Origin of the sequence: Amycolatopsis speibonae, from assembly GCF_042647925.1 — a bacterium.
Classification (GTDB): domain Bacteria; phylum Actinomycetota; class Actinomycetes; order Mycobacteriales; family Pseudonocardiaceae; genus Amycolatopsis; species Amycolatopsis speibonae.
In genome coordinates, this window is record NZ_JBHRWK010000002.1 from 1 (window position 1) to 56120 (window position 56120).

Here is a 56120-nt window from a genome sequence, read left to right on the forward strand (position 1 = left end):
TTTCGGCGAGGATCGCGTTCTGCTCGGCATCCAACTGACGCTTGAGGACTTCCAACTCTTGCTTGCGGGCATGCAACATCGCCGTATCGACACGCCACCACTCGGTGGGTGTCGTCGGGGATGTGCTGTCGATGGCCACGAGATCAACATTACCCGCAGTCGAACAAATGTTCTATCACACGTTTATGTAACACCCACAAGTATGACGCCGTTAGGTAGTGGCAATTAGTAGACGAAATGCGAGGTTCAAACGGAAAGACCGCGGTGACACCCGCAAAGGGCGTCACCGCGGTCTTTCCGTTTGAACCTCAAGCGGCAGGAACTTCAGACAGCAGGAACTTCAAGCGGCCGCGCGGTGGATGACGATGTCGTCGAGCCGAGTGCGCGCGTAAACCTTGACCCCGCCCGCAGCACCGTCAGCAACCCCGCCCGCAGCGAAGGAGTTGCGCACCGAACCCTTCTTGCTCTCGGCGTCCACCGAGGCGCTGTCTCCGCCGATGCCGACCTCGATGCCTCCGGACGCGTTCACCAGTTCGGCCGCACCGTGCGACAGTCGTCCGACGCGGATCGGGCAGTTGGCCGCCTTCGCGATGACGTCGCCGTCGGCGCGGTCGATGTCGAAGCTCCCGCTCGAACCGGCGAGGTCGACGCCGGACCGGGCGTGCCCGATCCAGATCTTCCCGGTCGCGCCCACGTACTTGACCGAGCCTTCGGCCTCGCCGATCCGCATGCCCGCCGTGCCGCCTTCGACGGTCACGGTCCCGGCGACATGCCCGATCGTGACCTCGCCCGCCGCCAGGTTGCCCCGCACCGCCGCGACCCGGTCGACCTTGATCCGGCCGGACGACACCTCCAGCTCGCAGTCGCCGAACTGGCCTTCGGCGAGCACATCCGACCAGGCCGTGTTCAGGACCAGCTTGGAACCGGTGGGCACCTCGATCGTGATCGCGACCGAACCGTTCTTGCCGCCCGCCTTCTTCGTCTCGATCGAGAGCTCTCCGCCGGCGAAATCGACCTTCGTGTTCTCGGCGACCTTCACGTCCGACTTGCTCGTGCTGTCGATCGGCTCGACCAGGACCACCGTGTCCGAACGGTCGCTCGCGGCGACGCGGACCCAGGCACCCGCGGTGGTCAGGGTGGTGGTGATCGGCGAAGTCGTGGTGAAAACAGACATGGTGGGAACTCCCTCGGCGGTGGTGATCTCGTGTTGTTGAAGCAACCATCGCCGACCGTCCTGACACCGGGCTGCCACGGCGCTGACACGCCGCGGGACCCCGAGTCAGGCAGACGTGCGCCGCTGTCACGGCAGCACGACGTCCTCGGGGGTCTTGTCCGCGCGCAGTCCCCGCCAAGTCGTGTGCCGCAACCGGCCGTCCGGGGTCCAGTTGCGGTGCACGACCTCCCCGACGAGATCCGGCGTCACCCACCGCACCCGCCGCGCCCGATCACGCGGGACCTCCGAAGCGAAGGGCGGTGTCTTCCGTTCCAGCGGGGTGAGCCGGGCGTGCAGGTCGTCGAGGACCTTGTCGCTGAACCCGGTCCCGACATCGCCGACGTACCGTAGGTCACCGGCCTCGTCGTGCGCGCCGAGCAGCAGCGCGCCGAGTGTCCCCGAGCGCCGTCCCTCGCCGGGCCGCCAGCCGCCGATCACGACTTCCTGGGTGTGCCACAGCGCCCGTTTGATCCACTGCCGTGTCCGTTTGCCGGGGTGGTACCGGCTGTCGAGCTTCTTCGCGATCAGCCCTTCGAGACCGTGCTGCCGGACCACTTCGAGCAGCTGATCGGGCGAGATGTCGTCGTCGGTGTAACCCGGCGGGATGACGATGCGGCCGCCGGCCTCCAGGGAGGTCAGCAGCTCACGACGGGCGGAGTAAGGCTCGTCCAGCAGGAGGTCGCCGTCGAGAAGCAGCACGTCGAAGGCGAAGAAGTGCACCGGGCTGCGCTCCAGCAGCGACGCGTCGGGCGTGCGCAGGTGCCGGGTCTGCAGCAGCGGGAAGCTCGGCCGCCCCTGGTCGTCGAGGACGACGATCTCGCCGTCGAGGACGGCTTCGCGGCCGCTGAGCGCTTCGGCGGTCACGTCCGGGTACGTCGCCGTGATGTCGAGGCCGCGCCGGCTGGTCAGGCGCGTCTCGCCGTCGCGCGCGACTCGCAGGCAGCAGCGGTAGCCGTCCCATTTGTATTCGTACCCCCACCCGCCGGTGGGTAGGTCACCGTCGGTCGCCAGCATCGGGGCGATCGCGTCCGGCACGGTGCTCATGGCTCACGGTACCCCGGAAACCCCGCCGGTGATCTATCGTCGAAGGGTGCCTGAAGAGCGGATAACGGTCGAGGTCGAGGGACGGCGGCTGGGGCTGTCCAATCTGGACAAGGTGCTCTACCCGGCGCACGGTTTCACCAAACGCGAGGTCCTCGACTACTACCGCCGGGTCGCCCCTGCCATGCTCCCTCATCTGCGCGACCGCGCCGCCACGTTCCGCCGGTTCCCGGACGGCGTCGACGGCGAACCGTTCTACGAGAAGAACGTTTCCCGGCACGCGCCCGACTGGGTGCGCACCGCGCGGCTCACGAACCGGGGCCGCCGGGGCGGGGAGGAGACGCTCGACTACCCGGTGGTCGGCGATCTCCCCACGCTGATGTGGGCGGCCAATCTCGCCGCGCTGGAACTGCACGTTCCACAATGGACAGTTGGACCGCGTGGCGCGCGGAAGTCGCCCGATCTGCTGGTGTTCGACCTCGACCCCGGCCCGCCCGCGGACGTCGTCGAGTGCTGCCGGGTCGCCGAGACGCTCGGCGACCTGCTCACCGGAGACGGCCTGACGGTATACGCGAAGACCAGTGGCAACAAGGGAATGCAGCTGTACTGCCCGGTGCGCACCCGATCAGACGAACGCACCTCCGAGTACGCCAAGGCGGTCGCGGAGGAACTCGCGCGCCGGTCACCGGAAACCGTGGTCGCCCGGATGACGAAGGCGATCCGCCGCGGCCGCGTGTTCATCGACTGGAGCCAGAACAACACCGCCAAGACCACCATCGCGCCCTACTCCCTGCGCGGCCGCGCCGTCCCGACCGTGTCCACCCCGGTGACCTGGGAGGAGGTCGAGGCCTGCCGTAAGGCCGCCGACCTGCTGTTCACCGCCGGGCAGGTGATCGAGCGCGTCGAGGAGATGGGCGATCTGTTCGGCGACATCGCCGAGCACCGCGCCGCCGTTCCCACTCGGTGAGGCGCGAATTTGTCCGAAACAGGACAGTCGCCCCGAAAGACCACTGTGGACTCCCACCCGTTCCGCATACGATCGGCGGATCGGGCGCGCGGGGGTGCGCGCCCACCGTACTGGCGCCGCGGGGCCGGTGAGGATGTGGCTGTTGACCGGGTATCACACGCTGGCCGAGACCGAGAACGCCGTGCGGGCCAAACTGGGCGGGATCCCGCTGCTCTGGGAGCGGATGGAGGCGGTGGCCAACCTCCACCGCGCCGCCACGGCGGTACGGCTGCACTTCGAGAACTCGGTCCTGCGCACCGCCGGCCTCACCTGGACCGCGTTCGTGGTGCTCTGGGTGGTGTGGATCTTCGGTGAGAAGGAGACCAGGCACGTCGCCGCGGAGTCCGGGATCACCAAGGGGACGCTGACCGGGGTGATGAAGACCTTGGAGGCCCACGGCCTGGTCACCCGGCGCAAACACCCCGTCGACGGGCGGCTCGTGCTGCTCGCGCTGACCCCGGAGGGGGAGCGGCTGATGCGGGAGCTCTTCCCGGAGTTCAACCAGGAAGAAGCGTTCGTCACCGACAGGCTCAGCCCGGCGGAGTGCACCGATCTGGCCGTTTCGCTGCGGGAGATCGTCAAGCAACTGGAGGAGAAGGGCGAGGAGCGGCGCCAGGCGGCTATAGCCCGGGAGAGCTGACCCCTACCGAAGACGGTTGCGCGAGACCTCCGGCGACTCCTACGTTTTTTGGAGCCGAACGATCGAAGGGCGCGCTTGATGGACTTCCGGTACTGGCTCGGTCAGGCGTTGACGTCGAACGAGGCGTGGGCGGAGACGTTCACCCCCGTGCGGCCGCATCCGTCGTTGGAGATCCCCGACGGCCGGTTCGAGACCGCGTTCGAGGAGCTCACCGAGCGGCTGAAGGACAATTACCCGTTCTTCCACCCGTCCTACGCGGGCCAGATGCTCAAACCGCCGCATCCGGCCGCGGTGGTCGGCTATCTGACCGCGATGCTGGTCAACCCCAACAACCACGCGCTCGACGGCGGGCCCGCGACGGCCGAGATGGAACGCGAGGTGGTCCGGCAGCTGGCCACGATGTTCGGCTACACGGAGCATCTGGGGCATCTGACCACCAGTGGCACGGTGGCGAACCTCGAGGCGCTGTTCGTCGCGCGGGAAACGCATCCGGGCAAGGGGATCGCGTACAGCGCCGAGGCGCACTACACGCATGGCCGGATGTGCGGGGTGCTCGGCGTCGAGGGGCATACGGTGCCTGTCGACGCCCGCGGCGCGATGGACCTCGACGCGCTCGAAGAGCTGCTGCGCACCGGGAAGATCGGCACCGTGGTGCTCACCGCGGGTACGACCGCGCTCGGCACGGTCGAACCGGTCCACGAGGCCATGGCGCTGCGTGAACGCTACGGCGTCCGGGTGCACGTCGACGCCGCCTACGGTGGTTTCTTCCGGCTTCTGTCCGGTTTGGACGGTCCGGAAGGGCTGCCCGAGGCGCCGTGGCTCGCCATCGCCGAGGCCGATTCGATCGTCATCGACCCGCACAAGCACGGCCTCCAGCCCTACGGCTGCGGCGCGGTGCTGTTCAAGGATCCCGGGGCGGGCCGGTTCTACCTGCACGATTCGCCGTACACCTACTTCACCTCGGAAGATCTGCACCTCGGCGAGATCAGTCTCGAATGCTCCCGGGCGGGCGCGGCCGCCGCCGCGTTGTGGCTCACCTTCCAGGTGCTGCCGCCCACTCCCGACGGGCTGGGCCGGGTGCTCGCGGCCGGGCGGCGCGCGGCGTTGCGGTGGGCGAAGTTGCTGGAGGACTCCGAGCGGTTCGACCTGTACCAGTCACCGGAACTCGACATCGTCACCTACTTCCCCCGCACGGAACCGCTTTCGCTGTCGAAGATCGACGAGACGAGCGCGCGGATCATGCGCGTCGGCATGGCCGCGGCGAAGGATCCGGTGTTCCTCAGCACGCTCCGGGTGAGCGGGCCACAGTTCGGCCTGCGTCACACCGGTGTCGACGCGGATGCGGACGGCGCGAGGATCCTGCGTAGCGTGCTGATGAAGCCCGAAAGCGAGGACCACGTCGACCGGCTCCACGAACGGCTGGAAGAGTTGTCCCGCGGTTGAGCACCGCGTACCGCCGCAGACGAATGGATCCACCATGCCCGCACCAGGTCCCGCCGAACCCGTGACCGCGACCGAGACCCGGTCGCTCGGCACCGGTTTCCGGCGGCGGCACGTCACCATGCTGGCCATCAGCGGCGCGATCGGCGCCGGGCTGTTCGTCGGCACCGGCGCGGGGATCAAGACCGGCGGCCCCGGCATCCTGCTGTCCTATGTGGTCGCGGGCCTGCTCATGGTGCTGGTCATGCGCATGCTGGGCGAGATGGCGGCGGCCGAGCCGAGCAGCGGATCGTTCTCGGTGTACGCGGAGAAGGCGCTCGGGCGCTGGGCCGGGTTCACCGTCGGCTGGCTGTACTGGTCGCTGCTGGTGGTCGTGGTGGCCGCCGAGGCGACCGCGGCGGCGGGGATCGCGAGCGGGCTGCTGCCCACGATTCCACAGTGGACCTGGGTGCTGCTGTTCATGGCGGTGCTGACCGTGGTGAATCTGTTCGCCGTGCGCTCGTTCGGGGAGTTCGAGTTCTGGTTCGGCGCGATCAAGGTGACCGCCGTGGTCGGGTTCCTCGTGCTCGGCACGCTGGCCGTGTTCGGGATCCTGCCGGGGACGACGCCGGTCGGGCTGGACAATCTCACCGGGCACGGCGGGTTCCTGCCCAACGGTCTCCAAGGAGTGCTGACCGGTCTGCTCGCGGTCGCGTTCTCCTTCGGTGGCATGGAGCTGGTCACCATCGCCGCGGCGGAGTCCGAAGACCCGGCGGGTTCGATCCGCCGCACCACGCGCACGGTCATCGTGCGGCTGCTGCTGTTCTACATCGGCTCCGTGGCGCTGATGGTGCTGTTGCTGCCGTGGGAGTCCGCTTCGGCCAACACCAGCCCGTTCGTCACCATCCTGGAGCAGATCGGGGTGCCGTCGGCGGCGCTGCTGATGAGCTTCGTCGTGCTGACCTCGCTGCTCTCGGCGCTGAACGCGAACCTCTACGGCGCTTCGCGGATGGTGTACTCCTTGGCCGAGCGCGGTGAAGCGCCGCGCGCGATGCTGAAACTGTCCGGAACGGGTGTCCCCCGGACGGCGGTGCTGTCGTCGGTCGCCTTCGGTTTCGTGGCCGTGCTGCTGAACTTCCTCGCCCCCGAACACGTGCTGCCGTTCCTGCTCAACGCCATCGGGGCGAACATCCTGCTGGTCTGGATCTTCGTCGCGCTCTCCCAGTTGCGGCTGAGGAAAAGGGCGGAAGCCGACGGCACGGCCGCCGATCTGCCGGTGCGGATGTGGGGCTTCCCTTGGCTCAGCTGGGTCGCCCTGATCGCGATGGCGGGCGTCCTCGTTCTCATGTGGACGGACGCCGACGCGCGGGCGCAGCTGTTCACCAGTGGCGCGGTGGCCGTGCTGATCGTGGTGATCGGCCTGCTCAGGCGACGTCCGCGACGCTGAACAGTTCGCGCTCCACGCGGCTCAGCGCCAGCCGGACAGCGCCGAGCGCCACCGCGTCGTCGCCGAGTGTCGACGTCTCGACGCGCACCGGGAACAGGCACAGCCGGGCGAGTTCGGCGCGCAGCGGCGTCGTCAGCAGGTCCCCGGCCTGCGCGAGCCCGCCGCCGATGACGACCAGTCGCGGGTCGACGGCGAGCACGGTCGCGGCGACGCCGACGCACAGATCCGTCACGAAGGCGGCCACGATCGCCTCGGCCTCCGGATCGCCGCCGCGCAGGGCCTCGAAGACCCGTCTGGTGGCTTTGACGGATCCGGAGCCGTCGCCGAACGCGAGGAACCTGTCGAGCGCCGTGTACCAGCCGACCTGCCGCAGGGCGCCGATCTCGCCCGCCGCGCCGTGGTGGCCGGCGTGCAGCTTCCCGCCGAGCAGCAAGCCCAGCGAAACGGTCCGCCCGGCCTGCACGTAGACGACGTCGTCGACACCGTGCGCGATCCCGCGCCAGTGTTCGGCCAGCGTCGCGAGCTTGGTGTCGTTCCCCGCGAGCACCGGGCAGCCGCCGCCGAACTCCGCGGGCAGGTCGAGGCCGGTCCAGCCGGGAAGGCGATCGTTGCGGACGACCTTGCCACCGGACACCACACCGGTGGTGCCGATGCCGAGCACCCGCACGTTCGCGTGGCCTTCGACAGCGGTGCCGAGTACCCGGCGCGCGGTGCCGAGCCGGTCGGCCGCGTCCATTTCCGGGGTGAGCCCGGCCTTCGCCCGTCCGACGACCTCGCCCCGCAGGTCGGCGACCAGGCACAACGTCTGATGCGGGCTGATTTCAAGCCCGGCGACGTGTCCGGACTCGGGGCGGAAGCGGTAGCGCTTCGCGGGCCTGCCCACCGGGCGCGGCGCGCCGGGGGAGAGCGGGACCTCCTCGACCAGACCCTGTCCGCCCAGGTCGGCGGCGATCTCCTCGACTGTCGGCCGGGAGACCTCGCTCGCTTTGACCAGTTCCGAGAGGGTGAGTTCTTCTGCCGCGTACAGCGCTCGCAGGACGGCGGCGGCGTTCAGTCGCCGCAACAGTGACGGATCCCCTCCGGACAGTCTGGCCATGCGACTCCCTAGGCGGTGACGCGTTTGTCGTACTGGTCGCGGGCGACGGCGATCTCGCTCTGGTGCTCCTCGGTCCAGCTGACCAGTGACTGGATGGTCTGGTGCAGCGTGATGCCCAGCGGGGTCAGCGCGTAGTCCACACGGGGCGGCACGACCGGATAGACGGTCCGGGTCACGAGCCCGTCGCGTTCGAGGTGACGCAGCGTGGTGGTGAGCATGCGCTGGCTGATGCCGTCGATCTTGTACTTCAGCTCGGTGAACCGGAGGGTGTTCCGGTCGAGGAGCGCGATCACCAGCAGCGACCACTTGTCCGCCACCCGGTCCAGGATCTGGCGGACCTCGCAGTCCTCCCGGGTGTCCCACTGGAAGGCCTCGTAGTCCTCCTCGGTGAGTTCACAACGACTGGGTGAGTTCAAAGTGCCTTCTTCCATGGTCACCGATAGTGTCGGAAGATCTCCTTGGTTACAAGAGGGAACCGACCGGCAGACGAGTAACCGTCGGTCCCTTGTCCACTGAGGGAGAACTGATCTTGACTACAACACGTGCCGCGGACCGGATGAGCGGACGTGCCTGGGGTGTGCTCCTGGTGCTGTGCGGCGCCATCTTCCTGGAGGGCATCGACGTCGCGATGTTGAACGTCGCGTTGCCGTCCATCCGGGCCGAGCTCGGCCTTTCGACCGCGACGCTGAGCGGCGTGGTGAGTGCCTACGTCCTCGGTTACGGCGGGTTCATGCTGCTGGGCGGGCGCGCCGCGGACATGTACGGCCGCCGCCGCATGTTCGTCACCTGGCTGGTGGTGTTCCTCGTCTTCTCCGGGCTGGGCGGGTTCGCCACCGAGGGCTGGATGCTGCTGCTCGCCCGGTTCGTCACCGGCGTCGCCGCGGCCTTCATGACCCCGGCCGGTCTGTCGATCATCACCACGAGCTTCGAGGAGGGCCCGAAACGCAACAAAGCCCTGTTGTTCTACGCCGGCACCGGGGCGGGCGGATTTTCGCTCGGCCTGGTCATCGGCGGGCTGCTGACCAGGGTCGACTGGCGCTGGGTGTTCTTCACGCCGGTGTTCCTGTCCGCCGTCATCCTGCTCGCCGCGCTCTGGCTCATCAAGGAACCCGCGAATCAGGAACGTGTCCGGCGGCGCGCGGACTTCGCCGGAGCGGTCACCGTGACCGCGGCGATGCTGCTGATCGCCTACGCGGTGGTCCGGCTGGAACACCCCGGGCAGGGCTGGGGCTGGACTGTCGCGTCCTTCGCCGGGGGAGTGGCGGCCCTGGCGGCCTTCGTGGCCATCGAACGCCGGTCGTCCGCGCCGCTGGTCCGGCTGGGCATCCTGCGGTCGGGTCCGCTGGTGCGGGCGAACGTCAGCGCATTGCTCTTCGCGGGTTCGTTCTTCGGGTTCCAGTTCCTCGTCACGCTGTACCTGCAGGAGCTCCGGGGCTGGTCGACGGTGGAGACGAGCCTGGCGTTGCTGGCCGTCGGGATCGACGCGATCCTCGCGCCGACGCTGACCCCGCGGCTCGTGGCGAAGTTCGGCAACACGCGGCTGATCTTCGGCGGCTTCGTGCTCGCCGCCGTGGCGTACGCGCTCTTCCTGCCGCTGGACCTGGACTGGACATACGCGGCGATGTTCCCGTCGATGATCATCCTGGGCCTCGGGTTCGCCCTCGCCTACGGCCCGCTGACGATCGTCGCCACCGACGGGATCGCCGAAGACGAGCAGGGGCTGGCGGGTGGCCTGCTGTACACGGCCTTCCAGTTCGGTGCGGCGCTCGGGCTGTCCGCGGTGACCGCCGTCAACGTCGCCGCGCTCGGTGACGGTTCGCCGCGGGCCGCGCTGGGCGGCTTCCGGGCGGCGCTGGTCGTGCCGCTGGTGATGGCCGTCCTCGCCGCGATCGTCATCGCGTCCGGCCGTCAGCGCGTTTCGGTGAAGGAAGCCAGATTCGCCAAGGAGGAGGCGATTCCGGCCTCGTGATCCGCCTGGCCGATGCCGGTCGGCACGTCCGTCGCGGTGACGGTCACTTCGGTGCCGTCACCCGCGGTGGCGAGCTGCCAGGTCATCGTCATGGTGCCCGCGAACGACGGGTCTTCGGACTCGAAGACGGCCGTTTGCACCACGCGTTCCGGCGGCACCAGGTCGGCGAACCCGACTTCGACGACGTCCGTCGCGTCCGACGATTTGCCGGGCGCGGCGGACGCGTCGAGGTAGGTGAGGGTCATCCGGAAGCCGCCACCGGGCCGCGGATCCCAGTGTTCGACGCGGCCGCGCATGCCTTCGGGCGGCAACCAGGCTTCGAGGGATTCCCGGTCGAGGAGGGCTTTGTAGACGGCCGCGGGCGGTGCGGCGATCACCCTGCTGCCGCTGTCGATCCTGTCCATCGTCCCGAGTCTAGGGCGGATAGGCTGAGCACCGCGGGATCACGGACGTCGGTGGTCCGGGAGGGGTGATCCACATCGAGTACGTCGTCGCCTGGTCCGCCTTCCTCGGCGGCTGGCTCCTCGTCGCCGGGCCCATGTACCAGGGCGCGCTGGAACTGCGCGAGGAGAGCGAGCGGTTCGAAGACCTGCGTTCGGTCCAGACTCGCCGTCCTACCGGCGGCACCCCCACGTCGCGCTGGTGGTGGCTGGTGCCGCCGGTGGCCGTCATCAAGGAACGGCGCCGCCGGAAGAAGGTTCAGCGCGAGTTCCTGCAGACGCTCACGGCAGGTCAGCGGCGCACCATGGCCACTTTCGCCAACAAGGCCAAAGGCTGGTTCATCGTGTGCGCGGGTGCCTTTTTCATCGCCCTCAAGGAAACCTGGCACCTGACCCATCTGTACCACTGGCCTTTGTGGACCTATTTCGCGATGGTGCTCGTCCCGCTGGTGCTGAGCTTCGTCCACACCTCACGCGGTGTCCGGCTCACCGTCCTCATCATGGGGTCGGAGGAGTGATGGTGTCGCGGGTGATCGACTCCACCTTCTCCTGCGCCTTCTTGGCGTCGGTGACCCAGAGCTTGTAGAAGTCGAACGGGCAGTCCGCGACACCCTTGTCGCCCTCGTCCGCGTCCTGCACGCCGGTGTAACCGCGGTGCAGCAGCTTGAAGATGTGGTTCTGCGACTGGTCGTAGGTCCGCGCGTCGCGGATCGCCGACACCGAAAGCTGCGCGTACTGGATCCCGTATTCCTCTTCGCCGGTCTCGCCGAGCGTGCGGCCGTCGAAGCCGATGATCGCGGAGTGGCCGAAGTACGAGTAGACGCCGTCGAAACCGGCGGCGTTCGCCACGGCCACGTAACAGTTGTTGGCCCACGCCATCGCCTTGGCCATCAGCACCTGCTGTTCCTTGGCCGGGTACATGTAACCCTGGCAGCGCACGATCAGTTCGGCGCCCTTCATCGCGCAGTCACGCCAGATCTCCGGGTAGTTCCCGTCGTCGCAGATGATCAGCGAGATCTTCATGCCCTTGGGGCCGTCGCTGACGTAGGTCTCCTCGCCGGGGTACCAGCCTTCGATCGGGCACCACGGCAGGATCTTGCGGTACTTCTGGACGATCTCGCCCTGATCGTTGATGAGCACGAGGGTGTTGTACGGCGGCTTGTTCGGGTGGTCTTCGTGGCGCTCGCCGGTGATGGAGAAAACGCCCCAGGTCTGCGCTTCCCGGCACGCGGCGGCGAAGATCTCGGTTTCCTCGCCGGGGATGCTCGCCGCGGTCTCGTACATTTCCTTGGGGTCGTACATGATGCCCTGCGTCGAGTACTCCGGGAAGATCACCAGGTCCATGCCGGGCAGCCCGGACTTCATGCCCACCACCATTTCGGCGATCTTGCGGGCGTTGTCGAGGACTTCGGCCTTGGTGTGCAGCCGCGGCATCTTGTAGTTGACCACCGCGACGCCGACCGTGTCCGGGCTGGCGGAAATGTCACCGTGTCGCATGAAGACTCCTTTTCTCGGAACGGTTTTTCAGGACGTCGAGGGAACCGGCGGCGGCGACCAGCGCCACCGCGATCGCGGCCGCCGGCAACGCCGTCCCGGCGTCACTGCGGTAGGCGCCGGTCAGGCCGAGGAAGGCGGGCACCGTGCAGGTCGGCTGGCTGAGCAACAGGACGGTCCAGCCGGTGAACCGCGTCAGCCGCTCCTTGCCGAGACCGAGCACGAGGAAGAACAACGTCCACAACAGCGCCCAGGACAGCCAGATGACGCCGAACACCGGGTCGTTGTCGTGCCAGAACGCGATTCCCGCGTACACCACGGCGGCGCCCGCCACGAAGAGCGAGAACCAGCCGAGGCCTTCGGGTGCCAGGCCGGCGAGGTTCGCGATGCCGACGTACAGGTAGGTGAAACCGAACAGGTACAGGCCGGATGCGGCGAGGATCGCGTCCTGGTTCCCGTCCGCCTGCAGGATCAGCACGGTCGGGGTGACGCACTGGAGTGCGCCGACGAACAGGTTCAGCACCGCCGCCGAGCGCGGCGGTATCCGGCCGAGCAACATCAGGCCGTTGATCATCAAGGCGGCGCCGACGTAGAGAAGGCCCACGTTGCCCATGCTCACCTCCGCGTAACGTGCATCACGTGGAATAATTTCAAATGAAAGTATGTGGTGCGCCGGAGCGAGTCAAGAGGAGGAGTTCAGAGCCGGGTGAGGACTTCGAAGTCGTAGCCGTCGGCGACCGCGAGATGGACGTGCTGGTCGGCCTGCTGCCCGCGGAACTCGATCGTGCCGCGCGGGCCGTGGTAGGCGACGCCGTCGATCGCCGCGTTGAGCGCGCGCAGCTCCGGCGTCCCCGCGCGGCGGACGAGTTCCGCCAGCGTGTGCAGTCCCTCGTAACAGGATTCGGCCGCGTTGTTCAAGGCCGGGGCGCCGGGACCGTTGCGGTCGACGTAGCGGCCGAGCAGGTCCATCGCGTCGGCGGTGACCATGGACCGGAAGTAGGCGGCGGAGACGTAGAGGTTGCCGGTGGCGTTCGCGCCGCTCGCGAGGAGCATGTTCTCCTCCATCAGCGGACTGAAGCGGATCAGCCGGTCGCTGAGTCCTCGCGCGGCGAAGGCCCGGTTGAAGCGCACCGCGTCCTGTCCGACCAGCAACATGAGCACACCGTCGCTGGTGGACTGTTCGACCGAACGGACCACTGTGGACATATCGCCCTCGCCGAGTCCGACGAACGCCTCGCCGGTGATGCGCAGGCCGAGTTCCTTCGCGTACTGCCGGATCGCCCGCGCCGACCGGTGCGGCCAGACGTAGTCGTCGCCGACGACGAACCAGCGCCGGGCGCCGAGCTGGTCACGCAGCCAGCGCAATGCCGGTTCGATCTGGCATCGCGGCGTCTCGCCCGTGCAGAAGATGCCCGAACGGCGCTCGCCGCCTTCGTAGAGCGAGGTGTACACGTACGGCAGCCTGTCGGCCACGACCGGCGCGAGCGCGTGCCGGACCGACGAGATGTGCCAGCCGCTCACCGCGTCGACCCGCCCGCTGTCCACGAGGCGCCGCAGGTCTTCGGCCACCTGCCCGGGACTGCCGCCGCCGTCGACCACCTCGGCCTCGACCTGCCTGCCGAGGATGCCGCCGGATTCGTTGAGCTCGTGGACGGCCAGCTCGGTGATCGCCTCGCAGGACGGGCCGAACAGCCCGGCGGGCCCCTGCAACGGGACCACCATGGCGACCCGCCAGGTGTCGTCGCGGGGCCGCGTGGCGAGGCGTAGGGGCATGGCGCTCCGTGCGGTGGCCCGGTAAGGTCAAAGTGCTTCCACCTGGAAGTATTGCGAGGGTGTCCGGTTTTGGCAAGGGGACGGGATATGGGGACACGCGGCGTCGCGACCGCCGGAATGTCGATCACCGGCTCGCTCACCCGCGCCGCGAGGTCCGTCGCCGCCAGGGTCGAGCAGGTGCTCGCCAAGGAAGGTCTCACCCTGGACCAGTGGCTGGTGCTGGACGCGCTGAGCGGCAAGGGCGGCCTCGCCATGGCCGACCTCGCCGACCGGACGCTGGCCACCGCCCCGACCCTGACCAGGGTGGTCGACAAACTGGTGACCACCGCGCAGGCGTACCGCGAGGTCGACGCCGCGGACAGGCGCCGGGTGCTCGTCCACCTCAGTGCCCGCGGCCGCGCGACGTACCGGCGCGTGGCCGCGAAGGTGTCCGAGGTCGAAGCCGGTCTCGACGTGCCGGAGGAACTGCTCGTGGCGTTGCGGGGTCTCGGCGACTGAAGGTCAGGCGTGCGGCGGGTACGGCATCGGCCGGGCCGGCGTTTTCGCCTTGACCAGCGCGACGATGCCGAGGACTCCGGCGACGACGAGCGCGAGGAACACGAACAGCGCGGCCACCACGAACACCACCCGGAAACCGGTGGCGTCCGAGAGCAGTCCGCCGAGCACCGGTGCGAGCACCAAGGCGAGGACACCGAGGCCCGCCATGACCCCGGTCGCGGCGCCGCGACCGGCCTGGAGCCGCCGGATCAGCGCGACGGTCACCCCGAGGACGGCGCCCGCGCCGAGTCCGTTGAGCACCCGGCCGACCAGGAACAGGCCGCTGTTCGGGACGAAGGCGACCAGCAACACGCCGAAAAGCATCAAGACGATCGCGGGCACGGTCACCGGCGTCGGGAAGCGCGCGCCGAGAAGCAGTCCTGCCGGGAAGGCGATCGCGGCCGCGACGAGGTACGCGACGAGACCGGTCAGCAGCAGGGACTGGCTGGACATGGCCAGATCGAGCTGAAGGGCCGAGCCGCCGTCGAAGCGGTAGATCACGCTGACCAGGAAAAGACCGATGAGCGCGGCGAAGCCGGGCCCGATGACGAGCCACCATGGCGGCCCGGCGGTCGGATGCGGGTCGCTCTGGGGCGGCGTCGGCACATACATGCGCACAACCTATAGCGGCCGCAGCCGCCGATGGACCACTTCTTCGATACCGCATGGGACGTGACAACGCGACGCCACGTGCTTCGGACGGGAATGCTCGGTGGAGCCTTTTCGTGCGGCCAAGTCGCCTGGTGAACTTCCACCCATGGGGCGAGTTTTCCGAGTGGCGGCAAGGCCTGCCGTGAGTGTCGGGATGATCACGAGGAGTAGGCGGATGGGACACCGTCCCGGTACCTCGACCGCGGGTACCAGGACGGCATCTCGCCCGGAGTGGCCCGTTTATGGACCATCTGGCCCCTCGTGGTCCCAATGCCTGGTCAAGAGGGGCTCTTGACCAGGCGCGACGTGCCCCCGGCAGGACTTGAACCTGCGACCTAGAGATTAGAAGGCTCTTGCTCTATCCAGCTGAGCTACGAGGGCCGACGTCGGCGACGTTGGGTGTCGCCCAGCATCGGCAGCTTAGCCGTCGCCAACCTGTCGATCGTTCGACACCGCCAGATCGTTTCAGGTCGAGCCCACCGTTTTTTGGAACGCCCGTGAGCGCGTCACGACGCGGGGTGACGCGCCCACGGGCCGGGGCCGCTTCGGGGGAGCGGCCCCTGGGTTCGTGCAGGTCGCGAGTCGACTCTTCCGCGAGCGACCGGCACGAACCGCCGGGGTGGTCAGTCCCAGATCTTGAGGGCGCGGATCACGAACGGTCCCTGGGGTACGTAGGTGCCGCCACCCGGATAGGTGATGAAATCTCCTTCGGTCGTGCACTCTTCGCTCTGGTAAATCGTCACATCCCTGCTCAGCCGGTTGACGAACGAATGCCCGTCGAAGCCTTCGGGTAGCGGAATGCATTCCTCGGGATTGGAGGTGCGCAGGTCGAATTTGTGCACGGTGCCACCGAAGGATTCTTCGCCCCAGACGCAGAACTCGCCCTTCTGGCAGGCGGGCGCGGGCGGCCCGGTGGTGGCGCTCGCGACTCCGGTACTGGTCAGCAGGCCGAACATGGCCAGCAGGAGGACGTGCGGGAGGCGTGCGCGCAGGTTCGTCAGACGTCGTTGCATGGCTGGGTTCTCCCCCGTGAATCGGCGGCCCGGTGGCCGTCGGTGAATGTGTGATTCCACGATGACCCGAGAGGAAGGCTTTGTCTGCCCGCATTTCTACTTCTGTGGATAAGTAGAAATGCGCCGCTCGATCGGGGCGAGTTGTCCACATATCGCCGGGACCGCCTTGCGCGTGCCGAAATCGGCTGCTAAACGCGCGCGGTGGAGTCCCGGACGACGAGTTCGGCGGGCACCTCGGCGGGGGCCGGCGCCTTCTCCCCACGCAACAGGCCCAGCACCAGATCGCCGGCCGCCCGTCCCTTGGCGGCGAGGTCCTGCCGGACGGTCGTCAGCGGTGGTTCGGACCATCGGGCGGGCGGGACGTCGTCGAAGCCCACGACGGAAAGATCACCCGGGACCGACAGGCCGAGGTGCCTCGCCGCCGAAATCGCCGCCAGCGCCAGCAGATCCGACATGCACAGCAGCGCCGTCGGCCGTGGGTGCCGGTCCAGCAGGCCGAAAGCGCTGGGAAGCGCTCCTTCGACGGAAAGCCCGGACGCCTCCCAGATCGGCACGTCCGTCACCGGGACACCCGCTTCGGCCAGCGTCTCCAGATAGCCGGCCATCCGTTCGCGGTTGTCGTGGAACCGGCTGTTCCCGGCCTCCGCCGCGCTCAGTTCGCCGCCGCGCGGCGCCGAGAGGCACTGTGCCGAGAAGATCCCGATCCGCCGATGCCCGAGTTCCAGTAGATGCCGGGCCGCGGCGGCCGCGCCGGCCCGGTCCGCCACCCCGATCCTGGCCGACCCGCGGATATGCGGCTGGTCGATCACCACCAGCGGCAGGCCCCGATCCCGGACCGCGTTCAACGCCGGCGCGCCGTCGGCCAGCGAATACGCCACGGCGATGTCGGCTTGCGCGGTCAGGATCCGCTCCGCGCGCGGGCCGCCGCTCTCGCCGTCGCCGGGGAGCAGCAGCAGGGCGTGGCCTTCGGGGTCGACGACCGTCGAGAGCGCGTCGAGGGTGACCGACAGCGCGGGATCCGAGAACGCCGTCGAAAGATTCGTGTCGAGCAGGACGGCGATCGCGCCGGTGCGGCTCGTGGCCAGGCTGCGCGCCGTCGGGTTCGGCCCCGCGTACCCGATCTTCTTGGCCGCGCGAAGCACCTCTTCCCGCAGCTGGGCGGACAGCTGATCGGGCCGGTTGTAGGCGTTGGAGACGGTCGCCCGTGACACCCCGACGGCGTCGGCGACATCGTCCAACGTCGGCCTTCGCCGTCGCGTGCTGGTCACCGCCGCAGTCTAGGCCGTGGCAGGGACGGTGGACTTTCTGAAGCGCTTCAGTCATTCTGGGGGAACAGGAATCGGAAGGAGACTGGGGTTTATGCGTGACCGTACGGCCGTTTTCGTCGTGTTCGCGCTCAACGGGGCCGCGCTCGGCTCCTGGGCGCCGCGGACTCCGGCGCTGTCGGAAAGGGTGAACGCCTCGCCGGGTGTCTTCGGCCTGGCCCTGCTGGGCGCCAGCGTCGGCATGCTGATCGCGGCGTCGGTTTCGGGGCGGCTGATCGAGCGGCACGGTGCCCGCGCGGTGGTCGCGGGCAGCACGGTCATCGCCTGCGCCGCACTGCCGATGATCGGCTTCTCGACGTCGGTCGCCCTGCTGGCCGGGGCGTTGTTCGTCCTCGGTGCGAGCGTCGGGGCGCTGGACGTCGCGATGAACGTCGCGGGTGTCGAAGTGGAGCGCCGTTCCGGGCGGGCCATCATGCCGATCCTGCACGCCGGGTTCAGCTTCGGTGCGCTGGCGGGCTCCGTCGCCGCGGGATTCGCCGCGTCGCACCAGTGGTCGCCGGGACGGCATCTCACCGTCGCCGCGCTGGCGGCGCTCGTCGTGCTCGCCTTCGTCGTCGTGGCCGTTCCCGGCGCGCGGCCCGCGCACACCGAGCCCGTCGAGAAGCCGCGGGTGCCGCCGATCAAACGTCCCGTCCTCTGGCTGCTGGCCGCCATCGCGCTGTTCTCGGCGATCGCGGAAGGCGCGAGTTCGGACTGGTCCGCCCTGCTGATGACGTCCGTGCACGGGGTCGGTGACGGCGCCGCGGCCTTCGCCTACTCCGGGTTCGCCCTGGCCATGGCGCTCGCCAGGCTCGCGGGCGCCTGGCTTCAGAACCGCTTCGGTGCCACCCGCGCGCTGGCGGTGGGCGCCGGGATCGCCGCGGCCGGGCTCGTGCTCGCCGCGCTGGCCCCGCTGCCGGTGTTCGGGTTCGTCGGCTTCGCGCTGGCGGGTGCCGGACTGGCCGCGGCCTTCCCGATCGCGTTGAGCCTCGCGGGTGCCTCGGGCAAACGTGCCGACGGCACCGGCGGCGAGCGGGAGCTGGCCTTCGTCACCGCGATCGCCTACACCGGCTTCCTCGCCGGGCCGCCGCTGATCGGCGGGATCGCGCAGGTGACGTCGCTTTCGGTGTCGTTCCTGTTCGTCGGCCTGACCGCCGCGCTGATCGTGCCGTCCGCCGTGGCCGCGGCGCGGGCGGGGAAACGGGAGGAGGTCTCAGAAGCCGTCGCCCGTTGACATCCTCGCCGGGACGCGGGCAAGCTGATTGCTCGGTAAACTGAAATGAATGCGACATGGTCGCTGTTTCAGGACGGCTGATCCGGGGGAGGAGCGGCGTGAGGGTGCTGATACTCGGGGGCGGCGTGGGGGTCCGGGCCGGTCGTCATCAGGTTCCCGGGATCCCGGCGCGGCTGGTGCAGACCACCTTGCCCCGGCTCGTCCTGGTCCCGGTGGTGTTCCGGCTGGTGATGCTGGCGCAGGCGGTGTGGACGGCCGGGCTCACCGGATCCTCGGTGCTGTGGACGTTCGCGGTGCTGCACCTGGTGCCGAACCTCGCCGAAGCCGTCTGGATCTTCCGGTGGTCTCCGACAGGTACGCGGCTGGTGCCGGCGGCCGACGCCGGATGCGCAGTCCTCTTCGTCCTGGGGGCCACGCTGATCTCGCCGGACCTCGCGATCATGTCGATCACCTGGACCCATCTGATGGGCACGGTGATGATCTGGACCCTGCTGCGCGGCGCGCCGGCGGGGGCGCTCGTCGTCGGCGGCGCGATGGTGCTGAACACCGTGCTGGATCCGGCTTCCTCACTCGGTCTCTTCCTCACCCTCGCGACGGCGCTGGTGGCGTCGCTCGCGCTGGTCGGCCTGGTCGGCGCGTCGATGCGGTTCGCGCTCGGGTTCGGGGAGCAGCAGGGCCGCGCGGCGGAACGCGAACGGCACCGCCGCGACGTCCACGACACCGTCCTGCAGGTGATGGAGTCGTTCGCGATCCCCGCGCCCGCCGACGTACTCGACCCGGCCGCCAGCCTCGACCGGGTCCGCCGCACCGCTCGCGCCCAGGCGATGCGCATCCGGATCAGCCTCGAGCACGAACCGGCCGAACCGGTCGGGCTCCACCAGCGTCTCCGGCTCCTCGCCGCCGAGATGGCCGCGGAAGGCCTGCGGGTCGAGGTCGTCGTCCAGGACTCCGGTGGCCCGGACCTCTCGGAAGAGTCGGCCATGGCCCTGCACGACTCGGCCAGGGAGGCCTTGCGCAACACGCTGAAGCACTCCGGGGCCGGACGGGCCGTCGTCAGCGTCGAGGAAATCGGCGGCGGGGTTTCCTTGACGGTGCGCGATCACGGCGCCGGGTTCGACGTCAGTGACAGGCGGCGCGGCTTCGGTCTCGAGAACTCGATCATCGCGCGGATGGCGGAAGCCGGCGGTTTCGCGCGGATCGAATCCAGCCCGGGGCTGGGGACGAGGGTGGTGCTCCTCGCACCTTCAAATCTGGGTCTCCCCGTCGGGTGAGTCACGCCATTGGCGGAACGGGCGGTCCAGCGTCCACTTGTCGCCCACCCGCTCGACGACGCGGTATTCGCAGGTCGTCGGGTTGGACAGGGACTCGAACAGCTCGATGCTCCAGCCGAAGAGCCGACGGCACAGCAACCGGATGGTCAGGCCGTGCGAGACGACCAGCACGGTATCGGGGTGATCTTCGCCGCAGGCCCCCAGCTCGCTGAGGAACGCCGCGACGCGGTCGTCGACGTCCGCCCCGGATTCGCCGAACGGGAGCCGGTAGAAGAAGTGCCCGAACTCGTGGCGGCGTTGCTTCTGGACCTCCTGCTCCTGCGGATCCTGGAGGTTGCCCCAGTCCTGTTCCCGCAGCCTCGGCTCCTGCGTGATCCGCTCGCAGGTGTCGCGGATGTCCAGTAGCCGCAACGTTTCCCGCGTCCGCAGATACGGGCTGACGTAGACCGCCGGTCGCTGCCCGTCGAGGACCTCCTCGATCTCCGGGCCCGTCAGCCTCGCCTGCTCGCGGCCGTCATCGGTGAGCGGGAGGGCGTGGTCGGGGATCCGGGTGTAGGCGAGCTCGTCGACGTTGCCGAGCGACTCGGCGTGCCTCAGCAGGATGATCCGCACGCCCCCATCTTGCCCGTTTCGGGTCCGGCATACCCTCGTGACGTGCCTTCAGACCCCGAGACGAAACCGGCCCCACCCGCGCGGAAGGCCGGTGTCCTGCCGCTGGTGTCGATCGGGGCGCTCCTGGCCGCGGTGGTGGCCGTCGGCCTGGTCGCGCTGACCGGTGGCGCCGGTTACGTCATCGCCGGCCTGCCGGATCCGGGGCTGGTGACGCGCTACGGCATCACCGTCGTCCGGGTGCTGGCCGAGGCGGCTTCGGTGCTGTGCGTGGGTTCGCTGCTGCTCGCCGCGTTCCTCGTCCCGCCGCAGAAGTCCGGCACACTCGCGGCGGACGGGTACTCGGCCATCCGCGTCGCGGGCGTCGCCGCGTGGGTCTGGTTCTTCGCGGCCGCCGCGTCGATCTTCTTCTCGGCGGCGGACGGCGCGGGGCGCCCGTTCACCGAGGTGCTCTCGCCGCAGGTGCTCATCGACCTCGTGGACGCCATCGAGCAGCCCAAGGCCTGGCTGTTCACCGCGCTGATCGCGCTGCTGGTCGCGCTCGGCTGCCGTCTCGCGCTGACCTGGGGCTGGACGACGGTCGTCTTCTTCCTGTCCGTCGGCGGCCTGATCCCGGTCGCCGTCACCGGGCATTCCGCGAGCGGTGGCTCGCACGACATGGCGACCAACAGCCTGCTGTACCACCTGGTCGCCGCCGCGTTGTGGGTCGGCGGCCTGGTGGCGCTGCTCGCGCTCGGCTGGCGCCGCGGCGAGAACCTCAAGCTCGCCGCGACGCGGTTCTCCAAGCTGGCGCTGGTCTGCTGGATCGTGATGGCGGTCTCCGGCATCGTCAACGCGCTGGTGCGGATCAGGATCGCCGACCTGTTCACCACCGACTACGGCCTGCTCGTGGTCGCGAAGATCGTCGCGTTGCTGCTGCTCGGCGTCTTCGGGCATCAGCAACGGCAGAAGGGTGTCGCCGGGCTGGTGAACGGCGCCGGCGGTGGGCAGTTGCTGCGGCTCGCCGCGGTCGAAGTGCTGATCATGTTCATCACGATCGGCATCGCCACCGGACTCGCGAAGACCCCGCCGCCGCAGGAATCGTTCACCCAGCCGTCGACCACGGAACTGCTGATCGGCTACGACCTCTACGGTCCGCCGACCGTCTTCCGGCTGCTCACGGACTGGCGGTTCGACCTCGTCTACGGCACCCTCGCGATCGTTCTCGCCGGGCTGTACCTCGCCGGCGTGCGACGGCTGCGGCGCCGCGGCGACACTTGGGCCACCGGCCGGATCGTCGCGTGGCTCGCGGGCTGTTTCGTGCTGCTGCTCGCGACGTCGTCCGGCATCGGGCGGTACGCGCCCGCGATGTTCAGCGTGCACATGGGCAACCACATGCTGCTGTCCATGGTGGCGCCGGTGCTGTTCGTGCTCGGCGGACCCGTGACGCTCGCGCTGCGCGCACTGCCCGCGGCGGGCAAGGACGCCCCGCCCGGACCGCGTGAATGGGTGCTCGCCTTCGTGCACTCGCCGCTTTCGCGGTTCCTGACGCATCCGGTCGTCGCCCTGCTGCTGTTCGTCGGGTCCTTCTACGGCCTGTACTTCTCGGGCCTGTTCGACGCCGCGCTGAACTACCACTGGGCGCATCTGGCGATGAACGCGCACTTCCTGCTCGCCGGTTACGTCTTCTACTGGCCGGTGATCGGCGTCGACCCTGCGCCTCGTCGGATCCCGCCGCTGGGACGGCTCGGGATGATGTTCGCCGCCATGCCGTTCCACGCGTTCTTCGGGATCGCGCTGATGAGCATGCAGACCGTGCTAGGGCAGGACTTCTACCGCGGGCTGAAACTTCCGTGGGTCACCGACCTGCTGACCGACCAGCGGCTCGGCGGCGGGATCGCGTGGGCGTCCGGTGAACTGCCGGTCCTGCTGGTGCTCGTCGCGCTGCTGGTGCAGTGGGCGCGTCAGGACGAGCGGGAGGCCCGGCGCAAGGATCGCCGCGAGGACGCCTCGGGCGACGCGGATCTCAACGCCTACAACGCGATGCTGAAGAACCTCGCCGATCAGGGCCGGGGACCGGGGCAGGGTTCGTAGAGCGTCTTCTCGGGCTGGTCGTGAGTGGCGATTCGGGTTCTGGTGGGCCGAGAGGCAAAGGTGTCTTGTTGGTCGGGGTGAAGGGGGCTTTCGTCGCGTCGCTTGCGGGGAAGGTTCCCTTCGTGTCATGTCCGGAAGGGTTCCGGTGCCCTGAGCCGCGACGCGGAATGTCCTGAAGGGCCCCTTAAGACGTTGAATGTCTTGAAGGGGGCCTTCAGGACATGACGTCGGGTCACCGAACCCCAGGGTGCCCCCGACGTGGCATTGGGGACACTGACCGTCCCCAATGCCACATTCGGCGCACACCTCGACGCCCGCCACGTTTGCCTTACCGCTCTAACCGTCCTTGCCACTCACGACGGGCCGAGTTGTCCACAGGAAGTCCACCGCGCCCGCAGTTGTCCACAGATCCCGATCGAGGCCGTTTCCGCCCCTTGATCCGAGGCAGGCTGTGCTCAAGGGAAACACCGGGGACGGCCCGGATCGAGGAGAAAGGCGAGTGTGATGGCGATGGGCGAAACGTGGGTGACCATGATCGGCAACCTGACGAGCGAACCGATCCACCATCCGGAACGGGTGCACGGGCACGACATCGTGTCGTTCGGCTTGCGGAGTGTCGAACGCCGGTACGACAAGGAAAGAGGGGAGTGGTGCGAAGGGCGGCAGCTCGCGGTCAAGGTCACCTGCTGGCGGAAGCTCGCGATGGCGGCTTTCGCGTGCCTGAGCAAGGGCGATCCGGTGATCGTGGCCGGGCGGCTGCGCGGCGCCGAGACCGCGGAGGAGATCCCGGCACCTCTCGGTCTACCTGAGCTTGAGGCCTTCTCCATCGGCCCCAACCTCGCGCGTTGTTCCGCCGAGATCATGCGGGCCGGGCGTGATCGGCCCCGGGCGATCCCGATGGCGGCGCCGCCCGCGGGGAATCCCATGGTCACCGCGCTGGAGGAGGCACCAGTGGCCTGAAGGTGCCGATGCTCGCTCAGTGATGTGAGGATGACTGTCGGTAGTTCGGTGGTGACCGCCGTCAAGTCCCCGATCGGCTCGCTCTACGATCGCTTGTATGGCCGAGTTCATCTACACCATGAAGAAGGTGCGCAAGACCGTCGGGGACAAGGTCATCCTCGACGACGTCAGCACCGCGTTCTACCCCGGCGCCAAGATCGGCGTGGTGGGGCCGAACGGCGCGGGTAAGTCCACCGTTCTGAAGATCATGGCGGGGATCGAGCAGGCCAGCAACGGCGAAGCCTTCCTCCAGCCTGGCGCCAGTGTCGGCATCCTCATGCAGGAGCCGGTGCTCAACGAAGAGAAGACCGTCCGCGAAAACGTCGAAGAAGGCCTTGGCGAGATCAAGGTCAAGCTCAACCGCTTCAACGAGGTCGCCGAGCTGATGGCGACCGACTACAGCGACGAGCTGATGGAGGAGATGGGCAAGCTCCAGGAGGACCTCGACCACGCCGACGCGTGGGAGATCGACTCCGCGGTGGAGCAGGCGATGGACGCCCTTCGCTGCCCGCCGCCGGAAGAGGCCGTCACCCACCTCTCCGGTGGTGAGCGCCGCCGGGTCGCGCTGTGCAAGCTGCTCCTGTCCGCGCCCGACCTGCTGCTCCTCGACGAGCCCACCAACCATCTGGACGCCGAAAGCGTGCTGTGGCTGGAACAGTTCCTCGCGAACTACGCCGGCGCCGTCCTCGCGGTCACCCACGACCGGTACTTCCTGGACAACGTCGCGCAGTGGATCATGGAGCTCGACCGCGGCCGCGTCGTCGGCTACGAGGGCAACTACTCGACGTACCTGGAGAAGAAGCGCGAGCGCCTCGAGGTCCAGGGCAAGAAGGACGCCAAGCTCGCCAAGCGACTGAAGACCGAGCTCGAATGGGTCCGGTCCAACGCCAAAGCGCGCCAGACCAAGTCGCGGTCCCGGCTCGACCGCTACGAAGAGATGGCAGCGGAGGCCGACAAGCACCGCAAGCTCGACTTCGAAGAGATCCAGATCCCGCCGGGGCCCCGGCTGGGCAGCGTGGTCGTCGAGGTCGAGAAGCTGCGCAAGGGCTTCGACGACCGTGTGCTGATCGACGGGCTGTCGTTCGACCTGCCGCGCAACGGCATCGTCGGCGTGATCGGGCCGAACGGTGTCGGCAAGACGACCCTGTTCAAGACGATCGTCGGGCTCGAGGAGCCGGACGACGGCCGGGTCAAGATCGGCGAGACGGTCAAACTGTCCTATGTGGACCAGAACCGCGGCGGGATCGACCCGAAGAAGACGGTATGGGAGGTGGTTTCGGACAAGCTGGACTACATCCACGTCGGGCAGACCGAAATGCCCTCGCGTGCCTACGTCAGCGCGTTCGGGTTCAAGGGTCCGGACCAGCAGAAGCCGGCGGGTGTGCTCTCCGGTGGTGAGCGCAACCGGCTGAACCTGGCGCTGACCCTCAAGCAGGGCGGGAACCTGATCCTGCTCGACGAGCCGACGAACGACCTGGACGTCGAGACCCTGGGGTCGCTGGAGAACGCTCTCGAGCAGTTCCCCGGCTGCGCCGTGGTCATCTCGCACGACCGGTGGTTCCTCGACCGGGTCGCGACGCACATCCTTGCCTGGGAAGGCACCGACGAGAACCCCTCGCAATGGTTCTGGTTCGAAGGTAACTTCGAGGGCTACGAGAGCAACAAGGTCGAACGTCTCGGTGCCGAGGCGGCTCGTCCGCACCGCGTCACCCATCGCAAGCTGACCCGCGACTGAGGGCCGGGGGTTCCCCGTGGAAGCCAGCAAGCGCCAACGGCCGGGCTCGCCCACCACCATGGTGGGTGGGCGGACGGCTACCACCGGGGGAACCTTGTCCGCTGTCGGCAGGCTGATCGAGCGCGCGGACGCCCTGCATTTGAGGGCGCCCGAACTCGCCTTGGTCCTCGGGGAGCGCGCGGCCGCGCTCGCCGAGGCCGCCGGTGCCGACGAGCAATGGATCCGCGCGGAGAGCCTGGTCGTGAGCGCTCGGGTGCGGCTCGGCGGCCGTCCACGGACGGTCGGCCGGGCGGTGGCCGCCCTGCGCGCCGCCGAACACGCGGGCTACGGAGACATCGCCGCTCGGCTGAGGATCGACCTGGCGGTCTGCGCGCGCAGCGTCGGCATCCCGTTGACCGGGTTGGCCGCGTTGCGTCCGTTGCTGGCGGATCCGGCGGTCTCGCCGGCGCACCGGGCCGAGGCGTTGTGCCACCTCGTCGGCTGCTTGGCGCAGTTCGGCCGCAAGGCGGAACTGGACCGCGTGCTCGCCGAGGCGGACAAGCTCGTACTCGGCGACGGCTCGATGGCGGCGGACTCCCAGCTGCTGATCCGCGCGATGCTGCGGGTCGGGGTGTCGGCGCACCGTCGCCGTCACGGAGATCTGACGTCGGCCGCCGACGCCGCGCGGACCGGGCTGGGCATGCTAGAGAGGCTCGGAAACCCGGACGACGACGGAGGTCTCGTCCGGATCAGGCTGATCCTGCAACTCGTCTGCACGTTGCTGGACCGCGGCGACACGGAGATGGCGCTGGAGGTCGCGCAGCCGATCCTCGCGGCGCCCGTCCGGGCCGCCGGGGTCGCGCCCGCCGCGTGGCTGCGGCTGGCGGTGGCCACCCGTGTCTTGCTGCCCGCGGGATCCGGGGAAGCCGCGGGCATGCTCGTCCGCGAATCGGTCGCCGGCACCGAAGACCACAAGCTGCACGCCGTCACGGCACGGCTGTGGCTGGAACTCGCGCAGATCGAGGAACGGCTCGGCCGGGCCGAGGAGGCCATCGGCTGCCTGCACCGTTCGCGGGCCGCCGAGCATCTGCACGCCCGCGCGCGCAGGCAGGCGTGCAACGTCCTGGTCGGTGAGTTCGGCGCGGCCGAAAACGCCGCTGTCGACCTCGACGACGTCCTGCGGGCCGTCGCCGCGCAGCCTGCCGCCGCACCTGCTCCGGCGCCCGCACCCGTTCCGACGCGAGCCTCGGCACCGGAAGCGGCCGAGGTGACCGCGGTGATGGCGGCGATCGACGCGGCGACCCCGAAACGGGCCGCGGCCGAGCCGCCGGTTCGTCGCGAGCCGCCACGGCAAGCGCGGCAGAGCAGGCAGGCGGAACCCGCGACGGTGCGGCAAACGCCGGTCGAACCCTCTCGTCCGGCCGAGTCCCCGCGTTCTGCCGAATCTCAGCGTTCCGCGGAATCTCAGCGTCCCGTCGAGTCTTCGCGTCCCACCGAGCATCAGCGTCCGGCGGAGCCTCCCGTGGCACCGGTCGCGGAGAAGCGCGAAGCGCCGGTCCTGAAGCCGCCGTCCCGTCCGGAGCCGGTTCGCGAAGCCTCGGCGTCCGACAGCGATTGGCGCCGCCGGGTACCGAAGAAGCCTCAGCCACCCAAGCCGGCGATCAGGTTCGAGCCCGCCGCGCCGAAGCTGATGCCGCCGCCGAAACCGGAGCCCGTGTCGCGCCCTGAGCCCGCACAGCACCCTGAACCCGCACAGCGTCCGGAACCGGCTTCGCCTCCGGAACCGGGGCGCAGGCGACGCAGCCGTCCCGAGGCGCCTGCGGCCCGCGAGACCGTCGCCCCGGCTCCAGCCCCGGCGGCCCCGGCCCCGGCCGCGCGACGGCAGCCCGAGGTACCCGTCCGGTACGAGGAGCCGGTGCCCGTACCGGTCCCGGAACCCGCGGTCCCGGAACTGCTTCTGGCTCCCGAGCCCGCCGCCGAACCCCGGCCGAGGATGGCTGCCGAGGCCGAGCCGCCGCGTCCGCCGGGCACCGCCGCCCCGCTGTGGGAGAGCGACGAGTGGGCGGCCGAAGAGCGTGTCCGCCGGTCCGCCGCGCCCGTTTCGCGCAAGACCAGGCACGACGCCGAACACGGTTCCGTGGCGGCGAAATCTGTGCTGGACCGGCTCGGGATCTCGAGCACCGGCGGGCACGGTGGTGGCCGTCGCCGCGCGGACGGCCCCACGGATCCCGTGGCTCCTGAACCCGCCGCAGAGCAACGTGCCGACAACGGCCGCGCTCGCAGGGAGCAGCCTCCGGTCGAGTACGCCGAACCCGCCGTCCCGCTCGCGCCGCCGCCTCGGGAAGACCCGCCGCCGTCGCACGGCATCGGAACCCGGGACAGCGCCAAGGAAAGTCCCCGGCCGAACGCCAAGGAAGAGGTCACGGATCCGTGGCTGCCGCGGTTGCGGATGCCGCCGGCGCTCGACCCGCTGACCGACACCGGTTCCTGGCGGCCGGTCACGCCGTTCCCGGAGAGCTACGCCCGCGCCATCGCGGAGGACGAGCCGCCGCCGGACGCCGGTCTCGCCGACTTGCTCGCCCGCGCGCTCGCCGAACACCAGGCGGGGACCGCGAGCGCCGCCGCGCTCGTGAAGCAGCTCGGCTCCCAGGACTCGGGAAAGCGTCCGGTCAACGGCCACGACCGGCACCGCGCCAACGGGAGCGACTGACCGCGCGAGAGCAAAGGTCCCTTGCTTCACCTCGGTGGGAGCGAAAATCGACTTGAACGATTCAGTCGGCCGGGTGAGCCTGTCGGCTGCGCCGTCGCGTGGCAATGGGTGCTGGTCACCCCCGGTGCGGCGGGATGCGGGAAGGCCCGGACAGACCGCCGATGTGACCGGCGAGTAGCTGAACCGATCACGGCGATTCCGCTATCTGAGCAGGGAAATCTTCGATGGCCGGGAATGACCAGGCCTTGTCGAGCCGACGGCCTGGAGCTGTAGGTTGGGTCTGGGCCGGTACAGAGTCGTGCCGGTCGCGGTGTCAATCTCGCTACAGTGGAGAGTTGCCTCAAATGAGCTCGACGGGAGTCTCGTCCCTGCCCGGAAAAGATGTCGGCACCGAGGAAGGCGCCCGGCGCCGGTCGGTGAACCCGGAGCAGATCCGGGACGACCTGATCGACGCCGCCGCGGCGTACGCCCCGGAGATCGGCGACCTGATCCGCCTGTACTACCGGCACATCCCGGCCGAAGAGATTCTCGGTGACGACCCGGTCGACCTCGTCGGCGCCGTCCGTTCGCATCTGCAGCTGGCGAAGGACCGGATGCCCGGCCGTCCCGCGGTGCGGTTGCTGAACCCGACGGGCCCCGCGGACGGCTGGACGCGTGAGGCGACCGTCGTGCAGGTCGTCACGGACGACATGCCGTACCTGGTGGATTCCGTCGCGGCCGAGTTCGCGCGTGACGGGGTGCAGGTGCAGCGCATCGTGCACCCGATCGTCGTGGTGAGCCGTGATCTGACCGGTGAGCTGCTGGAGGTCCACCCGGACGCCGACCCGGCCGATCCGCCGGCGAACTCGGCGGCCGAGTCGTGGATGTACATCGAGATCGACCTGGTGACGGATCCGAACCGTGCCCGGGAGCTGGACAACCGGCTCTCGTCGGTGCTGGGCGACGTGCGCGAGGTCGTCGAGGACACCGACAAGATGGCGGAGACGGCGCGCCGTCTCGCCGACGAGCTGGACGAGGCACCGCCGCGGCTGTCCGCGAGCGAGATCGCCGAAGGTGCCCGGCTGCTGCGCTGGCTCGCCGACGGTCACTTCACCTTCCTCGGCTACCGCCGCTATGAGCTGATCGACAACCCGCACCCGGACAGCGACGAGCCCGCCCTGCGCGCGGTGCTCGCCACCGGGCTGGGCGTGCTGCGCCAGGACAGCCTGGCCGCGCGCAGCCTCACCGCCGGTCCCGACACGGCGGCGTCCGCGCTCGCGCCGACGCTGCTGGTGCTGACCCAGGCGAGCGCGCCGTCCACCGTGCACCGCACGGTCTACCCGTACTACGTCGGCGTGAAAACGTTCGACGACAACGGGAAAGTCACCGGCGAACACCGCTTCCTCGGCATGTTCACCACCACCGCCCTGCACGAGAACGTGCTGGACATCCCGGTGGTCTGCAATCGGGTCCGCGAGGTCATCCACCGCGCGGGCTTCCCGATGGAGTCCTTCTCCGGTCAGCGGATGCTCGAAGTGCTGCAGAACTGGCCGCGCGCGGACCTGTTCTCGGCCGACACGGACTCGCTGTACTCGACGACGACAGGCGCGATCACGCTTTCGGATCGCAGACGGCTGCGGTTGTTCCTGCGCCGTGACCCGTACGGCCGTTTCTACTCCTGCCTCGTGTACCTCCCGCGCGACCGCTACACGACCCGTTCGCGGCTCGCGATGCAGGAGGTCCTGCTCGAAGAACTCGAAGGCGCACAACTGGAGTACAGCGCGCGCATCGGGGAAACCGTGCTCGCGCAGGTGCACTTCATCGTGCACACCGATCCTTCGCAGCGGTCCGAACCGGACACCTTGCGCATCCAGGAACGGCTCAACGAAGCCGTTCGCAGCTGGGACGACAGGATGGTCGAGGCGATCCTCGCCGAGCGCCGCGAGCGCGCCGGGGACAGCGGTGTCGCGATCGGCCTGCTGGGCGAGGAGTCCGCGGGCGAACAGGGACAGCGGTTCGCCGCGGTGTTCCCCGAGGGCTACAAGGAGGACTTCACCGCGCTCGAAGCGCTCGCGGACCTCCGTGCCCTGGAGTCGCTGACCGACGAGGGTGACCTGTCGCTGTCGTTCTACCTCCCGGCCGACGCCGAGGCGGGGGAGCGGCGGTTCAAGCTGTACCTGCGCGGTGAGGGCGTCACCCTCTCCCAGGTGCTCCCGGTCCTGCAGCGGATGGGCGTCGAGGTCGTCGACGAACGCCCGTACGAACTGCGCCGCGAGGACGGCGGCCGGTCCTGGATCTACGACTTCGGCCTGCTGATCGACCCGCAGGTCCTCGACCACGCGGACCACGACCTCCGCACCCGCTTCCAGGACGCCTTCCACGCCGCCTGGCGCGGCGACTGCGAGGTCGACGGCTTCAACGGACTCGTCCTGCGCGCCGGGCTCACCTGGCGCCAGGCGGCCATCCTGCGGGCCTACTCGCGATACCTGCGCCAGACGAAGATCCCGTTCTCCCAGGAATACATCGAGAACACCGTCCTCGCGCACACCGACATCGCCACCGCGCTGGTGCGGCTGTTCGAGACCCGCTTCGACCTCGCGCTCGGCGACGAGGTCCGCGCGTCGCAGGCCGACCAGCTCACCGCCGAGATCGGCAAACTGGTCGACGAGGTGACCAGCCTCGACGAGGACCGGATCCTGCGACGCCTGATGGCGGTCATCCTCGCCACGCTGCGCACGAACTACCACGTCACCGACGAGGACGGGAACTCCCGGCAGTACCTGGCGCTCAAACTCGACCCGAGCGCGGTGCCCGAACTGCCCGAGCCGCGGCCGAAGTACGAGATCTTCGTGTACTCGCCCCGGATCGAGGGTGTGCACCTGCGCTTCGGCGACGTCGCGCGCGGTGGCCTGCGCTGGTCCGACCGCCGGGAGGACTTCCGCACGGAGATCCTCGGTCTGGTCAAGGCGCAGGCGGTCAAGAACGCGGTCATCGTGCCTGTCGGCGCGAAGGGCGGCTTCGTCGTGAAGCGCCCGCCGACGGCCACCGGTGACCCGAGCCTGGACCGCGACGCCCAGCTGAACGAGGGCATCGCCTGCTACCGGATGTTCATCTCCGGTCTGCTGGACGTGACCGACAACCGCGTCGAGGGCAAGACGGTCCCGGCGCCGCGCGTGGTCCGCCACGACGGCGACGACAGCTACCTCGTGGTCGCGGCCGACAAGGGCACCGCGAAGTTCTCCGACATCGCGAACGAGGTCTCGGCGAACTACCGGTTCTGGCTCGGCGACGCCTTCGCCTCGGGTGGCTCGGTCGGCTACGACCACAAGGCCATGGGCATCACCGCGAAGGGTGCTTGGGAGAGCGTCAAGCGCAACTTCCGCGAGCTGGGCAAGGACACCCAGACCGAGGACTTCACCGTCGTCGGCATCGGCGACATGATGGGCGACGTCTTCGGCAACGGCATGCTGCTCTCGGAGCACATCCGCCTGGTGGCCGCCTTCAATCACATGCACATCTTCCTCGACCCGGCCCCGGATTCGGCGACCTCGTTCGCCGAGCGGCGGCGGCTGTTCGACCTGCCGCGTTCGTCGTGGGAGGACTACGACCGCTCGCTGATCAGCGAGGGCGGCGGGATCTACTCCCGGTCGGCGAAGACGATCCCGGTCAGCCCGCAGGTGCGCGAGGCGCTCGGGCTCGCCGAGGACGTCACCGCGCTGGCGCCGAACGACCTCATGCAGGCGGTCCTGCTGTCCCCGGTCGAGCTGCTGTGGAACGGCGGCATCGGCACCTACGTCAAGGCCGAGAACGAGAGCCACGCGGACGCGGGCGACAAGGCCAACGACGCCTTGCGCGTCAACGGCAACCAGCTCCGCGTCAAGGTCGTCGGCGAGGGCGGGAACCTGGGGCTGACCCAGCTCGGCCGGATCGAGTTCGCCCGCGCGGGCGGCAAGATCAACACCGACGCCCTCGACAACTCCGCCGGTGTCGACTGCTCCGACCACGAGGTCAACATCAAGATCCTGCTGGACCACCTGGTCTCGACCGGATCGCTGGGCGCCGAGCAGCGCAACGAGCTGCTGGGGCAGATGACCGACGAGGTCGGCGAGCTGGTGCTGGCCGACAACTACCGGCAGAACGCCGTGCTCGGCGTCAGCCGGGCGCACGCCGGGCCGATGGTCTCGGTGCACCAGCGGCTCGTCGCGGCGCTGGTCGCGAGGGGCGCCTTCGACCGCAAGCTCGAAGCACTGCCGAGTTCGGCGGAGTTCCGGGCGCTGGAGAAGGCGGGCGAAGGCCTGACGTCGCCGGAGCTGGCGACACTGCTCGCGCACGTCAAGCTCGACCTCAAGGACGAGCTGCTGGCCAGCGAACTGCCGGACTCGGAGGTGTTCTCGCGCCGTCTGCCCGAGTACTTCCCGAAGCCGCTTCGGGAACGCTTCGGCGACGCGATCTTCCAGCACCCGCTGAAGCGCGAGATCATCACGACGATGGTGGCCAACGAGGTCGTCGACGGCGCCGGGATCTCCTACGTCTTCCGCCTGATGGAGGAGATGAACGCGACCGCGACCGACGCCGTCCGCGCGTACGCCGTGGTCACCCACGTGTACGACCTGCCGTCGCTGTGGGCCCAGATCGACGCGCTGGACAACGTCGTGCCGACCGAGGTCGCGGACGAGATGATGCTGGAGACCCGCAGGCTGCTCGACCGGGCCGCCCGCTGGTTCCTCACCAACCGGCCGCAGCCCCTCGCGCCGCTCGCCGAGATCAACCGGTTCGGCCACGTCGTCGGGGAGCTGGCGCCGCGGGCGCACGAGCTGCTTCGCGGTGTCGAGTGCGCTTCGGTGGACGCGAACACCGAGCGGCTGATCGGGAAGGGCGTGCCGACGGAACTGGCGGAGCGCATCGCGCTCCTGCTGCACACCTTCGGCCTGCTCGACGTCACCGACGTCGCGGAGCTGGCCGAGCAGCAGGCGGGGATCGACGCGGTGCACACCCCGCCGGAGACCGCGGGCCTGTACTACGCGCTGTCGGACCACCTCGGCATCGACAAGATGCTGACGTCGATCAGCGGTCTCGAACGCGGCAACCGCTGGCACGCGCTCGCGCGGCTGGCGCTGCGGGACGACGTCTACGGTTCGCTGCGGACGATCACGCTGGACGCGTTGCGGCACAGCGATTCGGGCACCGACCCGGACGAGAAGATCGCGCACTGGGAGAAGACGAACGCCTCCAGGCTGCAGCGGGCCCGCGTCGCACTGGACGAGATCAGCCAGTTCGGCAAACTCGACCTGGCGACGCTGTCGGTGGCGGCGAGGCAGATCCGGAGCACGGTGAGGTAGTGAGCTACATTTCCCTGATCCGGCCGCGCTGGTCGGATATGGACGTCTACGGGCACGTCAACCACGCGAACCTGGTGACCTTGCTCGAAGAGGCACGGATCCCCCTGCTGTTCGGGGACGCCGTCCGGGCCGGGCTCACCGAACTGCCCAAGGGCATCGTGGTGGTGAAGCTGGCCGTCCATTACCGTTCGCCGATCGTGGTGTCCGATCAGGACATCCGGGTGGAGATCTCGTTGAAGGACTTGAAGCACGCCAGCTTCACCCTCGGCTACAAGGTGCACAACGGGCCCGCCGAGGCCGACAAGGTCGCGGTCACCGCCGAGACGGTGCTCGCGCCGTTCGACACCGGCTCGGAGCGGCCCCGGCGGCTGACCGAGGACGAACGCGCCTTCCTGGAGAAGGGGTTCGCGGATGCCTGAGCTCGTCATCCCGGACGCGGGCGACCGCGAAACGCTCGGCGCGTTCGTGGCCAGGGCGGTCCGGCTCGACCAGAACACGCTGGTGCGGTTGCGGCAGCGCGGCGACGGCGTCGTCGAGGCGTGGAGCACGACCCCGTTCGAGGTCCTCGCCACCAGGGCGGTCGCCGGCGACATCACGCCGTCGGACATCACCGTGTCCGGGAACGAGCTGCTCGCCGCGCTGACCGTCGCCGGCGGCGAGCGGATGGATCCGGGCCCGGCCCGTGACCTGATGTGGCATTCCGAGCTGCCCGCGCCCGGCCGCTGGCAGCTGGTGGACGAACTGCCGGCGACGGTGCTCTCGGAGCTGGCCGATCGCGGGGTCACCCTCGCTCGCGACAACGCCGGCCCGCACGGCAACCCGCCCGCGTCACTGATGGACCAGGCGGTGCTCACCGTTTCCGGCAACGAGCTGGAGATCAAGGTCCAGATGCGGTGCCTGTTCGCGTTGTCGGGGATGGGTTTCCTCGACTCGTCGATCGCCGACGACATCGTCCGGGTCACCGCGACGGACTCGTGGATGCGCATCGACGCGAGGTACGGCGCCGTCATCAAACGCCGTCACGCGCTCCTGCCACTGCTGTTCTGACGGGTTTCTTACCGCCTCGCGCCGCGGGTGGCTTCCGGCCGCCCGCGGTGTCAGGCTGTCTCCATGAACGACAAGGGCGGTGAGGACCCGACCGCGGACTTCCTCGCCGAGGTCAGGCCGGAGGAGACCCCGTGGCGCACCGAGCGCCCGCCGGGTGAGGAGGCGCCGGAACGCGCCGAACGCCCGGAGAAATGGGGTCGCGCCAAGGCCGCAGGACGGGCTGCCGCGGCAGCGGCGCCGTACGTCCAGGCCGCCGCGTTGGCGACCTGGATCGTCTCGGGCACCGCCGACGACTCAGGTGACTCCGGCTTCGGCGACATGGGCTCCTCCGGCGACGCCTAGAGCTTCCCGCGCATCGTCTTCATGCGCTCGATCTCGGCGGTCTGGCCGGTGATGACCTCCTGAGCCATCTCCTGCGCCTTGATCTCGACGCCCTTGCCGAGCTGGGTCTCGGCCATGGTCAGCGCGCCCGTGTGATGCGCGATCATCAGGTCGAGGAACATCTTTTCGAACGCCACACCGCTCGCCGCGCGCAGATCCGCCAGCTGGGCCTCGGTCGCCATGCCCGGCATGAGCGCGTGATCGTGCCCGGCGCCGTGACCCGCGTGTCCCTCGCCCGGCACCGGCTTGCCGCGATCGGCCAGCCACGTCTTCATCATCGTGACCTCGCCGTCCTGCGCCACCGAGATCCGGCCGGCGATCGCCCGGATCTGCTCGTTCGCCGTCTTGCCCGGCACCAGATCGGTCATCACCTTCGCCTGCTGGTGATGGGGGATCATCATCGTCATGTAGTCGACGTCGGCCTCGCCTGCCTGATCGCGGTTCACCGGGCCGGGGGACCCGGTGCTCGCCTGCTCACCGGGCTTGCCGGGAACGATCACCGGCGCGCTCTGGGCGGGGGCGGCGGGCTCCGCGTCGCCGGTGCAGCCCGAGACGGCGAAAGCGGCCACGACCAGCGCCGATGTCAAACATTTTCTCATCCCGGGAGAACCTCCGTTGGTTGGTACCTGCTGAGCCTAAATAAGTAATAAGGTTCGCGTAAAGCTGGGTGGAAGGAGAGCCATATCGTGCTGCAGCCTGGGCTGAAACGCCGCTTGACCAGGGTCTTCGTAGCGGCGGCCGCGGTCGCCGCCCTCGGAGCCTCCAGCGCGTTCGCCGCGCCCGCCGTCATCGCGGAGCCGTCGGCGACCACGATCCCGGGTGTGGACGAGATCGTCCACAGCCCCAATCTCCGGTCGATCGCGAACGTCCCGCAGCAGGGACCGTTCACCAAGGACTCGACCGGGACCGACATCGCGTTCACCAAGGGGCACGCGATCATCGGCACGTACGACGGCTTCAACGTCTTCGACGTCCGCAACCCGTACCGCCCGAAGATCGTCAGCCAGGTCCTCTGCCCCGGCGGGCAGAACGACGTGTCGATCTCCGGTGACCTGCTCTTCCTCTCGACCGACTCCTCGCGCAGCGACAACTCGTGCAACAGCGTCGCGAAGCCCGCGTCGGAGAAGTCGGCCTGGGAAGGCATCAAGATCTTCGACATCTCGAACCTCGCGGCGCCGAAGTACGTCGCGGCGGTCGAGACCGACTGCGGTTCGCACACCAACACGCTGGTGCCGGACAAGCGCGGCCAGGACGTCTACATCTACGTCTCGTCGTACGCGCCCGCGGCCAACCTGCCCGACTGCCAGCCGCCGCACGACAAGATCTCCATCGTCAAGGTCCCGGTGAAGGACCCGGCGAAGGCGTCCCTCGTCGCGACGCCGGTGCTGTTCGCGGACGGCGGCAACGCCGGTGGCGACAACCCCGACGGCACCCGCCGGTCCGCGACCACCGGTTGCCACGACCTGACGGCGCTGCCGGAGAAGGATCTGATGGCCGGAGCCTGCATGGGTGACGGTGTCCTGATCGACATCTCCGACCGGCTCAAGCCGCGGGTCATCAACCGGGTCCAGGACAACGTGAACTTCGCGTTCTGGCACAGCGCCACCTTCAACAACGACGCCACCAAGGTCGTCTTCACCGACGAACTCGGCGGCGGCGGGATGGCGACCTGCCTGGAGAAGTTCGGCTCCACCCGCGGTGCCAACGGCATCTACGAGATCACCGGCCGCGGCGACAACCGCAAGCTGGAGTTCCGCAGCTACTACAAGATCCCGCGTCTGCAGTCCGAGACCGAGAACTGCGTGGCGCACAACGGTTCGCTGATCCCGGTGCCGGGCAAGGACATCATGGTCCAGTCCTGGTACCAGGGCGGCGTCTCGGTGTGGGACTTCACCGACTCGAAGAAGCCGAAGGAGATCGCGTACTGGGAGCGGGGCCCGCTGTCGAACGAGAAACTCGTCGGCGGTGGGACGTGGTCGGCGTACTGGTACAACGGCCACATCTTCTCGTCCGACATCGTGAAGGGCCTGGACGTCCTGGACCTCAACGACTGGCGGACCTTCCCGGCGAAGCTCGTCCGGCAGAACCAGTTCAACGCCCAGACGCAGTACAAGCTGCACCCGGGCTTCAACTGATCCAGTAGTGCCATGAAAGGTCCTTTCCTTGCGAAATTCGCAAGGAAAGGACCTTTCATGGCGTCCGTTTCCGGACGGGACTTGTGCTTACCTGTAGCTGACGACAAGGTCACCTGAGGATTCGTCAGAGATTCACCGCGCTCCTGGCCGTCGGGGTGGCGGCGTTCAGCGCCGCACCGGCCCAGGCGAGCGCGACTTCCCTGATCGCCGAGCCCACCGTGACCTCGGCCGAGTACCCGGACGACGGTGCCTGGCACCCCGGCGCCGGGCTGCCGGGCTCGTTCACCTTCGACGCCAACGGAGACAGCGCGGTCGTCGGGTTCTACTACGGGAAGACCGATCCGGCGGGCACCTTCGTGGCGGCGAACCACGACGGCGGGTCCGCGACGGTTTCCTGAACCCCGCGGACCTCCGGCCCGAACGATCTCTTCGTCGCGAGCGTCGACAGCGCGGGCAACCGGTCGCCTCGGCACGTCCACCACTTCCACGTCGAGTCGACAGAGCTCGGATCGCCGGGTCTCGGGAAACCGGTGTCGGAGTGCCCGCCGAGTTCCGCTTCACCCCGGGCATCGCCGATGTCGTCTCCTGCACCTACCGGATCGACGACGGGCCGGAGACCACCATCGCGGCCTCGGCGGTCGCCACGACCGCGAACATCATCACGCCGGACCTGGGTTCCCACCGGCTCTGCGTGTGGAGCACGACCGGCGCGGGAGTGACGTCCGGCACCGCCGACACGTCCTACCGGGCCAGTGACGCTCCTCTGGTCGCGAGCACCGAATACCCCGATCTCCAGGACAGCGGAGGCCCGGGCGAGCGGGGGACCGGCTCAGACGAGCCAGGCGGCCGCGTCCGGCGGCAGTTTCCCGTTCACCAAGGGAACGCTCGACAGCAGCACCTCACCCGGCGGCAGCGCGATCGGGCTCGCCGACGTGTTCAGCGCGCAGACCAGCCCGCCGCCCCGCCGCCGGAACGCGAAACAGCCCGCCGGCGCGCCGTACCACTCGAGCTCGTCCCCGCCGAAAGCCTTGTGGGACTTACGGATCTCGATCGCCCGCCGGTACAGCGACAGCGTCGACGCCGGATCCTCCAGCTGGGCTTCCACGGTCACCGGCGCCCACGAGGCGGGCATCGGCAGCCACGTCCGCGGATTCCGCGAGAAGCCGAACGGCGGCAGGTCTCCCTCCCACGGCAGCGGTACCCGCGAAGCGTCCCGGCCGAACTCGGCGCCGGAGGTCTTGGCGCGCGGGTCCGCGAGCGCGTCGGGCGGGAGGTCGACGTTGCCGAGACCCAGTTCTTCGCCGTTGTAAAGATAGACCGTGCCGGGCAGCGCGAGCTCGACCAGTGCCATCGCCCGCGCGCGCCGGACGCCGCGTTCACCGCCGCCGTACCGGCTGACCTGCCGCCAGACGTCGTGGTTGCCCAGCGTCCAGGTCGCGGCCGCCCCGGCCGACTTCGGCACCGCCAAGGATCGCTCGATGGCCGTCCGCAGCGCGTCCGCGTCGAAATGCGTGAGCACGAGCCGGAAGTTGAACGCCAGGTGCAGTTCGTCCGGCCGCAGGTAGCGCGCGAGGCGTTCTTCGTCGGTCACCCAGATCTCGCCGACGGCCATCGTGCCGGGGTACTCGTCGAGCACCTTGCGGATCATCTGGTGGATCTCGTGGACGCGGTCGTTGTCGAACCGCGGGTCGTAGAACTCGCTCGGCCCCATCGCGTTCACGCGCGGGTCCATGTCCGGCAGGCCCGGGGGTTTCGCCATGCCGTGCGCGACATCGATGCGAAAGCCGTCCACCCCGTGGTTCAGCCAGAACCGCAGGGTCCGCTCCAGATCGGCGGCGACCTCGGGGTTCGTCCAGTTCAGATCCGGCTGCTGCGGCGAGAACAGATGCAGATACCACTGTCCGTCCGGGACCCTGGTCCACGCCGGGCCGCCGAACGCGCTGACCCAGTTGTTCGGCGGCAGGTCGCCGCGCGGGCCGAGCCCGTCACGGAAGAGGTAGCGATCCCGCTCCGGGCTCCGCGGGGGCGCCGCCATCGCCGATTTGAACCAGGGGTGGGTGTTGCTGGTGTGGTTGGGGACGACGTCGATGGTGACCTTGATGCCGCGCTTGTGCGCCTCGGTCAGCAGCACGTCGAAGTCGCCGAGGGTGCCGAACATCGGGTCGACGTCGCGCGGGTCGGCGATGTCGTACCCGTGGTCGGCCATCGGCGAGCGGTAGAACGGCGTCAGCCACAGCGCGTCGACCCCGAGCAGCTCCAGGTACCCGAGCTTGCCGCGGATGCCTTCGAGGTCACCGACGCCGTCCCCATCGGAATCGGCGAACGAGCGCACGTAGACCTGGTAGAAGACCGCCTGGTCCCACCAAGCCCCGTCGCGCTCCATCACACGAAACTGTTCATCATGCTGTTGGCGGCCATCTCCAGGTACGCCCACAGCTGCCCGCGGTAGGGCTCCTCGATGTTCTCCTCGTCGACAGCGATCTTGATGCAGCGCAGCCAGGCGTCGCGTTCGATCGGGCCGATCTTGAATGGCGCGTGCCGCATCCGCAGGCGCGGGTGGCCGCGCTGGTCCGAGTAGGTGTGCGGGCCGCCCCAGTACTGCATGAGGAACAGCCGGAAGCGCTCCTCGGCCGGGCCGAGGTCCTCTTCGGGGTACAGCGGGCGAAGCACCTCGTCGACCGCCACTTCGGCGTAGAACCGCGCGACGATCCGGGTGAAGACCGGCTCACCGCCGATCGCTTCGTACAAGGTGGTGGGGTCAGGTTCGGTCACGGACACAGCTCCATTCTGCCCTTGTCCTACTGTCCGGCGGGGCCGGACGACATAAAGCGCCCGAGTGGTGGTTCGAAGCCGGCTTCGTCCAGCACGGCGAGCAGATGTGCCCGCAGCGCGCGCTGCACGGCCCACTGCTTGCCGGGGCGGACCTTCACCGTCAGGCGGAGTTTGATGCCCTCGGGGGTGACGGTCTCCACACCGAGCATCTCGGGCGGCTCCAGCACGTTCGGTGCCAGCCCTTCGCTCTCGAGGAGGGTCTTCGACTTCTCGGCCATCAGTTCGGTGGCCTTCTCGACGTCGGCGGAGTAGCTGAGCGGGACGTCGACGACGGCGACCGCGAAGCCCTGGCTCGAGTTGCCGACCCGCAGCACCTCGCCGTTGCGGACGTACCAGACGGTGCCGTTGATGTCACGCAGGGTGGTGATCCGGAGGCCGACGGCCTCGACGGTGCCGGACGCCTCACCGACGTCGACGACGTCACCGACGCCGTACTGGTCCTCGATCATCATGAAGATGCCGGACAGGAAGTCCTTGACGAGGTTTTGCGCGCCGAAACCGAGCGCCACCCCGACGATGCCCGCCGAAGCGATGATCGGCGCCAGGTCGATGCCCAGTTCGCCCAGCACGAGGATGAACGCCAGGCCGTAGACGAACAGTGTCGCCATCGACTTGAGCACGGAGCCGATCGTGGCGGCGCGCTGACGGCGTCGTTCCATCACCGCCGACCCGAGCACTTCGGGAGCCTTCTCCCGCAGCGGTCTCAAGAGGGCGGGCAGTTTCGAGGAGCCGCTGGGCATCCGGGTCACGCGGTTGATCAGGCGCCGGATCACGTACCGCAGCAGGAACGCCACGGCGACGATCATCAGGATCTTGATCGGCTTCGTCAGCAGCCAACCTGCCGACGCGGAGAGCCATTCGTTGTTTGTGACCTGGAACACCTGGCCGCACAGGGTGCTGGCGTCCTTCGTGCATGCCGGGGGTTCGGTGGGCAGCAGGTTCACGGAGAAGAAATGTCCTTTCGTACTCGGCGGGGATCGCATCCGCTGCTCGGCGCGGCAGGCGCCCCGGCGGATGCGAAACAGCCAACTCCATGTGGCCGCCGGGTCGCGCGCTTATGACACGTCCAGTAACACACGTGCACTTTGGGGCTGATCTGTGGTCGACTATGCCTGCACCGGTGGAGGTGGTCGAGTGCCAGACCGACAACCCATCCCCCTCGGCGTCCCGAGCCAAGCCTTGGCCGGACAGGCGCCGGAGGTCGTGTTGCGCGCCCATCCGGGAGGTGCCCCCTCGCACGGGGCTCCACCGGGCGGGCCGGGAACGCGGCCAGGGGGTGTTGCCCGCCCGCCCGGACAGCGTAGAGGGCGGGATCCGTCGACAACGGCGGTACCCACCACGACTACAGCGTCGTCATGGGGCCGCAGACGGGTATTGCTGTTGAACGCCACGTTCGAGCCGCTCACGGCGCTGCCGTTGCGGCGCGCGGTGGTCCTCGTGATGTGCGGCAAGGCCGAGGTGGTGCACGGAGACCCGGCAGGGCTCGAACTGCACGCCGCCACGGTCTCGCTGCCCGTGCCTTCGGTGATCCGGCTGAGCACCTACGTGCGCGTGCCCTACCGCGCGCAGGTGCCGCTGACCCGGGCCGGGCTGATGCATCGCGACAGGTACCGCTGCGCCTACTGCGGGGGGCGGGCCGAGACGATCGACCACGTCGTCCCGCGCAGTCGTAACGGTCCCCACAGCTGGACGAACTGCGTCGCCTGCTGCGCCAAGTGCAACCATCGGAAGGCGGACAAGCTGCTTTCCGAGATCGGCTGGCGCCTGCGCGTCGTGCCGAGGGCCCCGCACGGGCCGCACTGGCGGCTGCTCGCTCATTCCAAGGAGGCCGACCCGTTGTGGCGGCCGTACCTGGGGACCGCGGCCTGACCGGGCTATGAACACGTCGGCGCCCCGGCTGCCTTTCGGCGGCCGGGGCGGGCCGATGATGCCGTGGTGAAGCTCTACCGCGGTGAATCCCCTGCCGGCAGGTCGTGCTCGAAGCTCAGGCGGCGAGGGAGAAGTCGCTCTGGCAGGTGACGCGAGTGCCACGGGTGACGCGCGTGCCGCGAGTGACCCGGGTGCCGCAGGTGACGCGAGTGCCGGCGGTCACGCGGGTGCCGCGAGTGACGCGCGTGCCACGGGTGACGCGGGTTCCGGCGGTGACGCGGGTGCCACGGGTCACTCGGGTGCCGCGAGTGACCCGGGTCCCGGCGGTGACGCGCGTACCGCGAGTGACACGGGTACCGCGAGTAACCCGTGTGCCCGCCGTCACACGCGTGCCGGGGACAAAACCAATTTCGAAGAGTGACGAAACGTCGTCGATGATCGCCTGGCCGGGTGTCTGGGTGCTCTGCATGACATATCCTCCTGCGACCGGTGCGTTACCTGCTGGGGTGGGGGAGCTGGGCGCAAGGCCCGTACAGGTGAAAAAGCTACGAGGATTTCAAGGCTCCGACAAGATGACAGCGCCGGGTGCGGCCGCCCGTACGTTGAGTTGCAACCTTTCGGCCTTCAGGGCTTCGCCCCAACGTGGGAGCGCTTTCGCGGCAAGCGGCGGACGGCGGCCCCCGGACGGTGAGCGGTCGGTGTCGCGGCGCAGGTCTGTGTCGGTGGAACGGCCGTGCGAGCGGGTGGGGCCGAGTGCCATCGGATACGCTCACGCGCGTGAACCTTGTCGAGACGATCCTGGTCTTCGCGGTGATCCCCTTGGCCATCTACGCGCTTTGCGGAGTGGCCACGCTGCGGTCGAAAGGCGCGGGCGTCGCCCGGTACCGGCCGGGGCAGCCGTGGGAGTACCCGGCCATGTGGTGGAGCGCCAACCCCGACGGAGTCGGCGCCAGGCATTCGCACGCGGGCGGCGCGACAGCCGTCGGCGAGGCGAACGGAGCTTCGGTGACGGGAGGCGCTCGTGGCAACTGGTGAACTGACCCATTCGTCCACCGCTGTTGACGAAGAGCCCGGTTACGGCGCCGCCGTTACCTCCAGCGGCCGGATTTCCGCCGCCAAGATGTACGAACCCGCTGGGCCGATCAGCCCATTCACGACCCAGCAGCTCGCGCGGCTGGACGAGGCGCTGACCCTGGCCAGCCGTGAGACCGGCCTGGACTTCAGCGTGTACCTCGGCGACCTCGGCGAGGACACCCGCGTCGCCGCCGAGGGCCTGCTGGCCTCGACCGACAACCCGGCGGACTCCGTGGTCGTCGCCGTGTCGCCCGGGCAGCGCGCCATCGAGATCGTGACGGGCTCGCAGGCCCGGCACCGCCTGCCCGACCGTGGCGCGAAGCTCGCCGTGGCCAGCATGGTGGCCTCCTTCAAGGAAGGCGACCTGGTCGGCGGCGTCGTGAACGCTCTCCGCATGCTGAGCGACCAGGCGGGCGCTCCGCAGCACTGACGCTCTTCAGCCGCTTTCAAGTGCAATGAAGGGGCCTTTCCTTGCGAAATTTGCGATGAAAGGCCCCTTCATTGCACTTGTGGGCACAGACCGCTCCCGGACGCTATGAAAGGTCCTTTCCTTGCAAATTTCGCAAGGAAAGGACCTTTCATAGCGCGTTACGGGACTAGAGCCCGGCCTGCGAGTCGAACTCCCGGGCGGCCAGTGCCCGTACGATCCCGGCCCGGCCTTCCGACACCAGACGGCGCAGCGCCGCCGGGTGCTCACCGGTCAGCCACTCGTCCGACGCCGTGACTGTCGCCGGTTCGACTGCCCACGACGGGTACAGCCCGACCACGGTCGGCTGCGCCCGCTCGCTGGAACGCCGCTGCCACACCTCGTCGATGACCTCGAAGTAGCGCGTCACGTAGCCGCCGAGCAGGTGCTTCTGGCCCGGGTGGGAGAAGCCGGTGATGAGCGAGTCGCTGACCGCGTTGGGCAGCTCGTCGTCGTACACCGCCCGCTGCCACGCGTCGGCCTTCGCCTCGTCGGTCGGCCGCAGCGCCCGCGAGCGCTCCGCCTGACGCCGCCCGGCGGCGGTGTCGTCCTTGGCGAGTTCCGCGTCGATCTCGGGGTTCTCCGCCTTGCCGTGCGCGACCAGCGCGTGCAGCAGCCGCCAGCGCAGGTCGGTGTCGACGGTCAAGCCCTCCAGGGGCGCCGTGCCGTCGAGCCAGCCCGCGATGATCCGCAGTGTCTTGTCGTCGAGCACGCAACCGGCGAGCGAGTTCACGAACGCGAGCTGGTGGTCCGAACCGGCCTCGGCGCCCTGCGCCAGCTCCAGCAGCCGCGCGGAGAACTCCGGCCAGCCCTTGTCCGCCGCCCACGCCGGCTTCGCGTACGAGTTCAGCGCCGTCTGCGCCTGCAGCAGCAGCCGCTGCACCACGCCGACCTCGGTCTCGGTGTGCACGCCGCGCTGGACCAGCGTGACGAAGTCGCGGGCCTTGAGCTCGGCCTCGCGCGTCATCTCCCACGCCGCCGACCAGCACAGCGTGCGGGGCAGCGGGTCGGTGATGTCGGCGATGCGGTCGATCAGCGTGGTCAGCGACGCCGGGTCGAGCCGCATCGTGCAGTAGGTCAGGTCGTCGTCGTTGACCAGCACGAGCTTGCCCGCCGGGAGCCCGACCAGGTCCGGCACCTCGGTGCGGTCGCCGTCGACGTCGAGTTCGACGCGGTGCTTGCGGACGATCTTGCCGTTCTCGTCCTCGTCGTAGACGCCGACCGCGACGCGGTGCGTCCGCAGCTCACCCGCACCCGGCTTGGCGCCGGTCTGGGTGACGGCGAACGAGGTGTACGCGCCGTCGGCGCCGATTTCGTAGCGCGGGCTCAGCGAGTTGAGACCGGTGGTCTCCAGCCACTGCGCGCTCCACCACGACAGGTCGCGGCCCGAGGCCTCTTCCAGCGCGCCCAGCAGGTCCGCCAGGGTCGCGTTGCCCCAAGCGTGCTTGCCGAAGTAGACCTTCAGGCCTTCGAGGAAGTACTCAAGCCCGACGTAGGCGACGAGCTGCTTCAGGACGCTCGCGCCCTTGGCGTAGGTGATGCCGTCGAAGTTCACCTCGACCGCGTGCAGGTCGACGATGTCCGCGGCGATCGGGTGCGTGGAGGGCAGCTGGTCCTGCCGGTACGCCCACGACTTCTCGATGTTCGCGAAGCTGGTCCACGCGTTCTTGTACTCGGTCGCCTCGGCCTGGGCCAGCACGCTCGCGAAGGTCGCGAACGACTCGTTCAGCCACAGGTCGTCCCACCAGCGCATGGTGACCAGGTCGCCGAACCACATGTGCGCCATCTCGTGCAGCAGCGTCTCGGCGCGGCGCTCGTAGGCGTAGCGGGTGACTCGGCTGCGGAAGACGTAGTCCTCCAGGAAGGTGACCGCGCCGGCGTTCTCCATCGCGCCCGCGTTGAACTCCGGCACGAACAGCTGGTCGTACTTGGAGAACGGGTACGGGGTGGCGAACTTCTCGTGGTAGAAGGCGAAACCCTGCTTGGTCTCGGTGAACAGCTTGTCCGCGTCCATGTGCTCGGCGAGCGAGGCGCGGCAGTAGATGCCCAGCGGGATCGTGCGGTGGTCGTCGGAGAACTCGTCGCGCCACTCGCTGTACGGGCCCGCGATCAGCGCGACCAGGTAGGTCGAGATCCGCTCGGACACCTTGAAGACGGTGCGGACGGCCCCTTCAGGGGTCTCCTCGGCCGACTCGACCAGCGCGTTCGAAATGACCTTCCAGTCCTTCGGCGCGAGCACGGTGAGCCGGTAGACCGACTTGAGGTCGGGCTGGTCGAAGCAGGCGAACATGCGCTTGGCGTCGGCGGTCTCGAACTGCGTGTAGAGGTAGACACCGTCGTCGACCGGGTCGACGAACCGGTGCAGGCCTTCGCCGGTGTTCATGTACCGGCAGACCGCGTCCACGACGAGCTCGTTCGACTCGGCGAGCCCGGGCAGCTCGACACCCTTGTCCTCGACGTACCCGCTGACGTCGAGGTCCGTCCCGTTGAGGACGGCCGACTCGATCCCCTCGGCGACGATGTCGACCCACGACGCTTCGCCGCTTCTGGCGCTCGCGAACTTGATCGTCGTCTTCGACGTGAAGGTCTTCTCACCGGGACCGCCGCGGCCGTCGGTCAGATCCAGCTCGATGTCGTAGGACTCGACGTCGAGCAGGTCCGCGCGCAGTTTGGCTTGGTCTCGGGTCAGGTTGGGGGCGGGCACTGGCACCTCTGGTCATCGGTATCGGTTTTGGTTTCCAACTACAGGCATCCAATCATGTCCGGCCCGGTGCTGACGACGGGAACAACGCCGACGGCCGTGATGTTGGCTCGCTGTGTAGCACCCTGCGTGTACCGGCACACCCAAGACGATGGCACTGGGAGAACCTGATGACCGCCCCGTCCGAGACGACCAAGGTCGACTTCTACTTCGATCCGATCTGCCCCTTCGCCTGGATCAGCTCGCGCTGGATCCTCGAAGTGGAGAAGCACCGCGACCTCGACCTGAGGTTCCGGATCATGAGCCTGTCCGAGCTCAACTCCGGTCGCGAGGACCTGCCTGAGCAGTACAAGGAGCTGCTGGGCCGGGGCTGGGGCCCCGTCCGCGTCGCGACCGCGCTGGCGCAGAAGAACGGCGAGGAGGCCTTGCGCGACTTCTACACGGAGTTCGGCACGCGCCACCACAACCAGGGCGACAAGGACATCCCGAAGGTCATCAAGGAGACCCTGGAAGCCATCGGGGCTCCGGCCGAACTGGCCGAGGCCGCCGAGTCGACCGAGTACGACGAGGCGCTCAAGAAGAGTCACTACGAAGGTATGAATCCGGTCGGAATGGACGTCGGCACCCCGACCATCCACATCGACGGCGTCGCCTTCTTCGGCCCGGTGCTCAGCTCGATCCCGCGCGGCGAGGACGCCGTCAAGGTCTTCGACGGCGCCCGCGCGCTGGCGAGCTACCCGGACTTCTTCGAGCTGAAGCGCACCCGGAGCGGGGACCTGAACTTCGATTAGGGGGTCGCCAAGGCCGCCTTGGTGACATCGCCGGGATAGGGGGATCTCGCGACGGCTTCGTCCGGCGTGAGGTCCCCTGCCGCGATCAGGGTCTTGAGCGCGATGAGTTCGCGCAGCCCGTCGCGGTGCTTCTCGATGAAGGCGGTGTCGACGGGGTCCCCGTGGCCGGCCACGATCGTCTTCGGCGCCAGCGCGAGGATCGCGTCCATCACGCCGGGCCATCCGTCCAGCGAGCTGCCGTCGTTGAAGGAGAACGCGCTGAAGCCCGCTTCGGCGTTCTCGACGGCGTCGCCCGCGAAGATGATCCCCGCGTCGGGCACGTGCACGAACAGATCGTGATCGGTGTGGGCGTGGCCGAGAAACCGCAGTACGGCCGTGCGGCCGCCGAGGTCGATCTCGGCGGTGTCGGTGACCAGCTTGTCCGGCATTGTGATCTCGGTGCGCTCCAGCGCCTCCGCCATCTCCGGACGGTTTTCACCGAGGTAGTGCTGGATCCACTTGAGCCGTGCGCCCTCGCCGTAGGTGGTCAGCTCGGCCACACAGCCTTCGTGCGCCCAGACGTCGCACGGCAGGAACGCCGTCGTGCCGAAGGCGTGGTCGAAATGCGCGTGGGTGTAGACGACCGACCACGGCAGCGGCGTGATCTCCCGGACCGCCGCGGCGAGTTCGGCGCCCTGCTCGACGTCACCGCGGACGTCGACGACCAGACAGCGGTCACTGCCCACGACCAGGCCGACGGTCAGGTCCAGCTCCTCGTACCGGCGGGCGTACACCCCGTCGGCGAGTTCGAGCCAAGTCACAGATCCTCCAGAATTCCGTTGCGCAGCACCGGAACCGTGCTGCTCGTGTCGAGCCGTGCGGCGAGGGTCACGTCGTTCGCGTGCCCGGCCGCGGCGAGCTCCCGCCCTGAAGAACACTCTGTCAGCGCTTCGGCGATGTCCATCGCTTTCGCCGCGAGGGCCGCGAGACGGGCTTCGGCGGAGAGACGGCCGTAGCCGTTCAGTGCGGCGATGATCGCGCCCGCGCCGAGCTGATCCTCGACGCATGGCCGCAACGGTCCGAAAGCCTTGTGTTCGGTATGCAGGTCGATGCCCCAGCGTTCCCCGGCCGGGATGACCCCGATCGGCGCGCCGTCCGCCAGTTCGGCCGCGCGGGCGGCGACGGCGGCCGCGTTGCGCAGGCAGCCCGCCAGGACTTCGGCACCGGTCGTGGCGGCGGCGTCGCAGAGCGTGGCACCGTTGGGGGAGGGGAGCGCGAAGAGTGTGCCGGAAGGGATTTCCGTCACAGCACCCGTCCGCCGTTGCCGAGGACGAGATCCGTGGTGGTGCAGAAGGAAAGCACGTCGACGATGATCAGCACAGCGCATTCGCCGCCGAGGGCGCCGACGCCTTCGGCTCCCCATTCGAGTCGGATGTCCACCCCCACAGCATGCCCGCGCCGGAACGTGATGGCAGACTCCGCGCTGTGCGTGTTTACCTTGGCTCCGACCATGCCGGTTTCGAACTGAAGAACCACCTCGTGGCCCACCTCAAGGAACAGGGCCACGACGTCGAGGACGTCGGCCCCTTCGTCTACGACGCGGCCGACGACTACCCGGCGTTCTGCATCGAGGCGGCCCGCCGCGTCGTCGCGGACGAGGGCAGCCTCGGCGTCGTCGTCGGCGGCTCCGGCAACGGCGAGCAGATCGCGGCCAACAAGGTGAAGGGCGCCCGCGCCGGCCTCGCGTGGAGCGTCGAGACCGCGAAGCTCACCCGCGAGCACAACCACGCCCAGCTGATCGGCGTCGGCGCGCGGATGCACACCACCGAAGAGGCCACGGAGATCGTCGAGGCGTTCCTCGCGACCCCGCCGAGCCCGGACGAGCGCCACGGCCGTCGCGTCCAGCAGATCCTGGACTACGAGAACACCGGCTGGCCGCCGCCGCTGCCCGAGCACTGACATGCCCGAGGGGCATACGCTCCATCGCCTGGCACGCCTGCACAAACGCCGTTTCGCCGGTCACTCGGTCGAGGTGAGCAGCCCGCAGGGGCGGTTCGCGGGAGAAGCGTCCCGTTTGGACGGCCGGGTGCTGGTGAAGGCCGAGGCGTACGGGAAGCACCTGTTCCACGACTACGGTCCACACGGGACGGTGCACGTCCACCTCGGCCTCTACGGCACGTTTTCCGACGTGCCGCTGCCGGTGGGCGAACCGGTCGGGCAGGTGCGGATGCGGCTGGTCGGCCCGACACATTCCGCCGAGCTGCGCGGCCCGAACCAGTGTGAACTCCTGGACGTGCCGCAGGTCGACGCGATCAAGGCCCGCCTGGGTCCGGATCCACTGCGCCGGGACGCCAAGCCGGACAAGGCATGGGACCGGATCTCCCGGTCGAAGACATCGATCGCGGCACTGCTGATGGACCAGTCCGTGCTGGCGGGCGTCGGCAACGTGTACCGCGCCGAGGTGCTGTTCCGGCACGGTGTCGCTCCGCTCATCCCAGGCCGCGCGCTCGATCGCGGGCTGTGGGACGACATGTGGGCGGATCTCGTGACGCTCATGCGGCACGGTGTCCGGGTGGGACGGATCGACACGGTCGCGCCGGAACACCTGCCGGAGGCGACAGGCCGCGCGCCGCGGCAGGACCGGCACGGGGGCGAGGTCTACGTCTACCGCCGCGAGGGGCTGCCCTGTCTCGTTTGCGGGACTCCGGTGCTGCGGAGCGACCTGGCGGCGCGGAACCTCTTCTGGTGCCCGGCCTGCCAACCTGCGTGACCGCGCCCCGGACGCTATGAAAGGCCCGTTACTTGCAAATTTTGCAAGTAACGGGCCTTTCATGTCGCTTGAGAGACCGGCTCGCGGCTAGAAGTCGAAGCCCCCGCCGTCGAACCCGCCGCCATCGAAGCCGCCACCGTCGAACCCGCCGGCGTCCCCGCCCATGTCGCCACCGGCGTCACCGCCGTCGACCGCTCCGGCGTCTTCCTGGCCCGCGTCGTAACCGGACTCCCAGGCCGACGCGCTCGCGACCCCCGCCATCCCGGAGAACATCGCGCTGAACAGCAGCATCGAACCGAGGCCCCAGGCACCGGCGACGAGCGCGGGCTTCCACCACGGCTCGCTGTACCAGCCCTGCGGCACCGGACGGCCCGCCACGCGACCGCCGGGGTAGTAGTGCGGCGTCCGCTGGCTCGGGTCCGGCGAGGCCTCGTAGTGCTCGCCCTCGACGTCGACAGAGCGGTGCTCGGTGACCTTGCCGGCGCGGTCGCGCTCTTCGCTGCCGGGCAGTTCCGGACCGGGGTCCATGCCCATCGCGAGTCGCGCGGCGCGGACGTAGTAGAGCCCCTCGATGGCTGTCTCGCGCACGAGGCGCGCCTGCTCGATGGTCTGCGCCTGCTCCATCTGGGAGCCGGCCGCGGTGAAGCGCTCGGACGCGTCCGCCATCGCCTGCTGGGAGGCGGTGTCCGTGCCGGTGAGGTTCATGACCTGACCGCCCAGTCGTTCGACGAGGCGCCGTGCGTCCGCCTTCGCGTCGTCCAGCTGGCGCTTCTTGGCCGCCGCCTGGGATTTCGCGAAGTAGATGCCGCCGCCGACCACGACGACGAGGAGCACGATCAGGAAGATCGCGGTACCCATGGGTTCACTCCAGGAATTCGTTCGGCCTTTGCTCCGCACAACGCGGACGGCTCGCCGGGGGTTCCCGCCGGTGGTCCCGGTCACCAGTGGCGGGTGAAACTAGAACACGTTATAGTTCCCGCCATGAAGTTCACCCTGTCGATCGCGATGAATCCGCTCGATCAGCTGGGCGAGCTCGCCCGGGCCGCCGAAGAGGCGGGTTTCTCCTCGATCGCGCTCCCGGATTCCCTGTTCTATTCCGAGACGGTCTCGGCCGACTACCCGTACACGCCCGACGGCAGCCGGTTCTGGACCGAGGAGACGCCCTGGGCCGATCCGCTGGTCGCGGCCGCCTCGATGGGCGCCGTCACCGAACGGCTCACGTTCTACACCTCCGTGCTCAAACTGGGCTCCCGCAACCCGGTCCTGCTCGCGCGCCAGGTCAACTCGGTCGCGGCGCTGACCGGCGGCCGCTTCGGACTCGGCCTGGGTGTCGGCTGGTCGCCCGAGGAGTTCCGCTGGTGCGGTGCGCCGTACGAGAAGCGCGGCAAACGCGTGGACGAGGCCATCGAGGTGCTGCGGCTGATCCTCGACGGCGGGATGGTCGAGTTCCACGGCGAGTTCTTCGACTTCGACAAGCTCCGGATGAGCCCGACGCCGCCGTCGAAGGTGCCGTTCTACATCGGCGGCCACACCGACGTCGCGCTGCGCCGGGCCGCGCGCGTCGCCGACGGCTGGTCGTCGGCGATGATGAAGTTCGACGACCTCCGCGACACGATCGTCAAGCTGCGCGGACTGCTGGCCGAACGGGGTCGCGCCGAAGACCCGTTCGAGTACCAGGCCGTCTGCATCGACAAGTTCGGTCTCGACGGCTATCGCGAGCAGGGCGACATCGGCGTCACCGACATCATCACCATGCCGTGGGTGTTCGACGGCCTCGGTTTCGACGCCGAAGTCGGCCCGAAGCTGGATTCCATCAGGAAGTTCGGCGACGAGATCATCGCGAAGATCGGAGACTGAGCCATGGGTGTCGACGTCTGCTGGGATCCGGCCGCCACGCAGCCGCCCGCGCGGCAGGCCGCGTTCCGCTCGATGACCGCGGTCACCGCCGGGGACAAGGCCGCCTGGCTCGAACTCTTCGCGGGCGACGCCGTCGTCGAGGACCCCATCGGCCGCTCGATGTTCGACGAAGAGGGCAAGGGACATCACGGGCACGACGGGATCAGTGCCTTCTGGGACAAGACGATCGGATGCGTCGAACGCTTCCAGTTCACCATCCGCGATTCCCACGCGGCCGGTGACGAGGTCGCGAACGTCGGCACGATCACGACGTACCTGCCCGGCGGCTATCGTGTCGACACCGACGGCGTGTTCGTCTACCGGGTGCGTGAGGACGGCCTGATCGTGTCCATGCGGGCGTTCTGGGAAACCGAGCGCGCCATGGCCACCGCGCGCAAAACCGAAGACTAGGAGAGCCGCTCCGCGCGCCGGGTCAGGTACCGCTTTTCGGGTTCGCTCGCGGTCTTTTGCGCGGCCCGCAGGTACGCCTCGCGCGCGGCGACTGCGTCCCCGGCCAGCTCCAGCAGATGCCCGCGCACGGAATCGAGCCGGTGGGTCTGGCTCATCCGGCTGTCGTCGTCGAGCGAGGCGAGCAGTTCGAGGCCCGCTTCGGGTCCCTTGACCTCGGCGACCGCGACGGCGCGGTTCAGCGTGACGACAGGGCCGGGCGAGACCTTCTCAAGGACGTCGTAGAGCGCGAGGATCTGCGCCCAGTCGGTGTCGGCCGCGGTGGCCGCCTCGCCGTGGACGGCGGCTATCGCGGCCTGCACCTGATACGACCCGACGGGCCCCGCTGCCAAAGCCTCGCTCACCAGCGAAACCCCTTCGGCGATCGTTTCCGCGTTCCAGAGCGAGCGGTCCTGTTCGGCGAGGGGGACGAGCGAACCGTCCTCGCCGGCGCGAGCGACGCGGCGGGCGTCGGTCAGCAGCATGAGCGCGAGCAGGCCGGTGACCTCGTCCTCGTCCGGCATGAGCCGCCGGAGCAGCCTGGTCAGCCGGATCGCCTCGGCGGTCAGGTCGGCGCGGTGCAGGTCGGGGCCGCCGCTGGTCGTGTAGCCCTCGTTGAAGATCAGGTACAGCACCTGGAGGACGACGCGGAGCCTTTCGGCGAGTTCCGCGGCGGGCGGCAGGACGAACCCGGCGCCCGCCTTCTTGATGGTCTGTTTCGCCCGGCTGATCCGCTGGGCCAGCGTCGATTCCGGGACCAGGAACGCGGTCGCGATCTCGCCCGTGGTCAGGCCACCGACGGCGCGCAGCGTCAGCGCGAGCTGTGACGGCGCGGACAGGGAAGGGTGGCTGCACAAGAAGAGCAAGGTGAGCGTGTCGTCCGAATCGGACACAGTGGACGCTTCGCCCGGACCGGCCAGGTCCATCAGCGCGTCGTTCTCCTCGCGCCGCCGTCGCGCGCTCTCGCTGCGCCACTCGTCCACCAGCCGCCGTGACGCGACCGTCGCGAGCCAGGATTTCGGGCTGTCCGGGATGCCCTGCTCCGGCCATTGCTGAGCGGCCGAAAGCAGGGCTTCCTGGACAGCGTCCTCGCAGGCGTCGAACTGCCCGTGCTTGCGCACCAGCAGCCCGATCACCTGCGGCGCCAGCTCCCGGAGGAGCGCTTCGATCCGGCGATCGTCCTTCACGACGCCAGTCTTACCGCATTCCGGGCGTCAGGCGACGGGGGAGTAGTGCGAAGCGTCGCCTTCGAGGGATTCGCTCGGCACCCCGTCGATGCCCACCGGGACGTCACCCGCCACGGTCACCCGGTTCAGGCGGCGGGGCAGGTCGTCGTAGTTGTCGACGGCGTAGTGCTGGGTGATGCGGTTGTCGAACAGCACCAGCTGATTCGGCTCCCAACTCACCCGGACGACGTTCTCCGGCCGGGTCACGAACGACTGCAGCAGCCGCAGGATGTCCCGCGACTCGCCCTTGGACAGCCCGACGATCCGCTGCGCGAACCCGCCGATGTACAGCCCGCGTTCGCCGGTCACCGGATGCACCCGCACCACCGGGTGCACCGTGCGGAACTTCTGCGAGACGAACACCTTGCGGCGTTCCTGCTCCGCCTCGTCGAGGGTCTCCGGCGCCTTCGCGTAGTCGTAGTCGTTGGTGTGCTCGGCGCGCAGCGTGTCCGCGAACGCCCGGAGCGGCTCCGGCAGGTCACGGTAGGCGGCGGCCGAGTTGGCGATCAGCGTCTCGCCACCGAAAGATGGCACGACCAGGCTGCGCAGCGTGCTGGCCTTGGGCGGGTTGTGCACGAAGGTGACGTCGGTGTGCCACTGGTTCGCGCGGCCCTGCTCGCTGTCGACAGGCAGGATCGCGGGCTGGCCGTCGACCGAGGGGACGGTCGGATGCGCCTTGGTCAGCTCGCCGAAGTGCTCGGCGAAGCGCTGCTGACCCGCGTCGTCGAGGTCGACGTCGCGGAAGACGAGCGCTTTGTGCTCGTGCAGGGCGTCGGTCACGAACGCGACGGTCGCCGCGTCGAGGTCCTTGGCCGGGTCGACGCCGATGACCTGCGCGCCGATCCTGCCGGTGATCTTGCGGACTTCGACCTGGGTGGTGAGGGCGGTCATGCGGCGTGCTCCTTTACTGCGGTGCGATGGACAGGGCGGGCGAGGCCGTAGTGGCCGCGCAAGGTCGTGGCGGTGTACTCGGTGCGGAACAGGCCGCGCCGCTGGAGTTCGGGGACCACGAGGTCGACGAAGTCCTCGAGACCGCCGGGCAGCGTGGGCGGCATGACGTTGAAGCCGTCCGCGGCGCCTTCGGTGAACCAGTGCTCCAGCTGATCGGCCACTTGCGTGGCGGTACCGGCGAAGACGCGGTGCCCGCGGCCGCCCGCGAGCCGTTCGATGAGCTGGCGGATGGTGAGGTTCTCGCGCCGCGCCAGGCCGGTGACCAGCTCGAACCGGCTCTGCGCGCCTTCGGTGAACGTGCCGACGTCGGGCAGCGGGCCGTCCAGCGGGTACGGTGTGAGGTCGTGGTCGAGCATGTTCGACAGCTGCCGCACGCCGTACGAGGGCGTGATCAGGGCGTTGAGTTCGGCCTCGCGTTCCTTCGCTTCGGCCTCCGTGCGGCCCAGGATCGGGCTGATCCCCGGCAGGATCTTGATCTCCTCCGGCGAACGTCCGTGCTTCGCGAGCCTTCCCTTGACGTCGTCGTAGAAAGCCTTGCCCTCGGCGAAAGTCTGCTGCGCGGTGAACACCGCCTCGGCGAACCGGGCCGCGTACTCCTTGCCCGTCTCCGAAGAACCGGCCTGCACCAGCAAGGGATGCCCCTGCACCGGACGCGGGATGTTCAGCGGGCCGCGCACCTGGAAATGCGGGCCGTTGTGGTCGATCGGGTGGATGCGTTCGGTGTCGGCGTAGACCCCGCTCGCCTTGTCGATCACGGCCGCGTCGTCTTCCCAGCTGTCCCAGAGTTTCCTGGCCACCTCGACGAACTCGGTCGCGCGCTCGTAGCGCAGAGCGTGCGCCGGCCGGGCGTCACGGTTGAAGTTGCGGGCCTCGTCCTCGCCCGCCGACGTCACGATGTTCCAGCCCGCGCGCCCGCCGCTGAGGTGATCGAGCGACGCGAACTTCCGCGCCAGGTGGTACGGCTCGTTGTAGGTCGTCGACGCGGTGGCGATCAGGCCGATGCGCTCGGTGGCCCCGGCCAGCGCCGAAAGCAGCGTCAGCGGCTCGAACAGGGTGTGCGAGTTGTAGCGGACGTTGCCCCACAGGGCGACCCCGTCGGCGAGGAACAGTGAATCCAGCTTGCCGCGCTCCGCCGTGCGGGCGATGTCGACATAGTGCTTCAGTGTCGCGGCGCGTCGCGGATCCGTGCTCGGATGCCGCCAGGCCGCCTCGTGATGGCCGTTCGGCATCACGAACGCGTTGAGGTGTAAGTGTTTCACGCCTTCTCCTTGACACGCCAGGTGGAGAACCGCCGCTCCAATGCGACGAAGCCCGCGTTGATGGCCAGCCCGAGCACCGACACCGTGATGATCGCGGCGTACATCTGCTGGATCTGGAAGTTGACCTGGGAGTTGTTGATCAGATAGCCGAGCCCGGCCTTGGCGCCGACCATCTCGGCGGCGATCAGGATGAGGATCGAGTACGCCGCCGCCATCCGGATGCCGGTGAAGATGGTCGGTACCGCCGACGGCAGGATCACCTTGCGGAACAGGCTCGGACTCGACAGCCCGAGCGAACGCGCGGCCTTGACCAGCAAGGGATCCACGGTGTTCACCCCGGCGATCGTGTTGAGCAGCACCGGCCAGACGCAGGCGTAGACGATCAGCGCGATCTTGGACACCTCGCCGATGCCGAGCAGGAGCGTGAAAACCGGCAGCAGGGCCAGCGCGGCGGTGTTGCGGGCCAGTTCCAGCAGCGGGTTCAGGAACTCCGCGAGCGGGCGGTACCAGGCGATCAGCAGCCCGAGCGGGACCGAGACGCCGACCGCGATCACGAATCCGGCGGCGGAGCGGCCGAGACTCGCCAGCAGATGGTCGGCCAGCTGGCCGTTGAGGATCAGTTCCCAGAGCGCGACGAGGTCTTCCGACAGCGGCGGAAGGAAGGTCCTCGTGCCTTCGTCGAGCAGGAACTGCGGAGCGAGCTCCCAGAGGGCGAGGAAGAGCAGGATCGCCGCCGAGCTACGGAAAGCCTTGCCCAGCCTGCCTTTCTTGGGTGCCTTCTCGACCGGCTTCGGTTCTGTATGGACAGTCGGCGCTTCGAGTGTCGCGGTCATGCCGCCCTCCGGATCTCGTCGTGCAGGAGTTCCCACAGCCGGTGCCGGTGCGCCACGAACGCGGGCGCCGAACGCAGGTCGTCGTTCGCGCGGTCGCCGAGGTCGATGTCGACGACGTCCTTGAGCCTGCCCGGCCGTGAAGTGAGCACTGCGACCTTCTGTCCCAGGTAGACGGCTTCTTCGATGCTGTGGGTGATGAAGACGATCGTCTTGCCGGTGCGTTTCCAGATCCGCCGCAGTTCCTCCTGCAGCAGTTCGCGGGTCTGGGAGTCCAGCGCGGCGTACGGCTCGTCCATCAGCAGCACGTCGGGGTCGTAGGCGAGACTCCGCGCGATCGCGACACGTTGCTTCATGCCACCGGAAAGCTCGTGGGGAAGATGGTCTTCGAAGCCGGAAAGCCCGACCAGGTCGAGGAATTCCCGCGCCCGCTCGGCGCGCTGCCGCTTGTTCAGCGTGCCGCCTTCGAGACCGAATTCGACGTTGGCGCGTGCT

52 protein-coding genes, 1 tRNA gene and 2 pseudogenes (1 of these 55 running past the window's edge) are annotated in these 56120 nt (G+C 69.0%); 27 read left to right on the forward strand and 28 right to left on the reverse strand.

Annotated features, from left to right (window positions below; all coding sequences use genetic code 11):
• The 3 genes and pseudogenes from ACFOSH_RS00115 to ligD (ACFOSH_RS00125) form a co-directional block, all read right to left on the reverse strand.
• Window positions 1–139, reverse strand: a pseudogene (locus tag ACFOSH_RS00115) (HNH endonuclease signature motif containing protein); the annotation flags it as partial.
• A 201-nt stretch (window positions 140–340) separates the two neighbouring features.
• A complete protein-coding gene (locus tag ACFOSH_RS00120) occupies window positions 341–1174 on the reverse strand; it encodes a hypothetical protein (RefSeq protein WP_378236488.1) in 834 nt (277 codons plus the stop codon).
• A 126-nt stretch (window positions 1175–1300) separates the two neighbouring features.
• Window positions 1301–2257: a non-homologous end-joining DNA ligase gene (gene ligD / locus ACFOSH_RS00125; RefSeq protein WP_378236489.1), complete on the reverse strand. Its 957-nt coding sequence runs from the start codon at window positions 2255–2257 to the stop codon at window positions 1301–1303.
• A 46-nt stretch (window positions 2258–2303) separates the two neighbouring features.
• Here ligD (ACFOSH_RS00125) and ligD (ACFOSH_RS00130) point away from each other — a divergent pair, with 46 nt between their 5' ends.
• From ligD (ACFOSH_RS00130) to ACFOSH_RS00145, 4 genes are all read left to right on the forward strand, one after another.
• Window positions 2304–3221 (forward strand): non-homologous end-joining DNA ligase, encoded by a 918-nt coding sequence (ligD, locus tag ACFOSH_RS00130; protein ID WP_378236490.1) that lies wholly within the window; start codon window positions 2304–2306, stop codon window positions 3219–3221.
• A gap of 133 nt (window positions 3222–3354) precedes the next feature.
• Entirely contained in the window at window positions 3355–3900 is a 546-nt protein-coding gene (locus ACFOSH_RS00135) for a MarR family winged helix-turn-helix transcriptional regulator (RefSeq protein WP_378236491.1), read from the forward strand.
• A gap of 78 nt (window positions 3901–3978) precedes the next feature.
• Entirely contained in the window at window positions 3979–5343 is a 1365-nt protein-coding gene (locus tag ACFOSH_RS00140) for a pyridoxal phosphate-dependent decarboxylase family protein (RefSeq protein ID WP_378236492.1), read from the forward strand.
• Window positions 5344–5377: 34 nt separating this feature from the next.
• The gene (locus ACFOSH_RS00145) at window positions 5378–6766 is read left to right on the forward strand and encodes an amino acid permease (protein ID WP_378236493.1); all 1389 of its coding nucleotides are present in this window, start codon (window positions 5378–5380) and stop codon (window positions 6764–6766) included.
• Here the strand turns inward: ACFOSH_RS00145 and ACFOSH_RS00150 are convergent.
• A complete protein-coding gene (locus ACFOSH_RS00150) occupies window positions 6744–7862 on the reverse strand; it encodes an ROK family transcriptional regulator (RefSeq protein ID WP_378236494.1) in 1119 nt (372 codons plus the stop codon). The two genes, ACFOSH_RS00145 and ACFOSH_RS00150, sit on opposite strands and share 23 nt — an antisense overlap.
• Before the next feature lie 8 nt (window positions 7863–7870).
• Window positions 7871–8293 carry a winged helix-turn-helix transcriptional regulator gene (locus ACFOSH_RS00155; RefSeq protein WP_378236495.1) on the reverse strand — a complete coding sequence of 141 codons (423 nt, stop codon included), beginning with the start codon at window positions 8291–8293 and terminating at the stop codon, window positions 7871–7873.
• A 125-nt stretch (window positions 8294–8418) separates the two neighbouring features.
• On the opposite strand from ACFOSH_RS00155, the gene ACFOSH_RS00160 reads away from it, so the two are divergent.
• Entirely contained in the window at window positions 8419–9831 is a 1413-nt protein-coding gene (locus ACFOSH_RS00160; RefSeq protein ID WP_378236613.1) for an MFS transporter, read from the forward strand.
• Here the strand turns inward: ACFOSH_RS00160 and ACFOSH_RS00165 are convergent.
• The gene (locus ACFOSH_RS00165; RefSeq protein ID WP_378236496.1) at window positions 9771–10235 is read right to left on the reverse strand and encodes an SRPBCC family protein; all 465 of its coding nucleotides are present in this window, start codon (window positions 10233–10235) and stop codon (window positions 9771–9773) included. The two genes, ACFOSH_RS00160 and ACFOSH_RS00165, sit on opposite strands and share 61 nt — an antisense overlap.
• A 65-nt stretch (window positions 10236–10300) precedes the next feature.
• Between ACFOSH_RS00165 and ACFOSH_RS00170 the strand changes: the two genes are divergently transcribed.
• On the forward strand, window positions 10301–10789 hold the full coding sequence (locus ACFOSH_RS00170; RefSeq protein WP_378236497.1) for a hypothetical protein: 489 nt from the start codon (window positions 10301–10303) through the stop codon (window positions 10787–10789).
• Here ACFOSH_RS00170 and ACFOSH_RS00175 read toward each other — a convergent pair.
• The 3 genes from ACFOSH_RS00175 to ACFOSH_RS00185 all read right to left on the reverse strand — a co-directional run bounded on the left by ACFOSH_RS00175 (window position 10770) and on the right by ACFOSH_RS00185 (window position 13538).
• On the reverse strand, window positions 10770–11768 hold the full coding sequence (locus tag ACFOSH_RS00175) for an aliphatic amidase (protein ID WP_378236498.1): 999 nt from the start codon (window positions 11766–11768) through the stop codon (window positions 10770–10772). The two genes, ACFOSH_RS00170 and ACFOSH_RS00175, sit on opposite strands and share 20 nt — an antisense overlap.
• The gene (locus ACFOSH_RS00180; RefSeq protein ID WP_378236499.1) at window positions 11755–12378 is read right to left on the reverse strand and encodes an AmiS/UreI family transporter; all 624 of its coding nucleotides are present in this window, start codon (window positions 12376–12378) and stop codon (window positions 11755–11757) included. The genes ACFOSH_RS00175 and ACFOSH_RS00180 overlap by 14 nt, the downstream gene beginning before the upstream one ends.
• An 83-nt stretch (window positions 12379–12461) precedes the next feature.
• The gene (locus tag ACFOSH_RS00185; protein WP_378236500.1) at window positions 12462–13538 is read right to left on the reverse strand and encodes a substrate-binding domain-containing protein; all 1077 of its coding nucleotides are present in this window, start codon (window positions 13536–13538) and stop codon (window positions 12462–12464) included.
• Between the two features lie 87 nt (window positions 13539–13625).
• On the opposite strand from ACFOSH_RS00185, the gene ACFOSH_RS00190 reads away from it, so the two are divergent.
• Window positions 13626–14036: a MarR family winged helix-turn-helix transcriptional regulator gene (locus ACFOSH_RS00190; protein WP_378236501.1), complete on the forward strand. Its 411-nt coding sequence runs from the start codon at window positions 13626–13628 to the stop codon at window positions 14034–14036.
• Window positions 14037–14039: 3 nt separating this feature from the next.
• Here ACFOSH_RS00190 and ACFOSH_RS00195 read toward each other — a convergent pair whose 3' ends face one another.
• The 4 genes from ACFOSH_RS00195 to ACFOSH_RS00210 all read right to left on the reverse strand — a co-directional run bounded on the left by ACFOSH_RS00195 (window position 14040) and on the right by ACFOSH_RS00210 (window position 16977).
• Window positions 14040–14687, reverse strand: coding sequence for an MFS transporter (locus ACFOSH_RS00195; RefSeq protein WP_378236502.1), 648 nt, complete (start codon window positions 14685–14687; stop codon window positions 14040–14042).
• 346 nt (window positions 14688–15033) lie between these two features.
• A tRNA-Arg gene (locus ACFOSH_RS00200) sits at window positions 15034–15107 on the reverse strand.
• Window positions 15108–15349: 242 nt separating this feature from the next.
• On the reverse strand, window positions 15350–15739 hold the full coding sequence (locus ACFOSH_RS00205) for a peptidase inhibitor family I36 protein (protein WP_378236503.1): 390 nt from the start codon (window positions 15737–15739) through the stop codon (window positions 15350–15352).
• Between the two features lie 188 nt (window positions 15740–15927).
• A complete protein-coding gene (locus tag ACFOSH_RS00210; protein WP_378236614.1) occupies window positions 15928–16977 on the reverse strand; it encodes a LacI family DNA-binding transcriptional regulator in 1050 nt (349 codons plus the stop codon).
• Window positions 16978–17098: 121 nt separating this feature from the next.
• On the opposite strand from ACFOSH_RS00210, the gene ACFOSH_RS00215 reads away from it, so the two are divergent.
• Window positions 17099–18277 (forward strand): MFS transporter, encoded by a 1179-nt coding sequence (locus ACFOSH_RS00215; protein ID WP_378236504.1) that lies wholly within the window; start codon window positions 17099–17101, stop codon window positions 18275–18277.
• Window positions 18278–18381: 104 nt separating this feature from the next.
• Window positions 18382–19548: a sensor histidine kinase gene (locus ACFOSH_RS00220; RefSeq protein ID WP_378236505.1), complete on the forward strand. Its 1167-nt coding sequence runs from the start codon at window positions 18382–18384 to the stop codon at window positions 19546–19548.
• Here the strand turns inward: ACFOSH_RS00220 and ACFOSH_RS00225 are convergent.
• Window positions 19522–20160 carry a histidine phosphatase family protein gene (locus tag ACFOSH_RS00225; RefSeq protein WP_378236506.1) on the reverse strand — a complete coding sequence of 213 codons (639 nt, stop codon included), beginning with the start codon at window positions 20158–20160 and terminating at the stop codon, window positions 19522–19524. The genes ACFOSH_RS00220 and ACFOSH_RS00225 overlap by 27 nt on opposite strands.
• Before the next feature lie 42 nt (window positions 20161–20202).
• Here ACFOSH_RS00225 and ACFOSH_RS00230 point away from each other — a divergent pair, with 42 nt between their 5' ends.
• The 8 genes from ACFOSH_RS00230 (at window position 20203) to ACFOSH_RS00265 (ending at window position 34360) form a co-directional block, all read left to right on the forward strand.
• Window positions 20203–22230, forward strand: a complete 2028-nt coding sequence (locus tag ACFOSH_RS00230) for a cytochrome c oxidase assembly protein (protein WP_378236507.1) — start codon at window positions 20203–20205, stop codon at window positions 22228–22230.
• A 510-nt stretch (window positions 22231–22740) separates the two neighbouring features.
• On the forward strand, window positions 22741–23190 hold the full coding sequence (locus ACFOSH_RS00235; RefSeq protein ID WP_378236508.1) for a single-stranded DNA-binding protein: 450 nt from the start codon (window positions 22741–22743) through the stop codon (window positions 23188–23190).
• A gap of 97 nt (window positions 23191–23287) precedes the next feature.
• A complete protein-coding gene (gene ettA, locus ACFOSH_RS00240) occupies window positions 23288–24964 on the forward strand; it encodes an energy-dependent translational throttle protein EttA (protein ID WP_378236509.1) in 1677 nt (558 codons plus the stop codon).
• A gap of 16 nt (window positions 24965–24980) precedes the next feature.
• A complete protein-coding gene (locus ACFOSH_RS00245) occupies window positions 24981–27653 on the forward strand; it encodes a hypothetical protein (protein WP_378236510.1) in 2673 nt (890 codons plus the stop codon).
• Window positions 27654–27997: 344 nt separating this feature from the next.
• A complete protein-coding gene (locus ACFOSH_RS00250) occupies window positions 27998–32971 on the forward strand; it encodes an NAD-glutamate dehydrogenase (protein ID WP_378236511.1) in 4974 nt (1657 codons plus the stop codon).
• The gene (locus tag ACFOSH_RS00255; RefSeq protein WP_378236512.1) at window positions 32971–33390 is read left to right on the forward strand and encodes an acyl-CoA thioesterase; all 420 of its coding nucleotides are present in this window, start codon (window positions 32971–32973) and stop codon (window positions 33388–33390) included. The genes ACFOSH_RS00250 and ACFOSH_RS00255 overlap by 1 nt, the downstream gene beginning before the upstream one ends.
• On the forward strand, window positions 33383–34018 hold the full coding sequence (locus ACFOSH_RS00260) for a hypothetical protein (RefSeq protein WP_378236513.1): 636 nt from the start codon (window positions 33383–33385) through the stop codon (window positions 34016–34018). Before ACFOSH_RS00255 ends, ACFOSH_RS00260 begins: the two co-directional genes overlap by 8 nt.
• A 63-nt stretch (window positions 34019–34081) precedes the next feature.
• Window positions 34082–34360 (forward strand): hypothetical protein, encoded by a 279-nt coding sequence (locus ACFOSH_RS00265; RefSeq protein ID WP_378236514.1) that lies wholly within the window; start codon window positions 34082–34084, stop codon window positions 34358–34360.
• Here the strand turns inward: ACFOSH_RS00265 and ACFOSH_RS00270 are convergent.
• Window positions 34357–34998 carry a DUF305 domain-containing protein gene (locus ACFOSH_RS00270; RefSeq protein ID WP_378236515.1) on the reverse strand — a complete coding sequence of 214 codons (642 nt, stop codon included), beginning with the start codon at window positions 34996–34998 and terminating at the stop codon, window positions 34357–34359. The two genes, ACFOSH_RS00265 and ACFOSH_RS00270, sit on opposite strands and share 4 nt — an antisense overlap.
• 87 nt (window positions 34999–35085) lie before the next feature.
• Here ACFOSH_RS00270 and ACFOSH_RS00275 point away from each other — a divergent pair, with 87 nt between their 5' ends.
• Both ACFOSH_RS00275 and ACFOSH_RS00280 read left to right on the forward strand, forming a co-directional pair.
• Window positions 35086–36534: an LVIVD repeat-containing protein gene (locus ACFOSH_RS00275; RefSeq protein ID WP_378236516.1), complete on the forward strand. Its 1449-nt coding sequence runs from the start codon at window positions 35086–35088 to the stop codon at window positions 36532–36534.
• A 155-nt stretch (window positions 36535–36689) separates the two neighbouring features.
• Entirely contained in the window at window positions 36690–36932 is a 243-nt protein-coding gene (locus ACFOSH_RS00280) for a hypothetical protein (RefSeq protein WP_378236517.1), read from the forward strand.
• 193 nt (window positions 36933–37125) lie between these two features.
• Here the strand turns inward: ACFOSH_RS00280 and ACFOSH_RS00285 are convergent, their stop codons facing one another.
• The 4 genes from ACFOSH_RS00285 to ACFOSH_RS00300 form a co-directional block, all read right to left on the reverse strand.
• Complete coding sequence (locus tag ACFOSH_RS00285) at window positions 37126–37263, reverse strand: hypothetical protein (protein ID WP_378236518.1); 138 nt, start codon at window positions 37261–37263, stop codon at window positions 37126–37128.
• Between the two features lie 100 nt (window positions 37264–37363).
• Entirely contained in the window at window positions 37364–38917 is a 1554-nt protein-coding gene (locus ACFOSH_RS00290) for a glycoside hydrolase family 13 protein (protein ID WP_378236519.1), read from the reverse strand.
• Window positions 38917–39312, reverse strand: coding sequence for a globin (locus ACFOSH_RS00295; protein ID WP_038517366.1), 396 nt, complete (start codon window positions 39310–39312; stop codon window positions 38917–38919). The genes ACFOSH_RS00290 and ACFOSH_RS00295 overlap by 1 nt, the downstream gene beginning before the upstream one ends.
• Before the next feature lie 20 nt (window positions 39313–39332).
• Window positions 39333–40310, reverse strand: a complete 978-nt coding sequence (locus ACFOSH_RS00300) for a mechanosensitive ion channel family protein (RefSeq protein ID WP_378236520.1) — start codon at window positions 40308–40310, stop codon at window positions 39333–39335.
• A gap of 430 nt (window positions 40311–40740) precedes the next feature.
• Between ACFOSH_RS00300 and ACFOSH_RS00305 the strand changes: the two genes are divergently transcribed.
• The 3 genes from ACFOSH_RS00305 (at window position 40741) to ACFOSH_RS00315 (ending at window position 42739) form a co-directional block, all read left to right on the forward strand.
• Entirely contained in the window at window positions 40741–41235 is a 495-nt protein-coding gene (locus ACFOSH_RS00305) for an HNH endonuclease (protein ID WP_378236521.1), read from the forward strand.
• 777 nt (window positions 41236–42012) lie between these two features.
• Complete coding sequence (gene ctaJ / locus ACFOSH_RS00310; RefSeq protein WP_378236522.1) at window positions 42013–42270, forward strand: aa3-type cytochrome oxidase subunit CtaJ; 258 nt, start codon at window positions 42013–42015, stop codon at window positions 42268–42270.
• Window positions 42257–42739: a DUF5130 family protein gene (locus tag ACFOSH_RS00315; RefSeq protein ID WP_378236523.1), complete on the forward strand. Its 483-nt coding sequence runs from the start codon at window positions 42257–42259 to the stop codon at window positions 42737–42739. Before ctaJ ends, ACFOSH_RS00315 begins: the two co-directional genes overlap by 14 nt.
• 166 nt (window positions 42740–42905) lie before the next feature.
• On the opposite strand, the gene pepN is transcribed toward ACFOSH_RS00315, so the two are convergent.
• Window positions 42906–45479 carry an aminopeptidase N gene (gene pepN, locus ACFOSH_RS00320; protein WP_378236524.1) on the reverse strand — a complete coding sequence of 858 codons (2574 nt, stop codon included), beginning with the start codon at window positions 45477–45479 and terminating at the stop codon, window positions 42906–42908.
• A gap of 167 nt (window positions 45480–45646) precedes the next feature.
• Between pepN and ACFOSH_RS00325 the strand changes: the two genes are divergently transcribed.
• Window positions 45647–46267 carry a mycothiol-dependent nitroreductase Rv2466c family protein gene (locus ACFOSH_RS00325; RefSeq protein WP_005158288.1) on the forward strand — a complete coding sequence of 207 codons (621 nt, stop codon included), beginning with the start codon at window positions 45647–45649 and terminating at the stop codon, window positions 46265–46267.
• Here the strand turns inward: ACFOSH_RS00325 and ACFOSH_RS00330 are convergent.
• Both ACFOSH_RS00330 and ACFOSH_RS00335 read right to left on the reverse strand, forming a co-directional pair.
• Window positions 46264–47067 carry an MBL fold metallo-hydrolase gene (locus ACFOSH_RS00330; protein ID WP_378236525.1) on the reverse strand — a complete coding sequence of 268 codons (804 nt, stop codon included), beginning with the start codon at window positions 47065–47067 and terminating at the stop codon, window positions 46264–46266. The genes ACFOSH_RS00325 and ACFOSH_RS00330 overlap by 4 nt on opposite strands.
• Window positions 47064–47812: pseudogene (locus tag ACFOSH_RS00335) on the reverse strand (2-phosphosulfolactate phosphatase). Before ACFOSH_RS00335 ends, ACFOSH_RS00330 begins: the two are co-directional and overlap by 4 nt.
• Between ACFOSH_RS00335 and ACFOSH_RS00340 the strand changes: the two are divergent.
• Window positions 47732–48205 carry a ribose-5-phosphate isomerase gene (locus tag ACFOSH_RS00340; protein ID WP_276368222.1) on the forward strand — a complete coding sequence of 158 codons (474 nt, stop codon included), beginning with the start codon at window positions 47732–47734 and terminating at the stop codon, window positions 48203–48205. The pseudogene ACFOSH_RS00335 and the gene ACFOSH_RS00340 sit on opposite strands and share 81 nt — an antisense overlap.
• Before the next feature lies 1 nt (window position 48206).
• A complete protein-coding gene (locus ACFOSH_RS00345) occupies window positions 48207–49016 on the forward strand; it encodes an Fpg/Nei family DNA glycosylase (protein ID WP_378236526.1) in 810 nt (269 codons plus the stop codon).
• 87 nt (window positions 49017–49103) lie between these two features.
• Here ACFOSH_RS00345 and ACFOSH_RS00350 read toward each other — a convergent pair whose 3' ends face one another.
• Window positions 49104–49874, reverse strand: coding sequence for a hypothetical protein (locus ACFOSH_RS00350; protein WP_378236527.1), 771 nt, complete (start codon window positions 49872–49874; stop codon window positions 49104–49106).
• A gap of 123 nt (window positions 49875–49997) precedes the next feature.
• Between ACFOSH_RS00350 and ACFOSH_RS00355 the strand changes: the two genes are divergently transcribed.
• Both ACFOSH_RS00355 and ACFOSH_RS00360 read left to right on the forward strand, forming a co-directional pair.
• The gene (locus ACFOSH_RS00355) at window positions 49998–50873 is read left to right on the forward strand and encodes a TIGR03619 family F420-dependent LLM class oxidoreductase (RefSeq protein WP_378236528.1); all 876 of its coding nucleotides are present in this window, start codon (window positions 49998–50000) and stop codon (window positions 50871–50873) included.
• Window positions 50874–50876: 3 nt separating this feature from the next.
• Window positions 50877–51323, forward strand: a complete 447-nt coding sequence (locus ACFOSH_RS00360) for a nuclear transport factor 2 family protein (protein ID WP_378236529.1) — start codon at window positions 50877–50879, stop codon at window positions 51321–51323.
• Here the strand turns inward: ACFOSH_RS00360 and ACFOSH_RS00365 are convergent.
• The 5 genes in view from ACFOSH_RS00365 to ACFOSH_RS00385 are tightly spaced (at most 27 nt apart) and all read right to left on the reverse strand, a layout consistent with a single transcriptional unit that may run on beyond the window.
• Window positions 51320–52546, reverse strand: a complete 1227-nt coding sequence (locus tag ACFOSH_RS00365) for an RNA polymerase sigma factor (RefSeq protein WP_378236530.1) — start codon at window positions 52544–52546, stop codon at window positions 51320–51322. The genes ACFOSH_RS00360 and ACFOSH_RS00365 overlap by 4 nt on opposite strands.
• 27 nt (window positions 52547–52573) lie before the next feature.
• Window positions 52574–53476, reverse strand: a complete 903-nt coding sequence (locus tag ACFOSH_RS00370; protein ID WP_378236531.1) for a TauD/TfdA dioxygenase family protein — start codon at window positions 53474–53476, stop codon at window positions 52574–52576.
• Window positions 53473–54795: an LLM class flavin-dependent oxidoreductase gene (locus tag ACFOSH_RS00375; RefSeq protein WP_378236532.1), complete on the reverse strand. Its 1323-nt coding sequence runs from the start codon at window positions 54793–54795 to the stop codon at window positions 53473–53475. Before ACFOSH_RS00375 ends, ACFOSH_RS00370 begins: the two co-directional genes overlap by 4 nt.
• The gene (locus ACFOSH_RS00380; protein WP_378236533.1) at window positions 54792–55628 is read right to left on the reverse strand and encodes an ABC transporter permease; all 837 of its coding nucleotides are present in this window, start codon (window positions 55626–55628) and stop codon (window positions 54792–54794) included. Before ACFOSH_RS00380 ends, ACFOSH_RS00375 begins: the two co-directional genes overlap by 4 nt.
• On the reverse strand, window positions 55625–56120 hold the 3' portion of the coding sequence (locus ACFOSH_RS00385; protein WP_378236534.1) for an ABC transporter ATP-binding protein. Its footprint extends 266 nt past the window's final position; the window shows 496 of its 762 coding nt (coding positions 267–762); its start codon lies off the right edge, out of view; it ends in the stop codon at window positions 55625–55627. Before ACFOSH_RS00385 ends, ACFOSH_RS00380 begins: the two co-directional genes overlap by 4 nt.

Excerpts from the sequence above, each read along its gene's own strand:
- ligD (WP_378236489.1), bottom strand. The coding sequence starts at position 2,257 with ATGAGCACCGTGCCGGACGCGATCGCCCCGATGCTGGCGACCGACGGT.
- ACFOSH_RS00350 (WP_378236527.1), bottom strand. The coding sequence starts at position 49,874 with ATGGGTACCGCGATCTTCCTGATCGTGCTCCTCGTCGTCGTGGTCGGC.
- ACFOSH_RS00155 (WP_378236495.1), bottom strand. The coding sequence starts at position 8,293 with ATGGAAGAAGGCACTTTGAACTCACCCAGTCGTTGTGAACTCACCGAG.
- ACFOSH_RS00205 (WP_378236503.1), bottom strand. The coding sequence starts at position 15,739 with ATGCAACGACGTCTGACGAACCTGCGCGCACGCCTCCCGCACGTCCTC.
- ACFOSH_RS00355 (WP_378236528.1), top strand. The coding sequence starts at position 49,998 with ATGAAGTTCACCCTGTCGATCGCGATGAATCCGCTCGATCAGCTGGGC.
- ACFOSH_RS00270 (WP_378236515.1), bottom strand. The coding sequence starts at position 34,998 with ATGAGAAAATGTTTGACATCGGCGCTGGTCGTGGCCGCTTTCGCCGTC.
- ACFOSH_RS00120 (WP_378236488.1), bottom strand. The coding sequence starts at position 1,174 with ATGTCTGTTTTCACCACGACTTCGCCGATCACCACCACCCTGACCACC.
- ACFOSH_RS00150 (WP_378236494.1), bottom strand. The coding sequence starts at position 7,862 with ATGGCCAGACTGTCCGGAGGGGATCCGTCACTGTTGCGGCGACTGAAC.
- ACFOSH_RS00195 (WP_378236502.1), bottom strand. The coding sequence starts at position 14,687 with ATGTATGTGCCGACGCCGCCCCAGAGCGACCCGCATCCGACCGCCGGG.
- ACFOSH_RS00215 (WP_378236504.1), top strand. The coding sequence starts at position 17,099 with ATGCGTGACCGTACGGCCGTTTTCGTCGTGTTCGCGCTCAACGGGGCC.
- ACFOSH_RS00190 (WP_378236501.1), top strand. The coding sequence starts at position 13,626 with ATGGGGACACGCGGCGTCGCGACCGCCGGAATGTCGATCACCGGCTCG.
- ACFOSH_RS00370 (WP_378236531.1), bottom strand. The coding sequence starts at position 53,476 with ATGACCGCCCTCACCACCCAGGTCGAAGTCCGCAAGATCACCGGCAGG.
- ACFOSH_RS00380 (WP_378236533.1), bottom strand. The coding sequence starts at position 55,628 with ATGACCGCGACACTCGAAGCGCCGACTGTCCATACAGAACCGAAGCCG.
- ACFOSH_RS00260 (WP_378236513.1), top strand. The coding sequence starts at position 33,383 with ATGCCTGAGCTCGTCATCCCGGACGCGGGCGACCGCGAAACGCTCGGC.
- ACFOSH_RS00135 (WP_378236491.1), top strand. The coding sequence starts at position 3,355 with ATGTGGCTGTTGACCGGGTATCACACGCTGGCCGAGACCGAGAACGCC.
- ACFOSH_RS00360 (WP_378236529.1), top strand. The coding sequence starts at position 50,877 with ATGGGTGTCGACGTCTGCTGGGATCCGGCCGCCACGCAGCCGCCCGCG.
- ACFOSH_RS00165 (WP_378236496.1), bottom strand. The coding sequence starts at position 10,235 with ATGGACAGGATCGACAGCGGCAGCAGGGTGATCGCCGCACCGCCCGCG.
- ACFOSH_RS00325 (WP_005158288.1), top strand. The coding sequence starts at position 45,647 with ATGACCGCCCCGTCCGAGACGACCAAGGTCGACTTCTACTTCGATCCG.
- ACFOSH_RS00345 (WP_378236526.1), top strand. The coding sequence starts at position 48,207 with ATGCCCGAGGGGCATACGCTCCATCGCCTGGCACGCCTGCACAAACGC.
- ACFOSH_RS00145 (WP_378236493.1), top strand. The coding sequence starts at position 5,378 with ATGCCCGCACCAGGTCCCGCCGAACCCGTGACCGCGACCGAGACCCGG.
- ACFOSH_RS00140 (WP_378236492.1), top strand. The coding sequence starts at position 3,979 with ATGGACTTCCGGTACTGGCTCGGTCAGGCGTTGACGTCGAACGAGGCG.
- ACFOSH_RS00160 (WP_378236613.1), top strand. The coding sequence starts at position 8,419 with ATGAGCGGACGTGCCTGGGGTGTGCTCCTGGTGCTGTGCGGCGCCATC.
- ACFOSH_RS00235 (WP_378236508.1), top strand. The coding sequence starts at position 22,741 with ATGGGCGAAACGTGGGTGACCATGATCGGCAACCTGACGAGCGAACCG.
- ACFOSH_RS00180 (WP_378236499.1), bottom strand. The coding sequence starts at position 12,378 with ATGGGCAACGTGGGCCTTCTCTACGTCGGCGCCGCCTTGATGATCAAC.
- ACFOSH_RS00290 (WP_378236519.1), bottom strand. The coding sequence starts at position 38,917 with ATGGAGCGCGACGGGGCTTGGTGGGACCAGGCGGTCTTCTACCAGGTC.
- ACFOSH_RS00265 (WP_378236514.1), top strand. The coding sequence starts at position 34,082 with ATGAACGACAAGGGCGGTGAGGACCCGACCGCGGACTTCCTCGCCGAG.
- ACFOSH_RS00175 (WP_378236498.1), bottom strand. The coding sequence starts at position 11,768 with ATGCGACACGGTGACATTTCCGCCAGCCCGGACACGGTCGGCGTCGCG.
- ACFOSH_RS00250 (WP_378236511.1), top strand. The coding sequence starts at position 27,998 with ATGAGCTCGACGGGAGTCTCGTCCCTGCCCGGAAAAGATGTCGGCACC.
- ettA (WP_378236509.1), top strand. The coding sequence starts at position 23,288 with ATGGCCGAGTTCATCTACACCATGAAGAAGGTGCGCAAGACCGTCGGG.
- ACFOSH_RS00185 (WP_378236500.1), bottom strand. The coding sequence starts at position 13,538 with ATGCCCCTACGCCTCGCCACGCGGCCCCGCGACGACACCTGGCGGGTC.